This window comes from Aliiglaciecola sp. (assembly GCF_039982535.1).
In the GTDB taxonomy this organism is placed as follows: domain Bacteria; phylum Pseudomonadota; class Gammaproteobacteria; order Enterobacterales; family Alteromonadaceae; genus Aliiglaciecola.
Genome location: NZ_JBDWYG010000038.1, coordinates 230,686 through 288,356, shown reverse-complemented (window position 1 = coordinate 288,356; position 57,671 = coordinate 230,686). Strand labels below are relative to the sequence as shown.

General features: G+C 39.9%; 59 protein-coding genes (1 of these 59 running past the window's edge). 20 read left to right on the top strand and 39 right to left on the bottom strand.

The window, feature by feature from the left end; translation table 11 throughout:
• A protein-coding gene (locus ABJV04_RS10510; RefSeq protein ID WP_348491470.1) for an ammonium transporter crosses the window boundary here: on the bottom strand, window positions 1–228 show its beginning. It extends 1,017 nt beyond the left edge of the window; only the first 228 of its 1,245 coding nucleotides appear in the window; its start codon is at window positions 226–228; the stop codon falls past the left edge of the window.
• 21 nt (window positions 229–249) lie between these two features.
• Window positions 250–588: a P-II family nitrogen regulator gene (glnK, locus tag ABJV04_RS10505; RefSeq protein ID WP_216048856.1), complete on the bottom strand. Its 339-nt coding sequence runs from the start codon at window positions 586–588 to the stop codon at window positions 250–252.
• 283 nt (window positions 589–871) lie between these two features.
• Between glnK and ABJV04_RS10500 the strand changes: the two genes are divergently transcribed.
• A complete protein-coding gene (locus tag ABJV04_RS10500; RefSeq protein WP_348491469.1) occupies window positions 872–1,717 on the top strand; it encodes a hypothetical protein in 846 nt (281 codons plus the stop codon).
• A gap of 33 nt (window positions 1,718–1,750) precedes the next feature.
• Here ABJV04_RS10500 and mrcB read toward each other — a convergent pair whose 3' ends face one another.
• From mrcB to hrpB, 3 genes are all read right to left on the bottom strand, one after another.
• Window positions 1,751–4,051: a penicillin-binding protein 1B gene (gene mrcB, locus ABJV04_RS10495; RefSeq protein ID WP_348491468.1), complete on the bottom strand. Its 2,301-nt coding sequence runs from the start codon at window positions 4,049–4,051 to the stop codon at window positions 1,751–1,753.
• 167 nt (window positions 4,052–4,218) lie between these two features.
• Window positions 4,219–7,011 carry a M12 family metallo-peptidase gene (locus ABJV04_RS10490; RefSeq protein WP_348491467.1) on the bottom strand — a complete coding sequence of 931 codons (2,793 nt, stop codon included), beginning with the start codon at window positions 7,009–7,011 and terminating at the stop codon, window positions 4,219–4,221.
• Window positions 7,012–7,186: 175 nt separating this feature from the next.
• A complete protein-coding gene (hrpB, locus tag ABJV04_RS10485) occupies window positions 7,187–9,658 on the bottom strand; it encodes an ATP-dependent helicase HrpB (protein ID WP_348491466.1) in 2,472 nt (823 codons plus the stop codon).
• A 56-nt stretch (window positions 9,659–9,714) separates the two neighbouring features.
• Here hrpB and thpR point away from each other — a divergent pair, with 56 nt between their 5' ends.
• The 3 genes from thpR to ABJV04_RS10470 all read left to right on the top strand — a co-directional run bounded on the left by thpR (window position 9,715) and on the right by ABJV04_RS10470 (window position 11,817).
• Window positions 9,715–10,245, top strand: a complete 531-nt coding sequence (thpR, locus tag ABJV04_RS10480) for an RNA 2',3'-cyclic phosphodiesterase (protein WP_348491465.1) — start codon at window positions 9,715–9,717, stop codon at window positions 10,243–10,245.
• A gap of 99 nt (window positions 10,246–10,344) precedes the next feature.
• Window positions 10,345–11,199, top strand: a complete 855-nt coding sequence (gene purU, locus ABJV04_RS10475; RefSeq protein ID WP_348491464.1) for a formyltetrahydrofolate deformylase — start codon at window positions 10,345–10,347, stop codon at window positions 11,197–11,199.
• A gap of 15 nt (window positions 11,200–11,214) precedes the next feature.
• A complete protein-coding gene (locus tag ABJV04_RS10470) occupies window positions 11,215–11,817 on the top strand; it encodes a histidine phosphatase family protein (protein ID WP_348491463.1) in 603 nt (200 codons plus the stop codon).
• A gap of 14 nt (window positions 11,818–11,831) precedes the next feature.
• Here the strand turns inward: ABJV04_RS10470 and ABJV04_RS10465 are convergent, their stop codons facing one another.
• Window positions 11,832–12,401: a hypothetical protein gene (locus ABJV04_RS10465; protein WP_348491462.1), complete on the bottom strand. Its 570-nt coding sequence runs from the start codon at window positions 12,399–12,401 to the stop codon at window positions 11,832–11,834.
• Between the two features lie 371 nt (window positions 12,402–12,772).
• Here ABJV04_RS10465 and ABJV04_RS10460 point away from each other — a divergent pair, with 371 nt between their 5' ends.
• From ABJV04_RS10460 to ABJV04_RS10450, 3 genes are all read left to right on the top strand, one after another.
• On the top strand, window positions 12,773–14,938 hold the full coding sequence (locus ABJV04_RS10460) for a M3 family metallopeptidase (protein ID WP_348491461.1): 2,166 nt from the start codon (window positions 12,773–12,775) through the stop codon (window positions 14,936–14,938).
• A 576-nt stretch (window positions 14,939–15,514) separates the two neighbouring features.
• Entirely contained in the window at window positions 15,515–18,052 is a 2,538-nt protein-coding gene (locus ABJV04_RS10455; protein ID WP_348491460.1) for a hypothetical protein, read from the top strand.
• Between the two features lie 11 nt (window positions 18,053–18,063).
• A complete protein-coding gene (locus ABJV04_RS10450; protein WP_348491459.1) occupies window positions 18,064–18,558 on the top strand; it encodes a hypothetical protein in 495 nt (164 codons plus the stop codon).
• A gap of 441 nt (window positions 18,559–18,999) precedes the next feature.
• On the opposite strand, the gene ABJV04_RS10445 is transcribed toward ABJV04_RS10450, so the two are convergent.
• From ABJV04_RS10445 to ABJV04_RS10435, 3 genes are read right to left on the bottom strand one after another with little or no spacing between them, the layout of a single operon-like run.
• Complete coding sequence (locus ABJV04_RS10445; RefSeq protein WP_348491458.1) at window positions 19,000–19,182, bottom strand: hypothetical protein; 183 nt, start codon at window positions 19,180–19,182, stop codon at window positions 19,000–19,002.
• Between the two features lie 18 nt (window positions 19,183–19,200).
• Window positions 19,201–19,503 carry a hypothetical protein gene (locus tag ABJV04_RS10440; protein WP_348491457.1) on the bottom strand — a complete coding sequence of 101 codons (303 nt, stop codon included), beginning with the start codon at window positions 19,501–19,503 and terminating at the stop codon, window positions 19,201–19,203.
• A 7-nt stretch (window positions 19,504–19,510) separates the two neighbouring features.
• Window positions 19,511–19,756: a DUF6868 family protein gene (locus ABJV04_RS10435; protein ID WP_348491456.1), complete on the bottom strand. Its 246-nt coding sequence runs from the start codon at window positions 19,754–19,756 to the stop codon at window positions 19,511–19,513.
• Between the two features lie 193 nt (window positions 19,757–19,949).
• Here ABJV04_RS10435 and ABJV04_RS10430 point away from each other — a divergent pair, with 193 nt between their 5' ends.
• Both ABJV04_RS10430 and ABJV04_RS10425 read left to right on the top strand, forming a co-directional pair.
• Window positions 19,950–20,531: a paraquat-inducible protein A gene (locus ABJV04_RS10430; protein WP_348491455.1), complete on the top strand. Its 582-nt coding sequence runs from the start codon at window positions 19,950–19,952 to the stop codon at window positions 20,529–20,531.
• 171 nt (window positions 20,532–20,702) lie between these two features.
• On the top strand, window positions 20,703–21,176 hold the full coding sequence (locus tag ABJV04_RS10425) for a 3TM-type holin (protein ID WP_348491454.1): 474 nt from the start codon (window positions 20,703–20,705) through the stop codon (window positions 21,174–21,176).
• 23 nt (window positions 21,177–21,199) lie between these two features.
• On the opposite strand, the gene ABJV04_RS10420 is transcribed toward ABJV04_RS10425, so the two are convergent.
• Together ABJV04_RS10420 and ABJV04_RS10415 are read right to left on the bottom strand one after the other, a co-directional pair.
• Window positions 21,200–22,027, bottom strand: a complete 828-nt coding sequence (locus tag ABJV04_RS10420) for a LytTR family DNA-binding domain-containing protein (RefSeq protein ID WP_348491453.1) — start codon at window positions 22,025–22,027, stop codon at window positions 21,200–21,202.
• Between the two features lie 227 nt (window positions 22,028–22,254).
• Window positions 22,255–23,076: a spondin domain-containing protein gene (locus ABJV04_RS10415; RefSeq protein ID WP_348491452.1), complete on the bottom strand. Its 822-nt coding sequence runs from the start codon at window positions 23,074–23,076 to the stop codon at window positions 22,255–22,257.
• 266 nt (window positions 23,077–23,342) lie between these two features.
• Here ABJV04_RS10415 and ABJV04_RS10410 point away from each other — a divergent pair, with 266 nt between their 5' ends.
• From ABJV04_RS10410 to ABJV04_RS10400, 3 genes are all read left to right on the top strand, one after another.
• Complete coding sequence (locus tag ABJV04_RS10410) at window positions 23,343–23,879, top strand: sigma-70 family RNA polymerase sigma factor (RefSeq protein WP_348491451.1); 537 nt, start codon at window positions 23,343–23,345, stop codon at window positions 23,877–23,879.
• A gap of 1 nt (window position 23,880) precedes the next feature.
• Window positions 23,881–24,267, top strand: coding sequence for a DUF6768 family protein (locus tag ABJV04_RS10405; protein ID WP_348491450.1), 387 nt, complete (start codon window positions 23,881–23,883; stop codon window positions 24,265–24,267).
• A 135-nt stretch (window positions 24,268–24,402) separates the two neighbouring features.
• On the top strand, window positions 24,403–24,873 hold the full coding sequence (locus tag ABJV04_RS10400) for a Dps family protein (RefSeq protein WP_348491670.1): 471 nt from the start codon (window positions 24,403–24,405) through the stop codon (window positions 24,871–24,873).
• Window positions 24,874–25,090: 217 nt separating this feature from the next.
• Here the strand turns inward: ABJV04_RS10400 and ABJV04_RS10395 are convergent, their stop codons facing one another.
• The 15 genes from ABJV04_RS10395 to rpsJ form a co-directional block, all read right to left on the bottom strand.
• The gene (locus tag ABJV04_RS10395) at window positions 25,091–26,953 is read right to left on the bottom strand and encodes a GGDEF domain-containing protein (RefSeq protein ID WP_348491449.1); all 1,863 of its coding nucleotides are present in this window, start codon (window positions 26,951–26,953) and stop codon (window positions 25,091–25,093) included.
• A 259-nt stretch (window positions 26,954–27,212) separates the two neighbouring features.
• Window positions 27,213–27,749, bottom strand: a complete 537-nt coding sequence (locus ABJV04_RS10390; protein ID WP_348491448.1) for a prepilin-type N-terminal cleavage/methylation domain-containing protein — start codon at window positions 27,747–27,749, stop codon at window positions 27,213–27,215.
• A gap of 181 nt (window positions 27,750–27,930) precedes the next feature.
• Window positions 27,931–28,743 (bottom strand): transporter substrate-binding domain-containing protein, encoded by an 813-nt coding sequence (locus ABJV04_RS10385; protein WP_348491447.1) that lies wholly within the window; start codon window positions 28,741–28,743, stop codon window positions 27,931–27,933.
• A gap of 246 nt (window positions 28,744–28,989) precedes the next feature.
• Complete coding sequence (locus ABJV04_RS10380) at window positions 28,990–29,754, bottom strand: transporter substrate-binding domain-containing protein (protein WP_348491446.1); 765 nt, start codon at window positions 29,752–29,754, stop codon at window positions 28,990–28,992.
• A gap of 252 nt (window positions 29,755–30,006) precedes the next feature.
• The gene (gene rpsQ, locus ABJV04_RS10375; protein WP_348491445.1) at window positions 30,007–30,267 is read right to left on the bottom strand and encodes a 30S ribosomal protein S17; all 261 of its coding nucleotides are present in this window, start codon (window positions 30,265–30,267) and stop codon (window positions 30,007–30,009) included.
• Window positions 30,267–30,455 carry a 50S ribosomal protein L29 gene (gene rpmC / locus ABJV04_RS10370; RefSeq protein WP_348491444.1) on the bottom strand — a complete coding sequence of 63 codons (189 nt, stop codon included), beginning with the start codon at window positions 30,453–30,455 and terminating at the stop codon, window positions 30,267–30,269. Before rpmC ends, rpsQ begins: the two co-directional genes overlap by 1 nt.
• Window positions 30,455–30,868, bottom strand: a complete 414-nt coding sequence (gene rplP / locus ABJV04_RS10365; protein WP_348491443.1) for a 50S ribosomal protein L16 — start codon at window positions 30,866–30,868, stop codon at window positions 30,455–30,457. The genes rpmC and rplP overlap by 1 nt, the downstream gene beginning before the upstream one ends.
• Window positions 30,869–30,873: 5 nt before the next feature.
• Window positions 30,874–31,575 (bottom strand): 30S ribosomal protein S3, encoded by a 702-nt coding sequence (gene rpsC, locus ABJV04_RS10360; protein WP_216048884.1) that lies wholly within the window; start codon window positions 31,573–31,575, stop codon window positions 30,874–30,876.
• A 10-nt stretch (window positions 31,576–31,585) separates the two neighbouring features.
• Window positions 31,586–31,915 (bottom strand): 50S ribosomal protein L22, encoded by a 330-nt coding sequence (gene rplV, locus ABJV04_RS10355; protein ID WP_008845781.1) that lies wholly within the window; start codon window positions 31,913–31,915, stop codon window positions 31,586–31,588.
• 11 nt (window positions 31,916–31,926) lie between these two features.
• Complete coding sequence (gene rpsS / locus ABJV04_RS10350; RefSeq protein ID WP_014107406.1) at window positions 31,927–32,202, bottom strand: 30S ribosomal protein S19; 276 nt, start codon at window positions 32,200–32,202, stop codon at window positions 31,927–31,929.
• A 15-nt stretch (window positions 32,203–32,217) separates the two neighbouring features.
• On the bottom strand, window positions 32,218–33,042 hold the full coding sequence (rplB, locus tag ABJV04_RS10345) for a 50S ribosomal protein L2 (protein ID WP_348491442.1): 825 nt from the start codon (window positions 33,040–33,042) through the stop codon (window positions 32,218–32,220).
• A gap of 14 nt (window positions 33,043–33,056) precedes the next feature.
• Window positions 33,057–33,359 carry a 50S ribosomal protein L23 gene (rplW, locus tag ABJV04_RS10340; RefSeq protein WP_216048886.1) on the bottom strand — a complete coding sequence of 101 codons (303 nt, stop codon included), beginning with the start codon at window positions 33,357–33,359 and terminating at the stop codon, window positions 33,057–33,059.
• On the bottom strand, window positions 33,356–33,961 hold the full coding sequence (rplD, locus tag ABJV04_RS10335; protein ID WP_216048887.1) for a 50S ribosomal protein L4: 606 nt from the start codon (window positions 33,959–33,961) through the stop codon (window positions 33,356–33,358). Before rplD ends, rplW begins: the two co-directional genes overlap by 4 nt.
• A 17-nt stretch (window positions 33,962–33,978) precedes the next feature.
• Entirely contained in the window at window positions 33,979–34,617 is a 639-nt protein-coding gene (rplC, locus tag ABJV04_RS10330) for a 50S ribosomal protein L3 (RefSeq protein ID WP_348491441.1), read from the bottom strand.
• 18 nt (window positions 34,618–34,635) lie between these two features.
• Window positions 34,636–34,947, bottom strand: a complete 312-nt coding sequence (gene rpsJ, locus ABJV04_RS10325) for a 30S ribosomal protein S10 (protein ID WP_006002183.1) — start codon at window positions 34,945–34,947, stop codon at window positions 34,636–34,638.
• Window positions 34,948–35,402: 455 nt separating this feature from the next.
• Between rpsJ and ABJV04_RS10320 the strand changes: the two genes are divergently transcribed.
• From ABJV04_RS10320 to ABJV04_RS10310, 3 genes are all read left to right on the top strand, one after another.
• The gene (locus ABJV04_RS10320; RefSeq protein WP_348491440.1) at window positions 35,403–35,558 is read left to right on the top strand and encodes a class IIb bacteriocin, lactobin A/cerein 7B family; all 156 of its coding nucleotides are present in this window, start codon (window positions 35,403–35,405) and stop codon (window positions 35,556–35,558) included.
• A 17-nt stretch (window positions 35,559–35,575) separates the two neighbouring features.
• Window positions 35,576–35,734 carry a hypothetical protein gene (locus ABJV04_RS10315; RefSeq protein WP_348491439.1) on the top strand — a complete coding sequence of 53 codons (159 nt, stop codon included), beginning with the start codon at window positions 35,576–35,578 and terminating at the stop codon, window positions 35,732–35,734.
• Window positions 35,735–36,056: 322 nt separating this feature from the next.
• Window positions 36,057–38,279, top strand: coding sequence for a GspE/PulE family protein (locus ABJV04_RS10310; RefSeq protein WP_348491438.1), 2,223 nt, complete (start codon window positions 36,057–36,059; stop codon window positions 38,277–38,279).
• A gap of 94 nt (window positions 38,280–38,373) precedes the next feature.
• Here ABJV04_RS10310 and ABJV04_RS10305 read toward each other — a convergent pair whose 3' ends face one another.
• On the bottom strand, window positions 38,374–39,804 hold the full coding sequence (locus ABJV04_RS10305; RefSeq protein ID WP_348491437.1) for a DUF5610 domain-containing protein: 1,431 nt from the start codon (window positions 39,802–39,804) through the stop codon (window positions 38,374–38,376).
• Window positions 39,805–40,019: 215 nt separating this feature from the next.
• Between ABJV04_RS10305 and trmA the strand changes: the two genes are divergently transcribed.
• A complete protein-coding gene (trmA, locus tag ABJV04_RS10300; protein ID WP_348491436.1) occupies window positions 40,020–41,120 on the top strand; it encodes a tRNA (uridine(54)-C5)-methyltransferase TrmA in 1,101 nt (366 codons plus the stop codon).
• A gap of 6 nt (window positions 41,121–41,126) precedes the next feature.
• On the opposite strand, the gene fabR is transcribed toward trmA, so the two are convergent.
• On the bottom strand, window positions 41,127–41,744 hold the full coding sequence (gene fabR, locus ABJV04_RS10295) for an HTH-type transcriptional repressor FabR (RefSeq protein ID WP_348491435.1): 618 nt from the start codon (window positions 41,742–41,744) through the stop codon (window positions 41,127–41,129).
• 146 nt (window positions 41,745–41,890) lie between these two features.
• Between fabR and ABJV04_RS10290 the strand changes: the two genes are divergently transcribed.
• On the top strand, window positions 41,891–43,006 hold the full coding sequence (locus tag ABJV04_RS10290; RefSeq protein WP_348491434.1) for a fatty acid desaturase: 1,116 nt from the start codon (window positions 41,891–41,893) through the stop codon (window positions 43,004–43,006).
• A 90-nt stretch (window positions 43,007–43,096) separates the two neighbouring features.
• On the opposite strand, the gene ABJV04_RS10285 is transcribed toward ABJV04_RS10290, so the two are convergent.
• Window positions 43,097–43,408, bottom strand: coding sequence for a pyridine nucleotide transhydrogenase (locus ABJV04_RS10285; protein WP_348491433.1), 312 nt, complete (start codon window positions 43,406–43,408; stop codon window positions 43,097–43,099).
• 162 nt (window positions 43,409–43,570) lie between these two features.
• Between ABJV04_RS10285 and ABJV04_RS10280 the strand changes: the two genes are divergently transcribed.
• Entirely contained in the window at window positions 43,571–44,086 is a 516-nt protein-coding gene (locus ABJV04_RS10280; protein ID WP_348491669.1) for a uracil-DNA glycosylase family protein, read from the top strand.
• Window positions 44,087–44,128: 42 nt separating this feature from the next.
• Here ABJV04_RS10280 and ABJV04_RS10275 read toward each other — a convergent pair whose 3' ends face one another.
• On the bottom strand, window positions 44,129–46,351 hold the full coding sequence (locus ABJV04_RS10275) for an EAL domain-containing protein (RefSeq protein ID WP_348491432.1): 2,223 nt from the start codon (window positions 46,349–46,351) through the stop codon (window positions 44,129–44,131).
• Window positions 46,352–46,571: 220 nt separating this feature from the next.
• Here ABJV04_RS10275 and ABJV04_RS10270 point away from each other — a divergent pair, with 220 nt between their 5' ends.
• Window positions 46,572–47,471, top strand: coding sequence for a TIGR03899 family protein (locus ABJV04_RS10270; RefSeq protein ID WP_348491431.1), 900 nt, complete (start codon window positions 46,572–46,574; stop codon window positions 47,469–47,471).
• A gap of 87 nt (window positions 47,472–47,558) precedes the next feature.
• Window positions 47,559–48,419 carry a glutathione-dependent disulfide-bond oxidoreductase gene (gene yghU / locus ABJV04_RS10265; RefSeq protein WP_348491430.1) on the top strand — a complete coding sequence of 287 codons (861 nt, stop codon included), beginning with the start codon at window positions 47,559–47,561 and terminating at the stop codon, window positions 48,417–48,419.
• Window positions 48,420–48,934: 515 nt separating this feature from the next.
• Here yghU and ABJV04_RS10260 read toward each other — a convergent pair.
• The 9 genes from ABJV04_RS10260 to pspA all read right to left on the bottom strand — a co-directional run bounded on the left by ABJV04_RS10260 (window position 48,935) and on the right by pspA (window position 57,158).
• Entirely contained in the window at window positions 48,935–49,699 is a 765-nt protein-coding gene (locus ABJV04_RS10260) for a phosphoadenylyl-sulfate reductase (RefSeq protein WP_348491429.1), read from the bottom strand.
• Window positions 49,692–51,401, bottom strand: coding sequence for an assimilatory sulfite reductase (NADPH) hemoprotein subunit (gene cysI / locus ABJV04_RS10255; RefSeq protein ID WP_348491428.1), 1,710 nt, complete (start codon window positions 51,399–51,401; stop codon window positions 49,692–49,694). Before cysI ends, ABJV04_RS10260 begins: the two co-directional genes overlap by 8 nt.
• Entirely contained in the window at window positions 51,401–53,224 is a 1,824-nt protein-coding gene (locus tag ABJV04_RS10250; RefSeq protein ID WP_348491427.1) for an assimilatory sulfite reductase (NADPH) flavoprotein subunit, read from the bottom strand. Before ABJV04_RS10250 ends, cysI begins: the two co-directional genes overlap by 1 nt.
• Before the next feature lie 114 nt (window positions 53,225–53,338).
• Window positions 53,339–54,097, bottom strand: a complete 759-nt coding sequence (locus ABJV04_RS10245; protein WP_348491426.1) for a TIGR04219 family outer membrane beta-barrel protein — start codon at window positions 54,095–54,097, stop codon at window positions 53,339–53,341.
• 3 nt (window positions 54,098–54,100) lie between these two features.
• Window positions 54,101–55,093 (bottom strand): DUF2333 family protein, encoded by a 993-nt coding sequence (locus ABJV04_RS10240; RefSeq protein ID WP_348491425.1) that lies wholly within the window; start codon window positions 55,091–55,093, stop codon window positions 54,101–54,103.
• Window positions 55,094–55,149: 56 nt separating this feature from the next.
• The gene (locus tag ABJV04_RS10235; protein WP_348491424.1) at window positions 55,150–55,608 is read right to left on the bottom strand and encodes a copper chaperone PCu(A)C; all 459 of its coding nucleotides are present in this window, start codon (window positions 55,606–55,608) and stop codon (window positions 55,150–55,152) included.
• 225 nt (window positions 55,609–55,833) lie between these two features.
• Window positions 55,834–56,163 carry a hypothetical protein gene (locus ABJV04_RS10230; RefSeq protein WP_348491423.1) on the bottom strand — a complete coding sequence of 110 codons (330 nt, stop codon included), beginning with the start codon at window positions 56,161–56,163 and terminating at the stop codon, window positions 55,834–55,836.
• Window positions 56,164–56,216: 53 nt separating this feature from the next.
• Window positions 56,217–56,417 carry a PspC domain-containing protein gene (locus ABJV04_RS10225; protein ID WP_348491422.1) on the bottom strand — a complete coding sequence of 67 codons (201 nt, stop codon included), beginning with the start codon at window positions 56,415–56,417 and terminating at the stop codon, window positions 56,217–56,219.
• Window positions 56,418–56,498: 81 nt separating this feature from the next.
• On the bottom strand, window positions 56,499–57,158 hold the full coding sequence (pspA, locus tag ABJV04_RS10220; protein ID WP_348491421.1) for a phage shock protein PspA: 660 nt from the start codon (window positions 57,156–57,158) through the stop codon (window positions 56,499–56,501).
• Between the last annotated feature and the right edge of the window lie 513 nt (window positions 57,159–57,671).

Here is a 57,671-nt window from a genome sequence, read left to right as displayed (position 1 = left end):
AGTGAATTCACCGCCACCGTACATGATTGAATAACCGCAGACCATATACATGATACAAGCTACAGAGTATAAGGTAATATTCTTAGTTAATATTTCAGTGGTGTTTTTAGCACGCACTAAACCGGCTTCTAGCATGGTAAAACCAGCAGCCATCCACATGACTAATGCGCCACATATCAAAAAGTAAAAGGTATCTAGTGCATACCCAAGCTCAAATGTAATTTCCATGATTTTCTCCTGCCCTGCTGCTTAAATGGCTTCGCCGTCAGTTTCACCCGTGCGGATACGTACTGCATGCTCTAAGTCATATACAAATACTTTTCCGTCTCCAATCTTGCCCGTTTTCGCTGCGCTAACAATAGCTTCAACTAAACGTTCAACATGATCGTCTTGCACCGCAATTTCCAATTTAACTTTTGGTAAAAAGTCGACTTGGTATTCTGCACCACGGTACAATTCGGTATGACCTTTTTGACGTCCAAAGCCTTTAACTTCAGTGACAGTCAAACCATCAATGCCAATCTCTGAAATGGCTTCGCGAACATCATCAAGCTTGAAAGGCTTAACTATCGCAGTTACTAATTTCATTGTGTTACTCCCGATATTTTAATTTTGTTTTTATTGAAACGCTCTATTCCTAAAACAAGTCTTATGCCACTAATGTTTACGCATAAAAATCAATTACTTAGATTAGAAAAAATGGATTGAACCTACAATTAAAGCACCAATACCGAGCAAAAGGCAAATTTCGCACACAAATGGTGCATAAATTCACTGTAATCGAAAAGCGTTGCTAAAAGGGAACTAAAAGAGATACTGCAAGTCTATTGTCGAATCAATTTGACAATAATTATGCTGGATAGCACGCACCTTGGATTTTGAACGCCAACAATACATTCCTCCAGAGACGAAAAAACACTCTTTGCAAAAAGTACTGCTTATTTCTGTACTTGCTCACGTTTTAATCGGTTGGTGGATATTGTCTCAACAGCGTATAAACATTCCTGCAAAAGTTGAGCAGGAAACATCTGCTATCAATGCGAAATTAATCTTTTTTCCACCACCGAAAGTGCAGGAAAATACTATTGAAGCTGACACTACGGAACAATTACCTGAACCTCCACCAGAACAAATAGAACAAAAACAAGAAAGTAACCCCGTGGTTGAAGAGATCAATGTCGATGAAAACCCAAGTGTTGTCGATGAGGTAGTGGTGGAGGAAGCCCAAGAAACAATACCTGCGGAACAAGAGGTCCAAACAAAGGACATACCTGAAATCGTTGAACCTGTTACCCCCGAACTACCCACAATAGAAAATGACACTAGGCGTGAAGATTTACCTTCGATTGATTATCCAGATAAGTCTGACGATGAGGCACCGGTTGCGACGTCACGTAATTTGGCCCAAAAACACTTGTTAGATCACTCGGCACAAGCCAATCAACGGATGGCGGAACAAGAAGCACAGCGCTATCGTCAACAACGGGAATCACCGGATCTGAATTTACCTAAATTTGATCCCTATAAAACCGAAGATGAAAAGTTGATGGAAGAAAATACTATCCGGGTAGATTGCAGTTCCGCGGTAAATAAAACACTGCTAACGGTTTTACAATATACCACCGGAAGCACTATGGATTGCAGTAAATCTCAAGATTTTGAGCCTTACATCGATAAGCATGTTAAAAAGCCCATTAAGCCGAAAGATAGACGCTAATTAACCGACTTTTGACTCATTCAGCTTGTAAACCTAATTCCCAAACAGCCTTTCCCAAAAGCTTTTACGCTCTTGAATTTTTGGGTTTTTGGTATCACATTTATCCGCCCGTTTAGGCAGTACTTCTAATATGGCAGGTAAACTCATACTGGTCTGACAGCCCGCTTGGGTGGCTCTTCCCGTTTGTGGATTAAAATGGGCGATACCTAAACCTTTTGGAAAACGTCGAACCAGTGACTTTGGCGCTTGCAGGGCCTGAAAATCTAAAAATAAGCTCAATGCACCACTGGCCCCTGTTAATCCAGTACTCTTATTGTCATCTGTCCCAATCCAACTGGTAACTAAGATATTTTTGTCATAACCACTAAACCAACTATCACGGTAGTCATCGGTTGTACCTGTTTTGCCAGCCATATTAATAGTAGGAAAACGTCGGCGAACTTGTTTTGCTGTGCCTTCTAAGGTCACTTTATGCAGAGCATAATTCATTAAATAAGCGACTTTTTCATCAATAATTCTTTTTTCTGGGGCATCAAAGGAGTACATCAATTGATTATCAGAAGACATGATTGCATTCACCGTATGCAGGGGGATCTGCACGCCATTGTTGGCAATGGTTTGGTACATTTGATTAACCTGAATAGGCGATAAATCTAGGGCGCCTAAAGTCAATGCAGGATATTGGGTAATAGGCTCAGTTACGCCAAGGCGTTTAAGAGTTTGAGTGATATTATCTAACCCCAACTCCATACCTAAACTTACAGTGGGCACATTGAGGGATTGGGTTAAAGCAGTATACAAGGGAACTTGACCACGAAACTTTTTATCGGCATTTTGCGGTTCCCAAGTTTCCCCGCCTTCACTAGGTAATTGAATAGGATTGTCGAACAAAGGAGTGGCTAAGTTATATTCTTCTGGATGTTCTAAAGCGGTAATGTAGATTGCGGGTTTAACTAGAGAACCGATGGAACGTTTAGCGTCTAAGGCCCGATTAAAACCACTGAAGCCTGTTTTACGATCCCCAACCATTGCACGAATTTCACCGCTATCAATGTCAGTTACCACCATTGCGGCTTGCAAGTTTTCTAATTTACGCTGTTTTTCGATACTTGTTATGCCACCTGATAGTGCCGACTCTGCTTTACGTTGTGCGTTTGAATCAAGGGTGGTGAACAATTTCACCCCTGAGTCACGAATATTTGGATTATCTAAAATAGTATGTAATTCACGTCCCACTCTATCCATAAAGGCGGGATGTTTACCCTTGACCAACGTTGCGCCTGTAGCCACTTGAATTGGCTTATCCAACAATTTTTCAAAGGTCGTCTTATTAATTTTCCCGCCTTCAAACAGCAGCCTTAACACCAGATTTCGTCGCTCCAAAACACGTTCAGGGTGACGTCTTGGGTTGTAGTAAGAGGGGCCTTTAATCATACCAACTAAGGTAGTCATCTCCTCTAAGTTGAGCTCGTTCAGCGGGCGATCAAAATAAAAGTAGCTGGCTAAACCAAAGCCATGTACACCGGTATTCCCACTTTGTCCTAAAAACACCTCATTTAAATAAGCTTCCATTATCTGATCTTTGCTATATCGAGCATCGATTAGGATGGACATAAAGGCTTCTTTAATTTTTCTGGTTATGGACTTTTCATTGGTTAAGTACATATTCTTGACCAATTGCTGAGTTAGAGTACTACCACCTTGCACAGCGCGCCCGGCTGAAATATTTGCTATCAAGGCTCTTAAAATGGAAAGGGGAGCAATTCCATGATGCTCATAAAAATCTTTATCCTCAACCAAGACCAGCGCTTCAACCAACTCTTTAGGAACTTGTCCAAGAGATACCAACATTCGGTCTTCTTTGCCGTCACTAATCAACCGTGTCACTAGCCATGGTTCTAACCTAAAGCTACTGATTTGTTGACCGCTGTTAAGATTAACAATGCTTGCTACACGGCCTGATTTTACGGTTAACGACAGAGCTGTTTCACCTTGAAACCCATCGGGGAAATGAAACGCCCGACGATACACTTCAAAATGATTGTTACTGTATTGATACTCCCCTGTTCGGCTGGCGTTAGCTACCCGTCGATATCCCAACAGTGTTAACTCTTCAATAATTTCTTTACTGGTAATTTCTTCTTTTAAACTTAACACCAATGGACGCGCATAAATTTGCGCCGGCACTTGCCATTTATTGCCAGAAAACTGATGGGCAATCACTGCGTCTAAGTAAACCATGTATGCGGTCATAGCAACGATACACACCAGAAACATTTTCCAGAAATATTTGCGGAACCAAGGTAAGGGATTCAATTTTTGGGCTAGTGACATGGCTGATTAAGGGGATCTTTGTTGGGGTTGTTTTTAGATAAGCAGTCTATCAGTGCCGACGAGTTGGCTCAAACCAGTATTCAAAAAATATGACAATAATTAGATATTGTGGTCACTACTTGCCGATGCTCTATCAACAAATAGTGACTGACAAACACTCAGTTAACTTATCGAATCACAACATTCTTGAAAACCGAATTTGAATTTGGGTTTTCTACATCATTATCCATTCCAAAAACAATATAAGGATAAAAACCGGTATAATATTCTCCGATTGGAATTACAAATTTTTGATAATCCCCATCGGCAGTATATTGAAAATCATGATTCCCCCAAACTTGGGTTCCAAACAAACGAAAGGTTAAACTTTCATTTGTGAATTCATTGCTAGTGAACCCAATACCATGAATTTCCCCTTCAGCCGTTGATTTAAACTCAAATTCCAAAACAGTATCTGCATTAATAACTGTGTTAAGTTCAATTTTCTGCCACAAATTTCCTTGAAGTTGCAAAGTGTAACCAGAGTCGAGCACTGTGGTAGTACTATCACCTTCTGGGTTTTGACTGGGATCTAAATCAAAAATATCTAATTCATTGAAATTTAAACTGTCGTTTGGAATGGGTTCATCATCGGTATTTTCAAAAATAGAGATACGACTAAAATAACTAGTGGCAACAGAATCTGTTATATCGTTATCCATTGCAAAAACTAAGTACGGATAGGTACCCTCCTCATAATATTGTCCCACTGGAATTGTAAATGACTGATACTCGCCAGTTCCTGAATAATTGAATTCACTTATTCCCCATTCCTGAGTACCGTATAGTTGAAATGTTTCATTTCTATCGGCCAAATCCATTGTATAAAAACCAATTCCGTGAATTTCCCCTTGTGATGTAGATTTGAAGTCAAAGGTTATCATTGTATTTTCTGTAATAGACTGATTTATTTCTATTTTTCTCCACAAATTACCTTGCATCTGTAACGATTCCCCTTCATCGATAACATCACTAAAGCTTGAACCAGATGGGTTTTGAGCAGGATCAAATTCAGTGATGGAGAACTGGCTTAAATCAAGGGTTTCAGTGGGGGAAGCATCATCGTCAGTATTGTAGACTGTGACATTTGAATAGGTTCCGTTGGCAGTGGAGTCTTCTACATCGTTGTCCATAGCAAAATAGATAAATTCTATATTGCCAGTGTAAAACTGCCCAACAGGGATAGATATATGCTGAACTTCTCCAAATTCTGTATAACTTGTACTATTTAGTCCCCAAGTTTGCGAGCCCGCCAATGAAAATGTTCTAGCTTCTTCCATTTTATTGTCATTATCTAAACCAATTCCATGGATTTCACCTAAAGATGTACTTAAAAAGTCAAACTCAATTACTGTATCGGATTGAATAACGTGATTTAAACTCACTTTAATCCAGCGATTTCCTTCTAAAGTTATGCTTAAACCGTCCTCTGAAATTATCACGTTACCTTCAAAGTCTTGCCCTGTACTAAAGGGCGAGTAAGGTAAATCATTGAAGTTTAAAAATTCACCTGAAGGGTTTTCTGTCACTTCAACTTCAAAGTTTTGTGTATCAGTTCCATAATCATTGCTTGCACTAATTTGAATTAAATTAACTCCTAGTTGACTGGACGTCGGCGTCCATGCAACTAGTCCATCTTCAGAAAGAGTCATTCCCTCTGGACCATAATCCAAATCAAAAGTTAAGAGCTCTGTACCTTCTGCATCAACTCGATTATCGGCATCATATTGATAAGCTATTCCAGAGGTTGCAGTTGTATTAGGAGTAGAAATAATTACTGGAGGGAATATATCAGCAAGACAGACTCCAGAACTGACCAAAGCATCCATTTGCGACAAACTACAATCTGAAAACTGATCACTGCCATTAATACTTGGGTTCATTAAAAAAGTTCCATTTGTTGCAGCACAGGCTGAACCGGCCTGATTGTCATGGGGAGCTCCAAAGTTATGCCCTATTTCATGGGCAGTAATGAGTGCAGTATTAGAGCCGAAACGTTGAGTTACACCCACTGAGTAGCTATTACAAATAGCGCCAACATAGGCGATACCAATTGTCCCGCCATCTAAATCCTTTCCTGTAAATAAGTGACTTAGACCTGGATTATTATAACTCACGGCAACGTAGGTGCGATAAGCCACGATTAAATCTTCGGCATCCGTCATGGTTAATGTGCCGTTATCCTCTAGTACACGGATATCATCCACAGTCACCTGAACGCCTACTTGTTCTGAAAAAATACCATCAACTACATTCATTTCGATGAGCATTTCCGTCGCCGCGTCCTGGGGATCTCCAGCTTCGAACTCGGCATCCGCCACTAGTGAGACTAAAATTTCCTTAGAAGCCATTTCACTTGCCATTTCAGCTAGTTCGTCGATGTAACTGGAATAATTAAAAGCAGATTGAATTGCATGACTCTCAAGAGCACAAGTAGCGCTATGACTCACGTCTTTTGCGTTGTAAACCACCAAATCATCAGTGCGCTCACTAAGGGTGTCGACCAAATTTAATTCAGCATCGAGTTGTTTTTTATAATTCACGAAATATAAATCATGGCCATCATAAAATGCCCCACTAAGTCTCCCTTCAACTAAACTGAATCTGGCCCAAGAGTTTTCAGAACCGTCCAGCTTACCTTTATACAAAGCAACCGTAGAATGTAATTTAAGTCGCAAGCTTGCTGATAAAAGTTGCTTATTCTCGACTAAAATAAATGTTCGTTGCTCTGAGTTGGTATTCAAAGCCAACCTAGTTTGAGAATTCTCACTGTCTATTTTTAAAAAATTAAACTGCGCTTCGCTTACCTGGGAAATAGTTAGATCATGGTTAGACTTGGCATCTGCGTTCGAAAGGGCAAGGGTAATTAGAATATAAAAAATAGTTAAGATTGAGCGGTGGAAAAAGTGAAGGGTTTGCATATTTGCTACCTATTAGTGACCAACACAGTCCAGCAAGAGCAGGTACTGTTCAACATCATCCCATTGTATCGGTTAATTTATACACACCTCCAGCATTATATGTGACCAAAATGTTAAACAGATGAATTTACAGGTAAATTAATTTTCCGCAGGTCATCACCAGAGCGAGGTAAAACTACATATACTTCTTAACCCGGGTGGTTGCTTGTGCTGTTGCGGGATTGTCAGGCCAAAAATGCTTGGGATAGCGACCCTTCATTTCTTTTTGAACATGGGCATAACTACCTTGCCAGAACCCAGTAAGATCTTGGGTTTTCTGCAATGGCCTACCGGCTGGTGATAATAGAGTTAGGGTAATTGGCACTTTACCATTGGCGACACTGGGAGAGCTATCGTAGCCGTACATTTGCTGCATTTTCACTTGCATTTCAACTTGACCATCAGCTGAATATACTAGTTTACATTCTTGTCCAGTTGCATCTTTTATTTTAACCGGGTAATACTTTTGTAAATGTTGCTGCTGCTCCCAAGTTAATCGCGTTTTCAAAATTGTTAACCAATCCAGTTGTTGTAGCTTAGTGGCACTCACTATGCCATCGAGAAAGGGTTGCAACCATCGTTCAAGCTCCGCTAATAGAGTGGGTTCGGAAAAATCAGGCCAACAATCGCCTTCGACTTTACGGGCTAAACTTACTCGATGGATGAATGTCCAAATCCTATCTTGCCAATTTAAAAATGACAGTCCTTGCTGTCTGATTTGGTCGAGCACTATTTCTACGCATTTTGCTGGATCTACGGCTTCGATTTGTTTTTCTCGTAAGACTATTGCGCCGAAGCTTTGTTTTTCTCGCGCCACAACTTTATTTAGGCTTTGCGACCAAGTGTATTCACACTGCTGTTCAAAATGGTCTTTGAATAATTCAAAAACCAACGCCTCATCAATGGGTTCTGCTAATTGAATAAAGGCATCAGCTTGCTCACTTACGGTTAATTTGGTCACTATAATCCATTTACTCAACATAGCAGCTGCTTGCCCATTAGGGTTATAGTATTTTGCTCCAGTTCCATTAACCAGTTGGTAAGCACCATTATCCCGCAATCGAGCGATTTGATCCGGATAAGCTGAACTTAGTAATTGACTTAACTTACCCTTTTCTAGATTCAATGAACGACTATCACAAGAACATCCAATGCGTTTTGCCCAACGTTTCCCTTGGACCCAAATGGGATGCGAGGGGTTAGAAATAAGGAATACTAAATGTTGTCGTAATTCTGTTTCCCTTCGTAGCTCGTTGATGGGTCTAAATTCGAGTAAAGCTACCAATAAACAGGCGAGTGTTTTTTGGAAGCCATCTCCTTGCTGACTATGCACCAATAGTCCAGCTAATCTTGGGTGACAACCAAAACTATTCAGTGCTCTGCCATGAGCTGTTAGTTTGCTGGAAGAATCAATAGCACCTAACAACAATAACACTGACTTAGCATAATCAAGTTGTGATGAGGTTGGATGATCTAATAAAGGTAATTCGGATAACTCGCTGCCCCAAACTTTTGCATCCAAATACAAACCACTAATATCCGTTTCTAGTATTTCCGGCGCCCGCTGAGCAATCAAACGTTGCTGAGTCTCTTTCGACCACAACCGATAACAATCACCGGGCGATAATCGACCGGCTCGCCCAGCCCGTTGAGTGGCAGACGCTTTAGAAATTTGCTTCATGGACAGTTGTTGTATACGCCGCTGCCAATTGAAGTTGGCAACATTCTCTAAGCCCGAGTCGATTACCACTTTAATACCGTCAATGGTTAAACTGGTTTCGGCAATATTCGTGGCCAGCACAATTTTACGTCGCCCTTGTTTCGCGGGTTGAATTGCTAAACGTTGTTTGTGTTTATCCAGTTGACCAAATAAAGTATGAGTTTCAATCTCTGGTGCATGGTATTTAGCGAAATAGTCTGTACAAAGCTGCTGTGTAGCCACTATTTGTCTGGCCCCAGGCAAAAAGACTAATAGGTCGCCTTCATGGCTATCCACAGCCTCTCTAATTACTTGAAAAACATCTTGTTCCAAAGGGCTTTTCGTTCTTGGTCGATAATGGCTAGTAACCGGAAAGCTGCGGCCAAGGCTTTCTAACTGTTTGGCATCCGGTAATAACTTTGCCACCGCAGCCGCATCTAGAGTGGCAGACATAACTAACAATCGTAAGTCGTCACGGATTGCCTGTTTCACTTCTAAACATAGAGCTAAGGCAAAATCAGAATGTATATTGCGTTCATGAAACTCATCAAAAATAATCAATCCCACATTGGCTAATTCAGGATCGTTTTGCAACAGACGGGTAAGCAAACCTTCGGTCACAATCTCTAGCCTAGTGTTAGCACTTACTTTCGATTCGCCCCGCATGCGATAACCAATAGTTTGACCTACAGGTTCACCTAACTGCTCAGATAAATAGACCGCAATCGAGGTAACGGCGATTTGCCGAGGTTGTAGCATAATAATTTTTTGAGCTGCAAATTTAGGATGTTGAAGCAGTTTTAATGGCAAGTAGGTGGATTTACCCGCACCAGGAGGAGCGACTAATATCACATCTTGAGCTTCTATCTCTTTTTCTAATGCTGGCCAGCAAGTTTCTACAGGTAACACGCAGTCAAACCAAAAATCCTCTATAATCAGCTCATTCTATCGTTGCTGGAGTTTCAATGCGCTACTTTTTAGGATTTGATTTAGATGCCAAATCAAAAATTGCACTAGATGATTGGCGTAATAAAGCCTTGCCTAAGTTTGAACGTGCTGTTCCTGCTAAAAATTTTCACATCACCAGTGTATTTTTAGGACAAGTTAAAGAGCAGCAATTAGATCACCTTTGTAGTGCCATACAGGACAGCGAGTTTCATAACTTTAACCTGCAAATTAATACGTTAGGTTATTGGTCGAAACCCAAGATTTTATGGCTGGGCGGTACGCAAATACCCCAACAAATGTTGCAGATCAACAAACGCTTAACGGAATTCTCCCAACAAGCAGGGCTAAATATACCAATTAGAGAATATATTCCTCATGTTACTTTAGTCCGAAACGCTAAAAGTAATCCTCCGGCTCCACTGTTTGCTCCCGACTTTGAGTTGAAGATCGGACAATTACATTTATTTGAGTCGGTAAGTGGAAAAAATGGTGTGCAATATCCTATTCGGCAAAGTTGGTCGCTATCACCTTCCATTCGCCCCCGATAAACTTTTATGTAATTCCAATAAGTGCTTTACCTCGGGCCTATTCCGGCAGCACAATAAGGGGATTAGTAGTGAGTTCGATTTTAAGAGAGTAATTTATTCATGCAACAAACCTTTAGACTGGTAATTGATTGTCCAGATCAAGTGGGATTAGTCGCCGCTGTAAGTCAGTTTTTGGCTGATCAGCAAGCCACAATTGTCGAAGCCAGCCATCATACAGATGCTAAACTTGGTCGCTTTTTTATGCGCCACGAAATAAAAACTGACACCTTAAAACTGACGTTGGAAAGTTTCAAACAAGCGTTTGAACCCATTGCTCAACAATTTTCAATGAAATGGAAAGTTTCTGACTCTTTGCAAAAGCAAAAAGTCGCTTTGCTTGCTAGCCATGAATCCCACTGTCTCATCGATATCCTGCACCGCTGGCATAGTGGCGAATTGGATTGTGAAATACCCTGTATCATAGCTAACCACCCTCAGATGAAACAATTTGCAGATTGGTATCGAGTACCTTTCCATTGGGTGGATTTTAAAAACCAAGACAAAGCAGTCGCATTTGCTCAAGTTGAAGCTTTATTGGAAGAGTATCAGGCGGATCTCACTGTGCTTGCGCGTTTTATGCAAATTGTCCCCGATAACCTATGTCAAAAGTTAGCGGGCAAAGCCATTAATATTCATCATAGCTTTTTACCCTCATTTGCTGGCGCTAAACCCTATCAACAAGCCTATGATCGAGGCGTAAAATTGATTGGTGCAACCTGTCACTATGTAACCAAAGATTTAGATGAAGGACCCATCATTGAACAAGAGGTGATACGTATTAGTCACAGTGACTCTGCCGAAGATATGGTTCGCAAAGGAAAAAACTGTGAGAAAGCCGCGTTAGCCAATGGCGTCCGTTATCACTTGCAAGACAGAGTGATCATTCACAAAAACAAAACCGTTGTATTTGCATAAGCTAAGGGGCAACTAATGTCTATTTATCTAGTTCGCCACGGTGAAACAGACGGTAACCGGAATCGCATTGTACAAACACCGGAAACGCCATTATCTGCCCATGGTCATCTACAAGCACAAGAATTAGCTGATGCTTATCAAAATCATCAAATTTCAAGAATACTGTGCAGCGATCATACTCGTACCCAACAAACCGCGAAACCTGTGCAGCAGTTGTTGGGCTGCGAATTGGTTTTAACTGAACTGTTACAGGAGCGGAATTTAGGTGCGCTCAGGGGAACACCTTGGAAACAAATTGATTTTGACTTTTTAGCCGCCGATTATCATCCTGAAAATGGTGAAAGTCAGCCGCAGTTTGGCCAACGTGTGGAGCTAGCATGGCAACAAATTATTCAGCAGGCTAACGAAATAGAACAGAGTTTAATGGTAATCACCCATGGATTAGTTTTGCGTTATATTTTGCAACACATTTTGCAGATTGATGAGGCTAGTTTAGAACGTTCTGGAATTGAAAATACCTGTGTAACCCAAATCGACAAACAGGATTTCAGTAATATTAAGTTATTATGTGATATTGCACATTTACGTCAAGAAGTGGTCAAAGGAACAGCGATTTAATCCTAACCCTAACGTTAGAAAAACGCTGAATAATTAACGTTAACCTGATTGTCGATCATACCTCGGTCAAATAGCGTCCCAAACTCGCCCGTCGCATCCCAATGATGACTACTCAATGCTATATCTACTTGGTGGTCATCTCTTACCCCTTTAAAACGGCTGCTTATTTTGAAGATTTTACTTTTAGGTAAGGTTAATTCCAGCCCTTGGGAGGTTCTAAATTCAGGGGCAGACTGTAATATCACACCAGCACTGAGGCTCATTTTTCGGCTCAGGCTATATCGAGGCAATAGAGCATATCGTTTGAGACTAATTTTTTGATTATTGATACCCCATTCTAATTGACCATTTGCATAGCTCATGCCCCCTTCAAATGATAAACGCTGATTAACGGGGTGCACAAAGGTCAACTCATATTCTCGATGACGACAACCGTCAAATTTTATACGTAGCTTGTTAAACTCAATTTTGGTGGTATCAGGTATTATACTATTTAACCAACTCACGCCTTTAGACACGATGTGTTCTTCTGCTTGGCAGGTACTGCCAAATAACAACATAAACAAACATAGATACTTGAACATGATGTGAACTCTTAGGAGTGATTTAATATGTTTAAATATTACTCAAAAAAGACTACCTATAACGTACATCAACTGACATTAGGTATTTAATTAAATACCTGTTATCTATTTTTTCCTCAATGCTAAGTGAAACTTTTCAACCACTTAGATAAAAAGAGAGCGAATAACCATTCAAGCAAACTTATTAAAAAAGAATCAAGGACTATGTTCTGTAAGGGTTTGTAGACGATTAATAAAAGTTGATTTAGCGCTGATGCTTGTAGTTTTCTTGCTAGGGATTAGTATTATCAACAATACTCGCACACGAGTATAAAACGTATAACAATAAAAATAACAGCAGAACCATCTCTTAAATAATTGGTAAAAATTAAATGAAAAAATTTGCTCTGACACTAACAAGTGCAATGCTAATTGCCACGCTAAGTGGGTGCTCGCAAAGTACGAGCTCCTCTCAATCTGAAGACAATGTATCTATGGCTGATCAAGTCCTACAAACCAATCCTCTCCTTGCTGAATATTCAGGTCCTTATGGCGGTGTACCGGCCTTTGATAAAATGGACTTAGCCTTACTCATTCCCGCATTAGAAAAAGGAATGGAAATTAATTTAGCCGAAATAGAGGCGATTACGAATAACCCTGCAGCAGCAACATTCGAAAATACCATTGTTCCATTAGAAAAATCTGGTGCAGCACTAGGTCGCGTATTCACTTATTGGGGTATTTGGAGTTCAAATAAAAACAGTCCTGAATTTCGTGAAATTCAACAGGAAATGGTTCCTAAAATCTCAGCATTTAGCTCTAAAATAAATCAGAACCAAGATCTTTTTGCTCGGGTTAAAGCGGTATATGAAAGTGAAGAATATAAACAGCTTAATTCGGAACAACAACGTATAACCTGGCTAACTTACAATAGTTTTGCACGCAATGGCGCAACCTTGGTAGGTGAAGCTAAAAAACGTTACGCAGAGATCAATCAAGAAGTTGCAAGCTTACAAACTAAATTTGCCAACAATGTTTTGGCAGATGAAGAAAATTATGTGCTTTACATCGATGGCGACCAACTCTCTGGCCTACCTGAATCATTTGTTACAGCTGCAGCATCAGCAGCTGCTCAACGTGGCCATGAAGGTAAGTATGCGATTACTAACACACGTTCTTCAATGGACCCGTTCCTTACTTACTCTGAAGAGCGTGAGTTACGTAAGAAAGTATGGGAAACCTATTACAGCCGCGGTAATAATGGCGACGAGTTCGACAACAATGAGCTGATTAAACAAATCTTAACGTTGCGTCACGAACGCGTTCAACTGCTGGGCTATGACAACTACTCCCAGTGGAGACTCGAAGATCGCATGGCAAAAAACCCTGAAAATGCCATGGATTTAATGAAAAAAGTTTGGCCAGCAGCCATTGCTCGTGTTGATGAAGAAGTTAAAGACATGCAAGCCGTGGCAGATGCAGAAAATGCCAATATCACTATTGAGCCTTGGGATTACCGCTTTTACGCTGAAAAAGTGCGTAAACAAAAATACGACCTAGACTCTGACCAAGTGAAACAATACTTACAACTAGACAAACTTCGCGAAGCAATGTTTTACGTTGCCGGTCGTTTGTTCAACTTCAAGTTTACTCCTATTGAAGAAGGCAAAGTTCCTGTTTTTCACCCTGATGTTAAAGTTTGGGAAGTAACCGACCTCACTTCTGGAGAACATATTGGTTTATGGTATTTAGACCCGTTTTCTCGCAAGGGTAAACGCTCTGGCGCTTGGGCAACAACCTACCGCAGTTACACCACTTTTGATGGTAAGAAAACTGTACTTTCTTCGAATAACTCAAACTTCGTCAAAGGCCCTGAAGGCGAACCTACTCTAATTTCTTGGGATGATGCAGAAACCTACTTCCATGAGTTTGGCCATGCTTTGCATTTCTTGTCAGCTAAAGTAGCCTACCCCACTTCACATTCAGGGGTGCGTGATTACACTGAGTTCCAGTCACAATTATTAGAGCGTTGGTTGATTACAGATGAAGTTATCAACAACTATCTTGTTCATTACAAAACTGGTGAACCTATTCCTCAAGAGCTAGTTGCTAAAATCAAAAAAGCATCTACTTTCAATGAGGGCTTTAAAACAACTGAGTATATGGCGTCGGCAATTATGGACTTGTTGTACCACACAACAGATCCAGCCACTATTGACCCTCAGAAATTTGAACAAGAACAACTTGTGAAAATGGGTATGCCAGAAGAAATGGTAATGCGTCATCGCAGCACTCAATTTGGTCACATCTTTAGTAGTGAAGGTTATGCCTCTAGTTATTATGGATACATGTGGGCTGAAGTCTTAACCTCGGATGCAGCTGAAGCTTTTGCTGAAGCACCTGGAGGTTTCTACGACAAAGAACTAAGTGAAAAGCTAGTTAAACACTTATTCGCCATTCGCAACGCAATGGACCCTGCTGAAGCTTATCGTTTGTTTAGAGGTAGAGATGCAAATGTTGAAGCCTTGATGCGCGACCGTGGATTTCCAGTGAAATAAACGGTACCTAAGCCTAATTTAGACATCAAAAATAGCACTTTTTAAGTGCTATTTTTTTGTCTTGGTTTTGCAAGTATTCATCGACACCACCGATGAACCAGAACCAGAACCATGCCATGCCATGGTAACGGTTTCTTCTAATAATCATCAACTTGAGAGATTTTCTCTAGCATATTATTGTCGTAGCCATATGGTGTTAGCCCGTTCATTTTGTGAGTAACAGGACAACAACTCGTTTCTCAAAAGTCTGACATAGTTGAAAAATATGGTTGTCAACCAGCGAGCCCCCTCATTGACTAGACATACATAAACAGTGACAACACAATTTAAGAGCCTGGGCCATGTACTGGCACAAGCAAACGGTTCTTTACCACACTCAATGCAAACCTTTTATTCTCACCTCAGCAACTCACCTGTTTTGCCAATTTGGATTTGATTTATTTTTTAATTGAACTAAGGTAAATAAAACGGCGCTAACAGCATTTCTCGTCAAATCAATTACATTCTTATAAGTCTGACTCTTTAAATAGTGTGTATGTCCCTATCATAATGATTCTTACAACATGGAGTTGAAGAATGTATTCTGACACTGATCCTGATCTTATCTTGCAAATGCTGGACTATGCTATTGTCTGGTTACCGGCTTTTTTGGCGTATTTGTTACTGCGAACCGCGGCGGTGCGGGCTGTGTTATATTTTATGATGCAAAAAGCAAAGTCAGAGCTGTCGCAACCGTGCGAGTTTACAAGAGGTAACGCACATAGAACTTCGTTGAACAGTCGAGTTTATAATTCACGTTTCAGCATTTCCCCCACTGACACCTTGCAATATGATAGATGGCAAAAAGCACTTAAATCAGGAAGTAGCAGTTGGTGGCGATTCGCTAAAGCTTGGGCATTGTTTACGGTTATTCTGTCATTTTTAATATTTTATGGGGTCAAACATCCTCCAGATATAGCCCGATACCCCATTCAATCAATACTTGCCGGAATGTTACCCTTTGTTTTCGGTTTCCTGCTATTAATTGTCATAGTACTCAATGGCGCAAAACGGTATTTATTGGGTTATGTGCCTTTTGTCAGTAGTTTTTTGTGGCTATTAATGACCTCATTGTGTGCGCTTTTAGTTGCCCCAGTATATGAGTTAAATTGGTTTGTATGTGCCTTACCCGGCGTGCTTAGTTTGTTATATTATTTCACAGCATACAGAAGGCAACGGTTTAAAAACTGCGAAGATGAAAACAATCGATTATTGATTTTACGGGTGTTTGACGCAGATAAAAATACCGCCTTTACGTTTGGTGATATCAGTCATTTTTGGCGCTTTATTGGTTCCACGATCACCGTTGTCGACCCTTCTTATTTGCGCTTTCGGTATTCGCTTTCTTACCCTCGCAGTAAGTTACGATTCATGCGAATTGTGTTTGTCGTATCAGGGCTCTTAACTTTAATCAGTTTATCAATTGGTGGAATAAGCCTTTTAAATGGACAAGTTACTGGATTAGGGGGAATTTCACATCAGGCCAGAATCGAATTACTGGGTATGTTCGCATGGCTAATACTTATTCCATTAGCCTTGCTGCCATTAATTTTTATTTTGAAGCGCCGTTTTATAGCTAGTCAAGATGATCTGAACACCAATTTAACGATGATCAATAACGAAGCTGTATCAATCGACGGTGTGTATCAAGATATCTCTTTATATTGCCACAGCAATGCTTGGAAACCAGCTATTAGTAGCCTGCTTGATATAAGTACAGTAATCCTGATGGATTTAAGAGGACTCACGCCAGACAGAGCGGGCAGCTTATATGAGTTGGATTTAATTATTCACAGTGTGGCGCTGCATAACGTGGTTTTTTTGATCAATGACGAAGCAGAACAACATCAACTTACAGATTTAATTAGAGAACGAGTAACGTTAGCCGCAGCGAACTCTCCGAATCGCAATGTCAGCGAGATTAACCTAAATATATATCAGCCAAGTCGTTACGAGGTTCGCGACACGGAACGACTACTTGCAATGCTCGCAAGCGCTACCGCAAAGCCAGGCCCGGGACATTTCTCCTATATCATTGACACCTTAAGTGTATGGCAACGTTTCAAAATTATCATGGCAAAACCCATGCGAATGTGGCGCGTAATTAGCGAATATATTGACATGATTATTTCGCGACCTCCTTTAGCTTACGCGGTGATACCTGCTATATTTTTGATAGTGATAAGTCTATTTAGCGTCCGGATTATGGCTGTACTAAATTCCTTACCCACACAAACCAATCATCTGACTCAAAACCAGACAGACCTAGAACCCTTACCACAACCTATTATAAACAAGCCCATTAGTCCCCCCGTAGATTTTGAACGACCGACAGAATCCGTCGAAGTATTGGACCATTACGCATTTACCAATTGGAAAGGTTTGTCTGTTCGATTAGATATTAATACACCTTATGCAGATAGCGCTATGGAGATGGGCTTGGTAAAGGTGTTTGAGTCGATTGCTGACAATCAAGCAATAAACATAAGCGAAATCAATACAGGCTTGTTTAGCCCGAACTTGTTAACCGCAATAATTCCAGTTAAACGGGGATCAATTACAAAAGTATCATCGGATGGAACCACCACTTCCACAAAAACGCATCCCAAAGGCCAAATTCGAATTTGGCTAAAGTTCGAGGATAGTAAATCGGTTAATATCGTAAACAATATAGACGGCGAACTGCTGTTAAAACTTCCTAACCCAGCTCAGGTAGTACAAATTGAATTAAAAAACATTCAAGTTTCACAATCATTTACTATTAAAGGCTTTGAGTCGCTCGGATTATGTACTTATAAATATTATCCCGACGCCAAGTCCCTATTAGTTTCATTTGAAAATCCGCTCCCTCAAAATAGCAAAATATTTATTCTAGATTCCGATGGCACCCGCGTTAGTGCGACATCTAGTAGTAGTGTTTCATTGGGGTCCGGGGCGAATAAAAAGCGGTCCTTCAATAAAACGTTCTCCGTTGGTTCAGTCAAAAACATAAGCTTGGAAATCGTACAGCTAGCTAATATGCTTGAAGTTCGTGTACCATTCTATGCCAACAACATCCCCGTTGAGCGTAGATAGCGGATATTAAGATGCAGACGAATCGAATACACAAAACATTATACGCGGGCAGTAAAACTGGTGTGGATAATTACAATGAGCAGTTATTTGAACAGTATAAAATTTATTTAGCCTCAGCCGATACTATTAGTAGTCGTCGACAAAGCGCCAATAGTTTTTTTGTCACCCTCAATACTGTGCTGGTGTCACTCATCTCCTATCTCAACATAGGTCACACAGAGACCACAAACATATTCTGGTTAGTATCTACTGCTGGAATAGCAATATGCTACATGTGGTATCGCTTAGTACGCTCATACCGCGACCTCAACACGGCTAAATTTAAAGTGATTCATGAGATAGAAAAGAGTTTACCCCTATCTCCTTTCGATGCAGAATGGGAAGCTGTGGGCAGAGGCGAAGATAGCAAACTTTATTTACCCTTCACTCATGTGGAAATGTATGTCCCCATGGTATTTATTGTTTTGCACTTATTCGTTTTAGTATCGAGCTTTGTAAGTTTTTAAATCCCTTTGACATCCCTATTGATAATTTACTACAAAGTTTTATCTCACTCAGATAGTGTTGCATCCCTGTAACACAATATCAGAAATGTCAGTGTCAACTGTCTTATTTTTAAGCGAGACACTTGCTGGGCAAAACAGCCACATATATTTCGTAGCTTTGTCTTCACTCGTCACGTTTAGCGTGACTTCATCTGCCGCAATCATAGGTTGCTTGATTATAATCTCAATAAGCATGGCATATAGTGCCCTCATGCATATATAGGTCTAGCAAACTCGTTATCAACAATGCTAATAAGACCAACAATGGACTTCCTAAAACCCACATAACTTGTCTTCAAACAAGTTTAATACCTTTGAATTTAGATGGGATTGCAACGTTGGAATTAACTTGGAAGTAGGTGGTTTACTAGACGCTTGCTTTGCTTTAACGTTTGAGTTTGTTTATTTGAGATTTTTGGAGATGTGTTTTTTAGAAGACTGAAAAATGCCTACCCATAATGCTATTTCCAAAAGCAGGCCCAAGGCTATAAATGCAATGGCGCCGATAACATTTCCTACATAGTAGCAAACTACAGCCAAACAAAATAAAGCAGCTAATAATAAATATTTAGTTGTTTTCGTCATAATAATTTCTTCCGTTAATTAAGGACATTGCGGAGACACTTCATTCTCAGCACAAGGAAAGCAACTGCGAATTTGTTTGCCTTTATAGACATTGCAAACCTTACCGGTTTCAACATCTACCAGAAAAGACTCATTCTCAGCTTGATAATAGTAATGAACAAAAAGCTGCCCTTGATCTTCAAATTCATGTTGGGAATTGGGCTCACCTTTGGCAACCAATAAATCTTCCTGATTCGCCAATTGAAGCCCATCGTTTGCCATTCCACTTTTGAAGATGAAAATTGATCCACAGACTAAGAATATGAATACCGACTTCTTCATTTAGCGTTTAGCTCCCCATTATTTTTAAAGCAAGGTACGGAGAAACAATAAAAACCAACGTCATGGCTTTATAAATACTCAGAAAGTTAATATACAAAGGCGGCAACGTACTTTTTTCAACTTGAAATACCTTACTATGGATTGAAGATATGACTTCAGGTTTAAGTGTAACAATTAATGTAGCAAGCATTAAATAGACAATATTAATTATTGAAGCCCAACCAAATAGCTCGGTTATTTGTATAATACTCATATGGAATTACCTTAAGTTTTTGGTCTTTTAGTCAGTATGGCTCATTAATAGCTGAAAAGCCCAATGGTCGGGTAGTTTACACGCCATTCAGCCCCCTTAGTTTTGCAAAGTATCTAACATTATTTAAGATACTCCAGCTTCAAGAATGATTAAGGTATATTTGTTCCACATTAAAAAATCACAGGATAATGCTTTGAAACGTCACATTGGTTTTGCTCTAAATATTCTTGCTATAGGTTTGTTTTTTCCGGGTATATTGCTACCTATGTTTTCATTAGATATGGATTTAGCAGCATCCCTAGAGGGCTCTGTTTTGAGTTCTGATATTGTCGATAAAGAACTTTCCATAATGGCCACTATTGACGAATTATGGCACGACCAAAGAATTTTAGTGGCAAGTCTCATTTTACTTTTTTCAGTGGGGATCCCACTTCTGAAAACAACTATGGTTTGTATTGCTTATTTTCTTCCTGGACACAAACTAGAACGTATTTTTTTGAGCGTGGTTTCTAATATCGGAAAGTGGTCCATGGCCGATGTATTTGTAGTCGCCGTTTTTTTAGCAATCTTATCCACAAATCATGCAGAAACAACAGATTCCCATACTTTTGCAGTCTTCGGATTTAAAATGTCTTTAGAAATTAGTACCCAAACTCTGTCTAACGCAGGTCAAGGTTTTTACTATTTTGCAGGGTATTGTTTGTTGTCATTATTAGGCACTCATTTTTCTATTAAGGGCGTAAAGAGCAAAAGCCGCGACAGTTTAGTTAGCTGAATATGCACTTTTACCTTTCACAAAACACAAAATTGTATAAAAATGCAGCAATGCGAATTTGAAAGGGGTTCGCATAACAAGACAGGTTAAGACAATTTACCTTAGTAAAATAGGTAAATTGTCGCAGTAGATAACCCGTAAATTTCCCCATTACTATGGAAAGGAGTCATTATGGCTATTGGAATTATGGAATTTATTGGTGGTATATTTAAACCAGCAGCGGATTTAATTGATAATGTTCATACTTCAGACGAAGAGCGTTTAATATTAAAAAAACAATTAGATGAAATTAGTTCAGGTGTGCAACTTAAGATGATTGAGTTGGAACATAAGGTTCTTGAATACGAAACTAAACTGCTTCAAGCGCAACAAGCTGTGATAATCGCAGAAGCCCAAGGCAAGAGTTGGATACAGCGAAACTGGCGGCCAGTGTTAATGATGGTCATTATTTTCATCGTAGCGAACAACTATATTCTGTTTCCTTACCTTAACCTATTTACCGACAAAATTAAGATGTTGGAACTTCCAGAGGAACTGTTTACTCTGTTAACCGTAGGTGTAGGCGGATATGTTGTGGGCAGAAGTGGCGAAAAAATTGCGCAATCGATGCGGAAACAGCCGGGTGTAGAATCCGAGCATAAATAGTCACTAAGCAAGGCCACGTTAGTTTATAATGTGGTCTTGAGTTTCCCCCCCATTTTCAATTTGTACCTTCTACTTACCTTTAACTCAACCCCAGAGTCTAGTCTTGCGATATATTCACCATTTGAATTAGGAGTAAGGTGGGTAATTCTGTTCAGGTTTATGATAGTTGAACGATTAATCCTTGGAAAACACGCCTTATCCAATTCAACTTCAAATTGACGTAGCGTTTTACGCACAATGTGTGTTTCATCTTCGGTGTGGATGCACATGTAATCTCCAGCAGCTTGGATCCACAAAATACACGCTAGTTTTATTCGTAACCATTGAGTGCCACTCTTAATGGAAATAGTTTGTTGCAAATCCGCTAAGCTGGCCTGCTTTGAATGTTCTAAACATTGCATAAAACCATCCAATGACTTTCCGGTTTTAGTACACAGTAATTGATTGAGTTTACTCTGAGCTAACAATGCTTGGTTTTCTAACACCGCATTTCGAAGCCGCTCTAAACAAGTCATTAAACGGCCATCAGAAACAGGCTTGATTAGGTAGTCAATAGCATTGTGTTCAAATGCTTGCATAGCAAAATCACTAGAATCAGCCAAAAATACTATTTTAGGCATGGCTTCCATTGCCTTGTCTAACTCTTTAAGCAACCCTAATCCGTCGGCTCCTAACATTTGCATATCAACAAATAACACGTCAGGTTGATTATTTAGTACCGCAGTAACTCCGCAATTTGCCTCTTCACCTCTGATGACTATCTTTAGGTCGTCTAAATTTTTTAGTCTTGTCGTCAAGCAATTATCAGTATCTTGAGCGCCCTCAATGACCATTGCTGAAATACTTTCCATCCAAGTTACTCGTGTCAATTACCTATAATATTATTGTGGAGCTTTACTGATAACCTGCAACTTCTATATGTAACAAGGTGTTGAGACATATTTACTTGGATTGGCTAAGTGATAATTCTGTTAAGAACAAGGGTAAGTTCAACTTATGTGGAAAGCGAAGGGTAGTTCATTACTGTGAGTGTAACAGCCACCACTGAGAAACGTGGTGACTAATAAGACGAGTCCAATTAGTGCGTTGTTTTGCGTTTTAGGCGAGCGATCAACCCTAAAATACCAATAGCAAAAAAGCCTAAAGTAGCGGGTTCTGGAACTTGAGAAACCGTGATGCGAGCAACTTCAAACCCGTTTGCGGTGAAATCAGCGGCAGCTTGATCTATCGTATAGCCAGTTGCAGTCGTTCCACCAATAATTGCTAACCCACCAGGAAGTACTTCCAACCCGTTATGGAAAGTGACGACCCCATTTTCATTTTGACGAGCTTCAGCGTCAGCTCCTTGAAGAAAAGGCGAGCCGAATCCTCTGTTAAGTTCAGTACCAGAATCCCAAACCGAAGATCCCAAAACTAAAATATCTAAGCCAACAAAATCTCCACCAACATTAAATAACGAATACGCCATAGGGTCTTCGTTTCCAATAAAAGCGTCATTAGTGGGAATGAGCATTGATAAGAAACTAAAATAACCACTGCTCATGGCATCAATTTCTAGCAAACTTGATGTAGCTGTTTCTCCGGGTTCGAACACAGGGGCAGATCCAGAAGGTGCAGTTAAAACAGTTTGAACCCCCATAGGATTTTCCATTGAGAAATCGGATTCAATACCTGCAGTCATGCCGTTCTCTGCTAAGTTTTGTAATGATGATGAGGCTGCCGAGCCAGCATCGAATGAATCAAAAGTACCGTCGTGAAAGCCTAACCACACTGGTGTTATAGCCAAGCCCCCTTCGTCAAATAGACTACTGACCTGCACTTCAATCTTGGTAGCATTGGCCGAGAAGGTTAAGCACGTTCCTAAAGCAATAGTAATAATGCCTTTGTTAAATGTTTTCATAATTATGATCTTCCAATATTCTGAGTAAACGCGATATCAACATTAAGCTGAAAACGCTCCCGCGGCTTACATCCCTTGCGTTTGCATTATCAATATTAAAAGTAGAGGCAGTTACATGCATAAATTCATTACTACACATCAAGCAAAATGGGATAACTACTAGCTTGGGAAAGATTAAAGTTGCTTTATCACAGAAGTATCACAGACTAATCACGAAAGATTAAAAAAGAGTGAACCGCTTAAGCGTAAAAGCAGACCTATAAAGTATGAAAAGAAATAGCGAAACAATTTTAACAGAATGGTTAGTTGTCAACATTCAAATGGGCGATGAAAAAGCCCTGGATCAGTTGCTTCGTATTTGGTATCCGAAATTAGTTGGCTATGCCAGGAAACTATTAAAAGACGAACATTTAGCAAATGATGCCACTCAAAGCGCGTTATTGGATATGTGTAAAAAAATAAAAAGCGTTGAAGATCCTGCTGCCTTTCCTAAATGGATGTTTAGAGTTTTACAAAATAAGTGTGCAGATTCCATCAAACATATTCAAAAAGAGCGTTTAAAAATTAGTGCCCTAGAAGCTAATTTAGTAACCACAAGCAATAGTGTTGAAACAACGGAAAGTAAACCAGAACTAGATTTGTCTAATTTGGATACTAATTCATACCAGTTGCTTTATTTACACTATTTTGAAGAGTTTTCCCTAGCCGAAATTAGTCATATTGTCGGACTTCCAGTGGGTACCTTGAAATCTAGGCTCCATGGAATTCGGCAGAAACTTAAAATAAACAACAAAGGACAATAAAATGAGCGATATTAATCAAAAAATTTTAGCGGCCATGCAACAAGAAACTGAAAAAGTTTCAGAACAACAAGCAAATACATTTCAACTAATAGGTCGGAGTTTCAATGGAACTTTCAAGTTCACTGCTATAGCCATCATAGCCCTGCAATTAGTCTTTATTGGTTTAGCTATTTACTTTGGGATCAATTTATTTGATGAAGAACGCACTGATATTAAATTACATTGGCTGTTAGGCACCCTAATTTCCTTTATCATTTTTGCATCGATGCGTTTATGGTTGTTTATGGAATTAAATCGGTTATCTGTGCTCAGAGAAGTCAAACGTGTTGAACTCCAATTATCTTTGATAGCCAATCAACTCCATTCAAAAGATACTGTTAATGAATGAACTTTTTTCGGCTTCACACGTTTACATTCTCAAGGATTGATATAGCGAAGCGATATACTCAATCTATAAAACTAATTATACAAAAATTGCTAAACAATTATACTGATTAGTAGATTCTTTAGATAACAAGGAAATATTATGAAAATTGACATTGGTATTAATGAAACAGATCGTAATCAAATAGCGGATGGTTTGAAAAAGTTACTTGCAGATAGTTACACTTTGTATCTGCAAACTCACAATTTTCACTGGAATGTAACGGGTCCTCAATTCAGAGAATTACATTTGATGTTTGAAGAGCACTATACCGAGTTAGCAGTAGCGGTAGATGATATTGCTGAGCGTATTCGTACATTAGGGTTAGTTGCTCCAGGAACGTATAAAGAATTTGCAAAATTAAGTGCAATCAAAGAAGTTGATGGTGTTCCTGCTTCAGAGGAAATGGTTAAAATCTTACTTCAAGGGCACGAGCAGGTAGTGAAAACCTGTAGAGATGCTCTTAAATTAGCTCAAGACGCCGACGATGAATCTTCTGCAGCTTTAGTATCTGACAGAATGCGTGAGCATGAAAAAACAGCTTGGATGCTTAGAGCAACCCTAAGATAAGAGAGTGCATTCCCTAGAGTAGTCTCTAGCATGAGTTAAACTATCGAACATTGTAAAGGCCGCCTTGCCAACTTGAACTTAGGGTTTGAGCTGGCAAGGTGGCTTTTTTATAGGTCGTTATGCGAGGCGTTAAAAGTAAAATCCTCAATTATCAGCAATATCTCCAAGTTAAAGATATAATTTTCACAGAGATTGAAGTTAGATATCTAAAGTGGGTCTAACCTTGGTTATTAAACTGCATTTCAGCGCTATAGGTTTGCACTTGATTTTTGCCTTGCGCTTTTGCGGCATACAGTGCGGTATCTGCAAAACTAGCCAATTCGTTAAAATCGTTACATTGCTCTAGATTTGCTGCTAAACCAATACTAAAAGTGACACCTTCTACTTTTAAACCTGCTTTCGGGAAGTTTGACTGTATGCTCTGAAAAAGTCGTTTTGCTAATTGGTTACCTTCATTTTCGCCGCTGTTAGGTAGAATAAAAATAAACTCTTCTCCACCAATTCGTCCCACGTAATCTGACGCCCTTAGCGCTCCTTCACAGACTGATGCAACGAACTTGAGTACCTTGTCACCTTCACCATGACCATAATTGTCATTCACTAATTTGAAGTTATCCACGTCTAACATAAGAACGCACAAATTTTGTTTGTAACGTTGACTGATTGTAAATACTTGCTCACCCGCATCTAATATACTTCTGCGATTACGCAATCCGGTCAGGTTGTCTAAAATTGCTAGACGTTTATTCTTACGGTAGAGGTTAAATATAATACCGAGGAAGAGCATTATTAGAATCGTAAAAACAATAAGCCCAAACACTATCCATTGTTGCCTTTCTTGTAATTGTCGTTGTTGCTCTAATTGCGTTTGTAATAAATTGTTCTTTTCATCTAAGAACTGATTTTCCAATTGTTGCTGGGCTAAATTAAACTCACTGTTTAATCTTGCGGATTGACTTGTTATGTCTAAGCGTGCTTTGGCTAACAAAGCCCGTTCAGACTTAGACATATATTCAAATGCTTTCTTGAAATTGCCTTGCGCGTTGAGAATCTGTCCATATTGATTATATGCATCCCATTGGCCTGCTAGGTCGTCCGTTTGTGCAGCTAAGTTAGCCGCTTTTTCCCCATAAACAAGAGCTCGTTCAAGAAAGCCATTTACTTGTAAAATTGAGCTGTAATGAACATAGGAATTAGCGATAGCAACAGGATTGTTCAACTCTTCTCGTAAGGTTACAGACTCTGCAATCCAGCTAAGTGCTTCTTTATCATTACCATCTTTACTATGAAAGTAGGATTTAAGTAAGTAGGCATAGGCTAAGGAAGAAATGTCCTCCATTTTGGCAAACACCCGAATGGCATTGTCCAATAAAAAGAAAGCATGTTTTCGGTCACCCACGATATTGATCATTTGCGCTTCACTCATAAGCGATGTCGCTCGAAATATAGTCGTTTTCTCTGTAAACATTTGCTTCGATAGTTCGTAAAAAACTTGAGCTTGTTCGTAATTTTTCAATTCATAATTAACATCGCCACTGAAGTACAGTGATAACCCTGAAAGCACGAGCCATTTGTTTTCGTTGGCAACCTTGTTTACCTCAGAAAGTGCCTCTGTAGCTTTAGTATAATGTTGCAAGTAAGCATCATTAATACCGTTATACATGCTTAATACCGTTGATAAATACAATACTTGGGGCTGAAGGGCGTGCTCTGTTCTACTATTTAGTACATCCAGAATTGCTTGTGCTTTGAGAAAGGTTGCTTTTGCATCTACGTATTGGCTCAAAGAATAAAAGCTATACCCTTTGAGCAACTGCCACTTTAGTGCATTAATATCGTCAGGCTGGTTTACCCCTATTGTTGCCATCTCATCTAATAACTCTGTTAATAACTCTACCCGATCAAATTGCAAATACAAAGACGCCAAAGACATACTAGCTTCAACTCTTTGTTCTAACGAATTAGAGTTCGCAATATGGGTTTCAAGTGATGCTTGCATGGGTGAAAAAGGAGTTTGTGCATTAGCATGTTCAAAGAAAAAGTCCGTTTCAGCGTTAAGGCTAAAACTACAAACAAACATTAAGACTGCAAATATGGATGGGTAGTTTATTACGGGCAACGTCATAAGGCGCGTATAGCCTTCTATATGCTTAAAAACCGGTAGGTAAATATTTGTTTATTCGAGCAAATTAATCAACAGATATATTCAGGATTGAGAAGAAAAAGTAGAAAATACTACGATGCAGCAGATAATTAGTTTAAAAATGGTATTGAATTAACGCCAAGCTCTATATTTAAATTCTTACACTGTTTTATTTATGTGAATTTTATACTGCTGTTTACATATTTACTTTTTGAATTTCACCAGCGGAGCCTGCATAAGTCTGACCTAAAAACGCAAACCCTGGTACGTCATTAATAAAGTAAGCAAAATGTGGTAGATCGCCAGAGGCAAAAGTCGCATCGGTAAACTTTTTCCCATAAATACAAATATTAGAACTGCCAAATGCACTCCAACCTGAGACTTGCGGGCTAGAGTTACTAATCGCATTCATAGGTGCTGCTTCTTCTAACAAACTATTCCACAGATCGATACAAAGGGTAGTACCACCTCCGATGGCAGTTGGCCATCCAGAATCGCTATCAATTTCAACTTCAGAACCATGAACAACAATAGGACTTGTTTTTCTAATTAAATAAGTACTTCGCACCAAATCAACAGATGACTTAAATGCAGCAACTTCTCCCTTCATTACGGCTAGATTCGCATCATCAGATAAATTAACATAACGTGGTAACGCAGTGACCGCTATTATACCTAATATTACGATGACTATGATAAGTTCAATTAAGGTAAAACCACGGTGGTTATGCAAAGCACTATCCTTCCTGCTTAAATTATTTTGCTGTCTGAGTCTTTTTAACAGTGCTTTAAGATAAAATAAATAGATATATAAAACAAGTGATTAGAATATTTAATCCCCTGAACCAAATCAGGGACAAAGCCATTAACGAAGCATAATAAAATCAATGTAGCTCGCGGCCATACTTATAGAATTAATTACAGTTTTCATTAGCAGCACCATCATAAATTCCACCATTCAAACGAATGGAGTTATTTAACTGACCTGATTCCTTAAATGAACGCCATTGTCGATTTAAGATCGGAATAATATGAGTTAATTCCTTATTAATAACAAAAACCAAAGGTGTGTCGTGAACAGAGTTAGGCGATTTATAAAATGTGGTACCACAAAACGGTTTTTGGTTTATCACCGAATTAGCATTGTATTCATTCATAACAGCATAATCACAACGTCCTTTTTGTAGCATATTGGCAATAGTGAGTTGTTCGCTTGAATCTACTCTTATTAACTTTTTGTCTTTGAATGATTGCATTAAAGAAGGGTAAACATAACCTCTCCTAACACAAATCAGTTTTTTTGATACGGAAGACAATGAAAAGTGTTGAGAAAATGGCGTCAGGGAGTAAAAATAACTTTTATGTAGTAATAGCTCGTTGCTGTACAAAACCTTGTCTGGTTCACTTAGCCAAGCAGGGCTAGATAGAAAAACGTCTGCTTTACCTGCTATTACTAGGTGCTCATTCCTAGATCTATTAGAATCTAAAAACACCACATCAAACCTATTATCGTCAGCAAAGCTTTCGAAAAAGTCGGGGATTATCCCTTGGTAGGCCTTACTTTTTTCATCAAAATATAAATAAGGTGGTGCGCCTGGATCATTTATGGCAAATACAAGTTTTCCATGTGATTTAATTTGTTCTGGGTTTTGAGCTTGAGAGGCAAAACTTTTACTACAAATTATCAAACAACTAAAAAACACTACTTTTTTAAGCAATTCCAGCACTACAAAATCCCTGTCGACTGAGTCTATTTCAAACTAACGATAATTTTATCTATTAATATTAAAATTGGAAGACGATATATCTTATTAAAGCGCCAAACTAACTATAATGCGGATAATTGAATATAAGCTTGATATTAAGAACAACTAAAATATAGTCATATATCAGCTTATATTTAATTATATTTTCCTGATAAGACCTGAAAACTAATTCACCTAAATCCCATAATGATTTACCAGCTATTATTATCATTGAATATGCTCTATTTCAGAAAAGTCCTGATATGGTATTGATACACCATACTTCTGGTAATACTGATTAATTTTGCCGGTTTTTCGATATTTCAACATCACACGAGCTATATCATTGTATAAAACAATAGCTTTTGATTTTCTGGGAATACTGATGTAATGATTATTCAAAAAGGTATCTTTAAAAGTCGCCTTTTCGAATTTACCTTCAAATAGCTGTCCATTATGAGACGAAGAACTCACCACAACATCAATTCGCTCCATTTCTAGCATCCCGACTAGTTGTTCAGTTCTACCGACCAACGTAAGACTATCAGTGTTGATTTTAGAAAAATTTGGAGAGTAAAATATTCCACGTATTGCGCCTACACTTACGTCTTTCAGGTCATCATAAGAGGTAATATCTGAGGTAAATGACTTTGATTTATAGAAAAACAGGGTTCTTTTTTCTACCGCATATTTAATTGGTTTTAAAAATATATTTCGCTCTTCGGTCATGGAATGTCGGATTAACAGATCAACATTTCCGCGCTTAGCTTCTTTAGTAGAGCGGATCCACGGCGCGTATACCCATTCAATATCATGTCCTAGTTCAGCGAGAATGTCCTCAACTAGTTCGGGCAGAATACCGATACACTTTTTGCCATTAAAATATATCTCAGGTGGATAATCGCGACAATGAGAGACGAGTGTATTTGCTAAAACATGTGATGGCAAAAAGGTAAAAAGTAGAGTTACCCATATTCGAACAGCTGTTTTCATAGAAGCTTTTATCAATTGAACACACAATCAGTATAGCTATATTTATATCTTTGATTAAAGATATTTAATTTCAATATATCTAAGGTGCTGAGTAAACTGTTTAATTGACAAAACTACTGAGAACTTCCTCTTTCTCATTGATTAGCTATTCAATCAGCTTAAGACGGAAATTTACGAACAAAAAGTAGTTATATAACAGGCACAAAAAAGCCGCTCATAAGAGCGGCTTTTTTAATTTTCACTTAAAGCAAATTAAATAGCAGTTGCTTTAGTTACTACGTCAACCAAGGTCCAGTTTTTGGACTTTGACAAAGGACGACATTCAGTAATAGTTACTACGTCACCTTCATTACATTGGTTTGTTTCGTCATGGGCGTGAAGTTTAGTAGAACGCTTTTGGAACTTCCCATAAATAGGATGTTTTACGAAACGTTCAACAACAACTGTAATGGTTTTATCCATTTTGTTGCTTACCACACGACCTTGAACTGTACGAATTTGTTGTTCAGTCATTAGCTTTCAGCCTTTTCAGTCAGAATGGTTTTAACACGCGCAATGTTACGACGCACTTTACGTAGCTGGTCAGTTTTTTCCAACTGTCCAGTGCTGTGCTGCATACGTAGATTAAACTGTTCGCGAAGAAGGTTTAACAACTCTGCGTTCAATTCTTCAACGTTTTTGGCTTTCAGTTCAGCTTTCATTACATCACCGTCCGAGTTACAAAGGTTGTTTTAAATGGCAATTTAGACGCCGCCAGTTCAAACGCTTCGCGAGCTAATGATTCAGGAACACCTTCCATCTCATATAACACACGTCCTGGTTGAATTTGGCATACCCAGTACTCAACGTTACCTTTACCTTTACCTTGACGCACTTCTAGAGGCTTCTCAGTAATTGGCTTGTCAGGGAAAACTCGAATCCAAATTTTACCTTGACGTTTAACGTGACGAGTCATAGCACGACGGGCTGCTTCAATTTGACGTGCAGTCATACGACCACGGCCAATTGATTTCAATCCGTAAGTACCAAAGCTAACTTTGCCGCCCGCAACTGCCATGCCGCGGTTGCGACCTTTATGCATTTTGCGGAATTTCATACGTTTAGGTTGTAACATAATTATTAGCCCTCACGCTTAGCAGAACGGCCTTTCTTCTTAGGTGCTTGAGCAGGTTGCTCTTGCGTAAGAGGCAATCCGCCTAGTACTTCACCTTTGAAGATCCAAACTTTTACGCCAATGATGCCGTAAGTAGTCAAAGCTTCTGAAGTTGCATAATCGATGTCAGCACGGAAAGTGTGTAGTGGTACACGACCTTCACGATACCATTCTGAACGTGCAATCTCTGCTCCGCCCAAACGACCGCTTACTTCAACCTTGATACCTTTAGCGCCAAGACGCATTGCATTCTGTACAGCACGCTTCATAGCACGACGGAACATTACACGACGTTCTAATTGGCTAGAGATACTGTCAGCAACAAGCTGGCCATCTAGTTCAGGTTTACGCACTTCAGCAATATTGATCTGAGCTGGCACACCGGCTAACTTAGATACAAATTTGCGAAGCTTCTCTACATCTTCACCTTTTTTACCGATTACAACACCAGGGCGAGCAGTGTGAATAGTCACACGAATACTTTTTGCTGGGCGTTCGATAACGATTTTCGATAGAGACGCGTTTTTCAATTCTTTAGTCAGGTATTTACGTACCTGGTGATCATTAAACAGGTTGTCTGCATATTCCGCTGTGTTAGCGTACCAAGTAGACGTCCATGGTTTGCTGATACCCAGGCGTATACCTGTAGGATGTACCTTCTGTCCCATTTCTAATCTCCTAGTCCGCTACTACAACAGTGATATGACTGCTGCGTTTAAAGATACGATCAGCTCGGCCTTTGGCTCGTGGCTTGATACGCTTCATAGTTGGGCCTTCATCAACGAAGATTTTTGCGACAGTCAACTCATCGATGTCTGCGCCTTCATTGTGTTCAGCGTTCGCAATCGCAGACTCTAGTACTTTTTTGACTAGAGCAGCACTTTTCTTCGGACTATAAGTCAGAACTTCAAGCGCCTTTTCAACGTGTAAACCGCGAATTTGATCTGCAACCAAGCGTGCTTTCTGAGCCGAAGAACGGGCAAAACGATGTTTAGCTAAAGCTTCCATAATTTTTCCTCTTATCTCTTCGCTTTCTTATCCGCGACATGGCCGCGGTAAGTACGCGTTGGAGCAAATTCGCCCAACTTATGGCCAACCATTTCGTCAGAGACGAAAACAGGTACGTGCTGGCGACCGTTATGGACCGCAATGGTCAACCCAATCATATCTGGGATGATCATGGAGCGACGAGACCAAGTCTTAATTGGTTTCTTTTCGCCCTTTTCCACTGCAGCCTCTACCTTCTTCAGCAAGTGCAGGTCAATAAATGGACCTTTCTTGAGAGAACGTGGCATGGTGAATCCTCGCTGTTACTTGTTACGACGACGTACGATAAGTTTATCGGTACGCTTGTTACTACGGGTTTTCTTACCCTTAGTTGGTACACCCCAAGGTGAAACTGGATGACGGCCACCAGAGGTACGACCTTCACCACCACCATGTGGGTGATCTACTGGGTTCATGGCTACACCACGAACTGTTGGACGCACACCGCGCCAACGTGTTGCACCAGCTTTACCTAGTGAACGTAGCATATGTTCAGCGTTACCAACTTCACCAATGGTGGCGCGGCAATCAGCTAAAACTCTGCGTACTTCACCAGAACGTAGACGAAGTGTTACATAACCTTCGGCACGCGCTAATATTTGTGCATATTGTCCTGCAGAACGGGCAATTTGAGCACCTTTACCAGGCTTCATCTCAATAGCGTGTACAGTTGTACCTACTGGGATGTTGCGCATTGGCATGGCGTTACCCGCTTTGATTGGTGCATCAGAACCAGACTGTAGAGCTTGTCCAGCTTTAGCACCTTTCGGAGCAAGAATATAACGACGCTCACCATCAGCATAAAGCACAAGTGCAATATTAGCTGAACGGTTAGGATCGTATTCCAAACGTTCAATTTTGGCTGGAATGCCATCTTTGTTACGTTTGAAGTCAATTAAACGATAATGCTGTTTATGACCACCACCAATGTGACGCACGGTAATGCGACCATTGTTGTTACGACCACCAGACTTGCTGTTTTTCTCAAGTAGTGGTGCGTAAGGTGCGCCTTTATGTAGATCAGGATTTGTAACCTGAACTACGTGACGACGACCTGCAGAAGTCGGCTTAGCTTTTAATAATGGCATATCAAATCCCCTTCTTAAGCTTCGCCACCGACGAAGTCGATGTCTTGACCTTCTTTAAGCACTACATATGCTTTTTTCCAGTCGTTACGCTTACCAAAAGACTGACCGTGACGCTTGGTTTTACCCTTCACGTTTAAGGTACGAACGCTGCTAACTTCAACTTCAAACAGTTTTTCAACTGCAGCTTTGATTTCAGCTTTGTTTGCGTCTTTTACGACTTTGAAAACAACAGCGTTGTTGCCTTCAGCAGCCATGGTTGATTTTTCAGAAACATGCGGTGCTAATAGCACCTTAAGTAAACGCTCTTCAGAGATCATGCTAACGACTCCTCTAGCTGTTTAACCGCATCGGCAGTGATTAACACTTTTTCGAATGCGATTAAGCTTACTGGGTCAATGCCTTGAACATCACGAACGTCTACTTTATACAAGTTACGAGCAGCTAAGAACAAGTTCTCTTCTACTTCTGACGTTACGATTAACACGTCGTTAAGCTCAAGTTCGTCAAGCTTAGCAATCAATGCTTTTGTTTTAGGTGCATCGACACCAAATTTTTCTACAACAATCAAGCGATCTTGACGTACCAATTCAGAAAGGATGCTACGGATAGCTCCACGGTACATCTTTTTGTTCACTTTTTGACTGTGATCTTGAGGTTTGGCTGCAAACGCACGGCCACCACCAACCCAAATTGGGCTGCGGATTGTACCAGCACGGGCACGACCTGTACCTTTTTGACGCCAAGGCTTCTTGCCACCGCCTCTAACTTCAGAGCGTGTTTTTTGTGCTTTAGAACCCTGACGGGCACCTGCACCGTAAGCCACTACTACTTGGTGTACTAGCGCTTCGTTAAAATCACGTCCAAAGGTTGCTTCGGAGACTTCAAGAGCGCTATTCGCGTCTTTCAATACTAATTCCATCACTTAACTCCCAGACGTTACGCTTTAACTGCAGGCTTGACGATAACGTCACTGCCTGGAGCACCAGGTACTGCACCTTTGATTAGAAGAAGGTTGTTCTCTGCGTCAACACGTACTAGTTCCAAAGATTGAGTAGTCACAGCTTTATTGCCTAATTGGCCAGCCATTTTCTTCCCTTTGAAAACTTTACCTGGAGATTGGTTTTGACCAATCGAACCAGGAGCACGGTGAGACAAAGAGTTACCATGTGTCATACGTTGGTGACTAAAGTTCCAACGTTTGATAGCACCGGCAAAACCTTTACCTTTAGAAGTTCCAGCAACATCAACTTTTGTAGCTTCAGTAAAGATTTCAACAGTAAGTTCACTGCCTACTTCAATACCTTCGCCTTCGTTGTTGTCTAAACGAAACTCCCATAAACCACGGCCAGCTTCCACGCCAGCTTTAGCAAAATGACCTGCTGAAGCTTTATTTACGCGGTTTGCTTTTTTATCACCAGCGGTTACTTGTAGCGCGCGATACCCATCTGTTTCATCAGTACGTAACTGAGTCACACGGTTTGGGGTCGCTTCTATAACAGTCACAGGAATTGAAATACCATCTTCAGTGAAGATGCGAGTCATTCCTACTTTACGACCGATAAGACCAATCGCCATTGTTAAAACCCTCTCTTGTTAGCCCAGGCTGATTTGAACATCAACACCGGCAGCCAAGTCCAATCTCATCAATGCATCAACTGTTTTATCAGTTGGTTCAATGATATCTACCAAACGCTTATGTGTACGGATTTCATACTGATCACGTGCGTCTTTATTCACGTGAGGTGAAACCAATATTGTATAGCGTTCCTTGCGAGTAGGTAGTGGAATAGGACCGCTAACCTGAGCACCTGTACGTTTCGCAGTTTCAACGATTTCAGCCGTAGACTGATCGATCAACTTGTGATCAAACGCTTTCAAACGAATACGAATTCTTTGATTTGGCATCGATTAAGCTCCAATCGAAAGAACAAAAAAAACCATCCACACCAACCTTTCATTAGGTGGGAGGATGCATGTAAACCGATGACCCACAATTGGGGTCTTGTTCATAGTATTTCGACCGTCTCTCTAGTTCGCTCAATTTCAAGCTTACTTTTGATAGAGTCGAAATCACTGCCCATCAGGGCAAGTGGGCGCGAATTATACATGTGTGTGAAATTAATGCAACGCCTATTACTAATTAAATGCAAGTTTATAAGGTTAAATTATAAACACAATAAATAACTGTTGTTTAAAGACTAAAAAACTGTACCTAGGAACAGGTGTATTTTAGTTACCATTTCACTAACCTTTTGATATTGCTTGAGCGCATAGTTTGTTTAAAGGCTCTTAGCAATAATACGTTCTTTAACTGCTGTTAAGTAAAGGACATTATTTTATTAATCAAAAGGAATTCGCAAATGCGAGAATTGAATGTAATGCAATTAGAAGAAGTTAATGGTGGTATAGGACCTTTAGGCATAGTTTTTGGAGTTATAGGCTACGCTGAGGCTCTATCTAGCGCCAGTAATTTCGGTCTTGGTTTTGGTTACGGTATTTATGATGCTCTACATTAACCTAAGAAGGTGAATTTATGTACGTTATAAAAGAAGATAATTTAAACCATGTTTCTGGTGGATTTGATGTTGCTGATATTGGTTATGCGGTCGGTTACGGTATTGGCTCAGCTATATCCAGTATTAATAGTGCCAGTTTCGCCCTTGGCGTAAACATATATGAGTGGACACATTAAATAGTTACAAGGGGCATATTAGCCCCTTGCTTTCAAAGGAAAAACATATGAACCCGAAGTTAATCAAATTTATAAATTGGACGGTATACATCCCAATTACATTCGCTTTGATTCAAGTTATAGGGAGTTGGATAGAGGATGGTACTGATATACTTGGTAATCCTGTTATGCATAGTGCAATGTTACTAATCATAATGGGTTTTTTATTCAACCAAAGCGTAAAACCCAAGCAGCCTGAAGAAAAGCAATCTAAATCTTAGGTTTTGTTAATGATTACACTCAGTTATAGTTAGGGAATAAGTAATGACACTGACCGTAGTAGATGGCAACAGAACTTGTTATTGAAGAGACTCTTCAGAAAATAGATAGATTGTTGGAAGCCCATCCATCATTGATGGATGCTTATCAGCAACTAGAACCGATAATTCTTAATTTGTTTGAAGCTCAGCGTATGAGTATTTTTCAGCGCCGGCGTCAACATCAAGACTTGGTTGCCCGTTTCAAAACTGGTAAAGAAACACTACAAATTAAGGTTCCGATTAGTCCGCAATCTATTGCTGGTTATGTTGCACTAAGTCAAAAACCACTGCTAATTAGTGATCCTTATAACGTGCAAGAGTTAGCAGACATTCATCCGCGTCTAAAGTTTGCTGATAAATTCGATAAGAATAGTTCTTTTAAGACTGAAAATATTATTTGTGTACCTATTTTAAATGCTGGCGTGCTTATGGGTGTCATGCAGATAATTAATAAAAAAGTCGGTTCGTTTGGTGATGCTGACTTACGCTTGGCCAACTCTTTATCAGAAATTCTTGGTAACAAATTTCGCTATGAATTAGGTGGTACTAGTAATCCTTTTGATTATTTAGTTCATCGTAAATTGATGTCGGAAAAAGATCTCAAGCAATTTACAGAATCAAGTAAAGATATTCGTCAATTGATCCAACGCATGGTATCAGAAGCGCGTATTCCAGAAGATGAATTGGGGAATGCGTTATCGGTTCACTATCAAGTCCCCTACATCAGCTACCTTCCCGAAAAATATCATGTGTTACAAAGTGGCAATAAACTAAACCTGTCTTATTTAAAACGAAACTATGTTGTAGTTTTGGCAGATGCCTCTGAAAATCCAATTGTTTTGATGGCCGAACCTAATAATGCTGCCCTATTGATGGAAATTGAAAGTGCATTAGGAATAGACAGCTATGAAATCTCTGTAGGTCTACCCAACCAAGTGCTGCAATACTTAGGCGCTAGCGGGGGCGGAGGCGCGCCTGGAGAGATGGATGAAATACTGGACGAAATTGGTACCAGTAGTGAAGAGTTAGACGAAACTAGTGAAGAGATGTCTGATGATGCGCCTGCAGTAGTTCGTTTAGTGAGTCGCGTTTTACATGACGCAAAGCGATTAAATGCATCAGATATCCATGTGGATCCTGAAAAGAACGGTCCGACACGGGTTCGAATGCGCATCGATGGTGTTTGTCGAGATATTACTCAGGTACCGGCTTCTCATCACAGTGCAGTTATTGCACGTATAAAAATCATGTCAAACTTGAATATCGCTGAGAAGCGTGTTCCACAAGACGGTAAATTGGCATTTAAAATGTCAGGTCAGTTGGTTGAAGTTCGGGTCGCGACCATACCGACAGTGGCTGGCGAAGGTGTGGTCATGCGGATTTTGGCCTCAGGTGGCGCTTTACCCATTGAAAAAATGAACATTTCGCCCAAGAACATGAATATGCTTCGGGTGATGATTAAAAAACCCCATGGAATATTATTAGTTGTAGGTCCTACAGGTTCGGGTAAAACCACCACATTGCATGCCATACTTGGATATTTAAACACCCCAGATAAAAAAATCTGGACGGCAGAGGATCCGGTGGAAATCACTCAACCGGGGTTACAACAAGTTCAAGTGAGTCCCAAAATCGGATTTACTTTTGCTAATGCTTTAAGAGCTTTCTTACGTGCAGACCCTGACATCATATTGATAGGTGAAATGCGTGATAAAGAAACGGCGCATGCTGGTATCGAAGCTTCGCTAACTGGTCACTTGGTGTTGTCTACCTTGCACACTAACTCGGCACCAGAAACCATAACCCGTCTATTAGATTTAGGGTTAGACCCGGTTAACTTTTCTGATGCTTGTGTTGGCATCATGGCGCAACGTTTGATTCGAACTATATGTCCAAACTGCAAAGAACAATACCCCGCGACTGAAACAGACATGGCGTTTATTCGTCGTCAATACGGCGAAGAATATCTGGAAGAGCTTGGTCTGGAGGAGCCGCTAATGTTGTATCGTGGCAAAGGTTGCGATGATTGCGGTGATACTGGTTATAAAGGAAGAACAGGGGTACATGAATTATTAGCCATGACATCTGATCTTCGCTCTCTAGTTTATAAAGAAGCATCGGTAACTGAAATGAAAGCCCAAGCGATGAAAGACGGAATGAGAACCCTCACGCAAGACGGGATCTTAAAAGTACTAAAAGGTGATACTGATATAGCTCAAATTCAGATTATCAGCGGAACTGAGTAACTGAAAAGGCACTCAGTGGATAAATTGAGTGCCTATTTTAAGGTCGCATCGGGTTCAAAAATAAATAATTTAATCCCCCCTAATGTTGCCTACCTTACTCAGAATCAATGGTTCCATTAGCGTTAGGTAAGTTATTTAATAACTGCTTATTAAACGTATGGAAATCGTTGATTGCCGTTACTAAATCATTGGTTCCCAAGTCTTGAACTTCATTAATAATACTATTAATTAACTTATCGTACTGATCGCCATCCGCTAGCTTTTGCTGTGACTGCTCAAAAACATTGAGCATTTTTTGCAAGTAATCACTTACTCTTTCTATCGGTTTTGATGACTGCTCTTGACTGCTGTCGTCATCGTTATATTGAGAAACCGACTCGTAAGCTTTAACTACTTCAACTTGATCTTGTCGTGTCAGTTGCAACGCAAAACCTGCTAGTTCTTGTTCGTCAAAACCAATTTCCAAGGCCTGTTCAAAAGCTTGCTCAATATCACCTTCAAAAAAAGTGTTGGCCAAATCATTTGCATCAGAAACTAACTGACCTATAGACTCCAGTTCACTTTCATCCAACTCACCAGTTACTGAAAAGCTGTAGTTACTCTGAGAAACAAATACCGATTGCTGATTCGTTGCTGGCTGAAGAGTTGTTTCAGACGCTTCGGGTTGAGCCTCTATCTCGGCAGAACTTTCATCTGACTCAGCACTTTGTAATTCAACCTCATCAGCCTGAACATTTGCATTGTTTGGAGTTTCAACATTATCTGTAGAAGCCCGCGGTAAAACATCGTTCTTTTCGATATCTGAACTTTGTGTAATTTGTTTCTCTTGCTCCAATAACACCTGTCGATTTAACTCAAACTGTTTTAAATCTTCAAAACGAATAATGACTTCATCACCATCCCGAGTGCGAATTTGCAACTCGCCACTTTGTTGGCTAGAAGCAGAAATACTCTCTGTTACAGTTGACATAGGAGACTGCAAAGCAGCGTCTTCTGCATCGTTTTCATTACCAAAAAGTTGATCTTGTAATCGTTGAATACCTTGCTCAATTAAATTAGCGCTACGATCAATCCCCTCAGAAATCTCTTCATTCATAAAACCTGACAGATCTTTTTCCGCCAGATTGATCCCCTTAGCAACCCCCGAACGAGCTTGCTCAAATAAGCTAGTTAAGGTTTCTTCATCTGCGCCATTACGTGCAGCTCCAGAAATCACGCCGCTCACAAAATGAAGTACATTTTTTGCGACTTCTTCAAAGTCGAATAAACTTTCATTTGTTTGTTCAGGACTTTTCAGGTTCGCACGTTTACTATCAAGTTCTAATGTTTGGTTTAACGAGTTACTGTAAATTCTTAACCCGACTGTCGTTTGTGAACTGAGCTTGCTAACAGTAGATTCAGCAGACATACTTAGTCCTGCTTCGGCTTGTTTCAAACCCGCTTCACGCAATTGATTTTTTACCGCGTCATTGGGGTTAACCTGGGCTTTGTCGCCCATAAACGCTTTAATTTCGCCAAAATTCATGTGGAATACCTCACTATCCTCATATAATAGTATCGACTATACATTCAGTTTATTGAGAAATTTAATAAAATAAACTCAGTATTACACGAAATTATTAACAAAATTAGCAAGTTAGATGCAGGTTAAAAAACAAACACCAAATTGCGTTTGCAAGCGCGCTGGAAATCTTTAAAATTCGCGATTCTTCTTATAATGCCTAACTAATCGAGTTCTTGATGCGCCCAACAGAAATAAATCCCCAATTTTACCAAGCTCAACTCGACGACAAAGTATCCGCTTTGAATCAGCAATTTGCTGAATTTAGCATGCCAGAATTAGAAGTATTTAACTCTGAAAAGTTGAATTATAGAATGCGTGCAGAGTTTCGTGTTTGGCATGATGGTGACGAACTGTTTCATATTATGTTCGACCAAGAAAGCAAAGAGAAATATCGCGTCGAAACATTTCCTCCTGCTAGTAAATTGATTAATAACGTCATGGCAGACTTGGTCGCTTTGTTAAAAGAAAACGACATAGCCAGACGAAAGCTTTTTCAAATCGACTACTTAAGTACATTAAGTGGCGAAATTATTGTTTCACTGCTTTATCACAAAGCTCTAGATGACCAATGGCTTGAGCAAATCAACCAAATTTTGAAACAGTTAAGACAGCATTACCGAATAGATATAGTCGGTCGGGCCCGTAAGCAGAAAATGTTGGTTGATAAAGATTTTGTAATTGAGCATTTACCCGTTGGCCAGAAAACCTACGAATTTAAACAAATTGAAAATAGTTTTACCCAACCCAATGCCTTAGTGAATCAAAAAATGGTTGAGTGGGCACTTGATGTCACCACAAATAGCGAAGGTGATTTACTCGAATTATATTGTGGTTTGGGTAATTTCAGTATTCCCATGGCACAAAATTTCAAACGAGTTTTAGCCACTGAAATATCTAAAACCTCGGTAGCTGCAGCACAATATAATATTGAGGCTAACCAAGCCCACAATGTCACCATTTTACGCATGTCCAGCGAAGAGTTTGTGCAAGCTCAAGCTGGGATGAGGAAATTTAATCGCCTCGAAGGGATAGATTTAACCCAATACGACTGTCGTACTGTATTGGTTGATCCCCCTCGAGCGGGTTTAGATGATGAGACCGTTGCTATGGTTAGTAATTACGACAATATTGTTTATATTTCATGTAACCCAGAAACTTTGCTAGATAACTTGGCTGTTCTAAGTCAAACACACGAAGTACGCCGATTTGCTTTGTTCGATCAGTTCCCTTATACCCATCATGTGGAGGCAGGGGTCTATTTAGTGCGGAAAAACTAAGCTGAATTATAAAGATTCATTGCTTTTGGCGAACTCTAAAGAGCCATTGGTAATGAATCTTAACTGAATTTTCAAACGCACAGCCAACTGCTCACGTTGAATAGGATCTAAATCTAACGCTTCAGCACCTGTACTAAAAACTAGCTTAACCATAGCTTCTGCTTGCAAGTTAGCGAGCTTTTTACTTAATCCCGTTGTAGCCACAGTATAATCAGTCAGCTCTTCCGTGAAGTGCTGAATCTCCCTAAATACAGCCGCTCGAAACGCGTTCGAAGTACCTGTGTGTTCACGTAATAACAATCTAAAAATATTACTGTTGGCAGAAATGAATTCCATAAAAGTATCAATGGAGGTGCTGATTACTCCGCCTCCTGACGCAATTCTGACTCGAGCTTGACGCATCAACTGGCGCAATGTTAGCCCAGCCTCATCCACTAGAGTAAGACCAAGCTCATCAATATCTTTAAAGTGTCGGTAAAAAGAAGTTGGTGCGATACCCGCCGCCCTTGCCACTTCTCTGAGACTCATACTAGAAAAGCTATGTTGTTCATCTAAAAGACCAAAAGCAGCATCTATAATTGCGCGACGTGTTTTTAACTTCTGTTGTTGCCGAGTTTGAATCACTTAGTACCCTCAGATATTTCCAGTCGTGAGATAATTATCAGGTTGAATTACACCTTAGGTTAACAGTCTTTTCAATTTATTTACTTGATAAAATATGCTGCTCAGGATAAATTAGCGTACAGTTGTAAGCTCAAAAGCATTTTTAAATGAACAAACCTCGTCTTTTATTGACCAATATTTTGGTCTTTCTCATCACCGGAGTCATTGCTGTAGTTGGCGTTCCATTGGAAGCATATTTCAATGGGTTCGACGCATTTGAAGTAACGGCCTGTATATTCTTAATATATTTTTCTGGCATGTCCATAACCGCTGGCTACCACAGATTATGGTCTCATAAAGCATACGAAACCAATTCCGTTGTTCGCTTTATACTTGCTGTAGGTGGTGCAATGGCACTACAAAATAGTATTTTACATTGGAGCTCTGATCATCGAGTTCATCACAAATTTGTTGATCAAAATGGTAAAGACCCCTATTCAGCCAAACGAGGATTTCTGTTCTCTCATATAGGCTGGATGCTTAGAGATTATGAGTCACATCGTTTTGATGACTACAAGAATTGCAGAGATTTACAAAAAGATGCCATTGTTATGTGGCAGCATAAATATTATATACCCATTGTTCTGGCTACCAATTTTGGAATCCCTATGGCACTAGGATTTCTTAACGGCGATGTATTAGGAATGCTTCTATTGGCTGGTGTATTCAGATTAGTGGTTGTTCACCACGTTACCTTTTTCATCAACTCACTTGCCCACATTTGGGGTAAACAACCCTATACCGATAAAAACACAGCTCGTGACAATGGTATTTTAGCCTTTTTCACCTTTGGTGAGGGTTATCATAACTATCACCATATTTTTGAGTATGACTATAGAAATGGTATTCACTGGTGGCAGTTCGACCCTACTAAATGGTTAATTCGCGGACTCTCTGCTCTAAAATTAGCTCGGAACTTACGCCGTTGTCCAGAAGAAAGAATTGAAAAAGCGCGCATTGAAATGATGATGAAGCGAACCAAAAAAAGAATTTCCAATTTGCCTGATGCTGAAGAGATCTTGATTAAATTGCAGCACGAGTATGATGTGTTAGTGGCAAAAATGAGTGATTATTATGCGACTAAAAAGAAACTACTAGAGTTTAACCAAGCACGTATCAAAAAGAGTTACGACAACTTAGAGCTAGCAAATAAATACCAAGAACTGAAATTAAGTATGGTTCAGCAGAAGCAGAAGTTCTATGAATTTTATCAAATGGCGTAAATTCTATTTTTCTTTCAGGGGTTAAAAGCCCGTGCCACAGTGCAAAAAAAAACCTGACGAAAGTCAGGTTTTTTTATAAGATTAATAAACTTAACGTTGTACTGCTGCTGTTAACGATTGGTCTGTTAAAGCATCACGGTGAGCGACAACTTCGATTAACGCATCTTTTGGATAATATTTAATGGTGGCCATAATGCCATCACTTTGAATATTTGCTTTTTCAGCAATATCCATTTGAACGTTTCGATAAGTCATGTTTTGGCTAATCTTATTTGCCATGCATTGACTATTCACTTCAAACGATTGTTTGTCTACACAATCAAACGTTTTTAACTGATCGGCTTGAGCATGCGCAACCGTTCCTAAAGATAAGACGGCAAGAAAAGAAAATAATTTACGCATTGTGTTACTCCTATTAATTCATCGGTAGTCCGATGTAAAGAATATAACACAGACTATCCTAGGTTCGAAGCATAGTTTTATGACAGTAATATGACAAGGTGTAATTTTTTGAATGAAAATGACTTTGATTTAGCCAGAAAATGCCGAGAGTGCACGGATTTACTGCCCTTAGAACCTCGACCGATAATACAAGGAAGCTCAAAAAGCAAAATTTGTATCATTGGACAAGCCCCAGGTTTGGCAGCACATAATACTAATCTACCATGGAATGACGCCTCAGGAGACAGATTGCGAAGCTGGATTGGAATGTCAAAAGCAACTTTCTACGATGAAAATACAGTTGCGATATTACCAATGGGATTTTGCTACCCAGGAAAGACATCATCCGGCGACTTACCACCTATCAAACGTTGTGCAGAACTATGGCATCAACGACTACTCGCTTTATTCTCACCTAAAATCACTCTTTTAATTGGCCAGTATGCACAAAGGTATTACTTAAATGATAAGTTAAACCTGACCGAGAGAGTAAAAAACTGGCAAGATTACCTGCCCAAATACATAGTACTCCCTCACCCTTCTCCTCGGAATAACATTTGGTTAAAGAAAAATGAATGGTTTGAACGTTCAGTTTTACCGGAAGTCAAAACGTTAATCCAGAAGGCATCTGAAGGATAGTAAAGTCGTTAAAATCTTAAACGAAACAGTCAGTATGTTTTACTAGTACTTATCAAGAAATTTAATGAGCTCACTAAATGGCATAGGTTTAGCGTATAAATACCCTTGAGCTTCATCACAGCCTAGTTTTAACATGTAACTGGCTTGTTCTCGTTTTTCAATGCCCTCAGCAATGGTATTTAAACCCAGGCGGCTACCTAAAGTAACAATGGTTTCGGCAATAAAGGCCGATTTATTGGGTTTAATTTCATTAATGAATGACCTGTCAATCTTCAGTCTATCAAGGGGTAACTGCTGCAAGTAACTCATTGAAGAAAACCCAGTACCAAAGTCATCAATGGCTATTTTTACTCCAAACTCTTTAAGTTCTTTAAGTGATTCAACAACTATCTGAGGCTCATCCATGACTACGCTTTCTGTTATTTCCAACTCTAACTGTGCAGGTACAATAGAATACTTATTAACGGAGGCCTTAACCATCTGAACGAAATCGGGATCTCTAAATTGCGGCATGGAAATATTTACCGCCATGCGCAAGTCATTGTAGCCTTGCTCTGTTAAGGTCTTGAGATGCTGACAAGACTCTTCCAACACCCAAGCACCGATTTCTATTATCAGACCAGAGTACTCCGCCAATGGAACGAATACTGCTGGTGAAATAAAGCCATCATCTTCTGTTGGCCAACGCAGTAATGCTTCCATCCCCACAACCTGCTCAGTTACCAAGTCAACTTGGGGTTGGTACCAAACTTCAAGCTTGCGAGCAGAAAAGTCAGTCCTAAGTTGCCTAATTAAACTCAATCGCCAAGTTGTTTTTTCTTCCATTTCCGGTTCGTAATAACCGTAATTGGTGTTCAAATCCTTTTTAGCGCGATTTAATGCAATATTAGTTTGTTTTAATAAATTGATTCCCGAGCAATCGTCGTCGATTAATTTGCAAAAACCCATGGTTATATTGATAGGTAGCGTATGGTCACCGGCTTTGAATGGAAATGCGAATAATGAATTAACTCTTTCAGGGTTAACGACTTCTTCAGAGCCAATTAAGCCAAACACATCAGCACCAATGCGGCCCATTCTAACTTTAGACCCTAAACTATCTTGTACACGCTTGGATACAGCTTTTAAAAGATTATTACCTGCATCTTGCCCTAACCCGTCGTTAACGTCAGAAAAGTGCTTAATATCAAGTAGTGCAACAACGTTATAACCAGTACTTGTCATTACAGCAGTATCATCAAGCATATTGATGAACTCGTTACGATTAGGGAGTTTAGTTAGCCAATCTTTAAAGGCTGCTGTACGTAATTGATGGAATAAGTTTACATTTTCATAGCCGATTGAAATACTGTGTAAAAATACTTCCAGCAATTTTCTGTCTAATGAGTTTATTGGTTCTTTGGCATTAAGAAAAACCGCGGCGTCATAACCTGAACTATTCAAATATAAAACTGAACAATTTTTTTCGTATACGTGCTCTTTTTGAGATAGACATTGACTAACTGACTCTACAATTTTTTTATTGTGTAGGTTGTCTAAGCTTTCATTAATGTATTTAGCAAATTCTCCTGCGGCTCCTAAAACATAAACGTTGTTATCCTCTTTGTCTAAAATAGCGCCAGCTCGCGCACAAACAACACCACCAGCATCAAGACCAATTAGAGAACTTATTTGTGTGACAATGCCTTCGCAATATCCTTTAACTGAGTGTTCTTCGAGTAAATTAGCTGAAGAATGGATAATCTTTTCTAAGCCTTGTCGACTTTGGTTTATAGTAAGAATTTGCTGGTAAGAGCGTAGAGAGGCGATAATTGTGGTAACTAGTTTACTGCGGGTAAGTTCGGTTTTAGTTTTGTAATCATTAATGTCGTATTCTTTTATGACATTCTCTTCTGGTGCGTAACCTGGCTGACCTGTTCGCAGGATTATTCGGGGTTCCATAAGCTTCAGCTCTTCGCGCATCTTACGCGCGACCACTAATCCAGCGTCATCAGTTTCCATTACAACGTCTAACAGAATAATAGCTAACTTGCTGCCCAACTTTTCAATGATAGTGAGTGCTTGCTTGCCTGAATAAGCATGGTGAAAGTACAGCTTCTTATCATTAAGCTGCAAGTCCGATAACGCTAATCTCGTTACAGAATGAATCTCTTCATCGTCGTCAACTACTAACACATTCCAGCGACCTAAATTAGTCTCTTGTTCCTGTGATTCGTCTTCATCCAAGAAAATCAATTCATCATTTTCATAATCCGTTGGAGACATTCATCCTTCCACTATACAAACACCACAACTGGTGAATACTGTAAAACCGTTGACACACTTTAAACATATCTCAATATGCCGCAAAGAGGAATTATAATTGTAGCAAAAAACAGCAGAATCGCCTTTTTTTGTCCTAATTGCATCAAATAAGACAAATTCGTCAACTTAGTAGGTTTTCGGTTATAATCATTTTTTCGTTATATAGGTCAATTCTTCCTTTATGAAAATAGATTCTAATACGCCACCTCCCCACCTATTACAGAAAAAGGACTCCGCAACTAAAAGTACGGCGCAAGCTGAGGTGTCTTCTACTCAAAAAAGCAGTGCTGAACATACCAAGCAGACGAAACTCAAGATGCTGCAATGGTTCAGTAGAGCAGGTATCGCAATTGGCCATAAAAGCTCTATCGAACAAGATTTACAGAAAAAAGTTAGTCGTCACCAGTTTGTTAAAGCCCAACGAAAATTAAAAAATTTAGAACGAATTCTTTCCCTAGCTACTGATTTCAGTCAAGAGCAAGCCATACAAGATGAGCTTGATCCAGACTGGTTTTTCAGTTTTAGTGAAATGGCTGAAAATATCAATTCGCCAGCAATGCAAGAATTATGGGCAAAGATTTTCACCGTTGAAATTAGCGTTCCCGGCTCGTTTTCCCTTAAAACGCTACAAACTTTAAAAAACTTAACCCATAGAGATGCAAAAATTCTGAAATTAGCTGTGGGTATGGCAAGTAGAAGAAAAGGCGAGCACGGCCTTAAAATTATTTATGGTTACCATCGAAAACCCAATATTTTATCTGTTTTTAGACTTACCAAAAATGAACAGATTAATTTAGCCGTACACGGTCTAACCTACCCTGATCTACTCTCTTTAATGGATCTTGGTTTGATCTATAATAGTGAGATAGAGACAAGTGAACTTGAAATACAAAGCCGGTTGCAATACCGCTGTGCTGGGGAAACTTTTCACCTAGCCCCTAAAAAAAGAGGTTTAAGTTTACAATATTATAAATTCACTTCTATTGGCTCTGAATTAGCACGTTTGATAAATAGCACAGTGAATAAACATTATTTAGACGACTTATTGGTATTACTTGCAAATGAATTTGAATTAAATTGAAGTTTCCCCGTTTAAGTTTTTCAGATAATCCCAATTTACTTACCCTATACAACTCAACATCCTTAACAAAATTCAACAGGAGCTAAAATGAGTGATTCTTATACCCCACCTAATGTATGGACCTGGAATAAAGAAAGTGGTGGAAAGTTTGCAAATATTAATAGACCTATTTCTGGAGCGACTCATGAGAAAGATTTGCCCGTAGGCAAACATCCTCTGCAACTCTATTCTTTGGCAACACCAAACGGCGTTAAAGTGACTGTAATGCTCGAGGAGTTGCTAGAAAAAGGCCATCAAGGGGCAGAATACGACGCTTATTTAGTCGACATATTAGAAGGGGATCAATTTAGTAGCGGTTTTGTCGCTGCCAATCCAAACTCTAAGATACCAGCGCTTGTTGACCATAGTACGTCAAAACCCACACGCGTGTTTGAATCTGGTTCAATTCTATTGTACTTAGCGGAAAAGTTTAATGAGTTCATTCCGCAGGACCCAACTCAGCGTACTGAGTGTTTGTCTTGGTTATTCTGGCAAATGGCCAGCGCACCGCTATTAGGTGGTGGTTTTGGTCACTTTTATGCGTATGCACCTGAAAAACTGGAATACCCCATAGACCGTTACACGATGGAAATAAAACGCCAACTTGATGTGTTGGATAAACTGCTAGCTAACAATGAATATATGTGTGGTGATGAATATACCATTGCCGATATCGCTACATGGCCATGGTACGGTGCCTTAGTAAAAGGGTTAGCTTATGATGCGGCAGAGTTCATTGAAGCGCATACCTATAAAAATGTTATTCGTTGGGCCGATCAAATTGCCGAACGCCCAGCAGTTCAGCGTGGCCGCATGGTAAATAAAACTTGGGGTGAACCAGAATCGCAATTGCGTGAGCGCCATGATGCCAGCGATTTCGAAACAAAAACCCAAGATAAAATAGGCTAGAAACCATTCAAGCTTTGTTCAAAAAAACTTTGTAGATAGGGGCTTCAGCCCCTATACCATCCTGAGCAGTGTTACTGGGCTAAAGCCCAGCCTACAAAACCTGAATCCGAATACGTAGCGTAGAGAACCAATGTAAATAGAGCTTCAGCCCCTATGCCATGCTGAGCAGTGTTACTGGGCTAGAGCCCAGCCTACAAAACCTGAATCCGAATACCTAGCGTAGAGAATCAATGTAGATAGGGGCTTTAGCCCCTATGCTATGCTGAGGAGTGTTACTGGACTAAAGCCCAGCCTACAAAACCTGAACCTGAATCCCTAGCGAAGAGAACCAATGTAGGTAGGGGCTTCAGCCCCTATGCCATGCTGATGAGTGTTACTGGACTAAAGCCCAACCTACAAAACCTGACCCCGAATACCTAGCGAAGAGAACCAATGTAGATATGGCTTCAGTCCCTATGCCATGCTGATGAGTGCTACTGGGCTAAAGCCCAGCCTAGAAAATGACGATAAGCTGGTTAGATTCCGTCACCAAACTCATGGAGACCACACTCACGTTTTAATCCGAAGAAACGGGTATCTTGTTCACTCATACCGGCTTCTAAAGCTTTTGACGTATGCCAATCACCAATAGACACAAAACCTTTTTCCCATAGAGGATGGTAAGGAAGATCATGTGCTTTTAAATATTCATGGAGCGCTTTGTTTGACTGATCAATGATTGGATAAACTTTGGTTTGTCCATTTAATCTTTGCAGTACATTCAAGTTTTCACGAGAATCAGACTGAGAGCGTCTCAAGCCAGCAAACCAAGTTCCCACTTTTAAGTCTTTTAAAGCTTGCTGCATGGGTAAAACTTTATTCATTTTGTTGTACTTTTCGATACCTTCAATACCTTGTTCCCACAACAAACCATGACGCGCTTCTTGCCAAGCAGGAGACTGCGGAGCTCGATAGACTTTTAAGTTAAGCTTAAGTCGCTCAGTTAATTCATCAATAAAATTGTAGGTTTCTGGAAAAAGATAACCAGTATCAGTCAGTACAACAGGAATATCGGAATACTCTTGGGACAACAGATGTAACATTACTGCCGATTGAGCACCAAAACTAGACGAAACTATGTGCTCACCAGGCAGATGTTCAAGGGCCCAAACCACTCGTTGTTGAGGGGTTTGTTTTTCAAGTTCTGCATTAAGTTCAGCGAACTGCTCAGCATCCAGACTGTTAATCCAATCTGCTGCATGAGCTTTTTCGGCCGAGTTTTGGAATACTGCGTTAGGCATAAAAATCCTTGGCTGAATTAACAACCGGAGCGATGACTTTAGCGCGAATTAAGAAGTCACCGAAACCTTCGTCTTGGTTACCTTCTTTAGCCCAACGACCAATAAGTTCGTCGAGGTGAGCCAAAATCTCTTGCTCGCTAATATTTTCTTTGTACATTTTAGGAATACGTGTGCCCTGGCGATCTCCACCTAGATGGAAGTTGTATTTACCAGGCCCTTTTCCAACCAAACCAACTTCTGCAAGCATTGCGCGACCACAGCCATTAGGACAGCCTGTAACACGGAATATAATACTGCGGTCAGCCACGTTATGCTTAGCAAGTAAACCTTCAATTTCCGTTACCGCATCAGGCAGATAACGCTCAGCTTCTGCCATTGCCAAAGGACAAGTAGGCAGAGAAACACAGGCCATTGAATCTAGACGTTGATTACTTACACCATCAGAGATCAAGCCATGGGCTTTAGCTAAAGATTCAATTTGTTCTTTTTGTTCCGCTGGCACACCTGCAATCACAAGGTTTTGATTTGCGGTTAAGCGAAAATCACCAGTGTGAACTTTTGCAATTTCAGCACAACCGGTTTTTAAGGTTTTACCCGGATAGTCAAGAATACGACCATTTTCAATAAAAACGGTTAAATGATACTTACCATCAACGCCTTCAACCCAACCAAAACGATCACCACGAGAAGTAAACTCATAAGGACGGCTTTGGGCAAACTCGATACCCGCTCTCGATTCTACTTCGGCTTTAAAATTCTCTACACCAACACGTTCAAGGGTATATTTGGTTTTCGCATTTTTACGATTAACACGGTTTCCCCAATCTCGCTGGGTACCCACTACAGCAGCAGCTACATCCAACGTTTTATCCAATGGAATAAAACCAAAGTCATCCGCTTTACGAGGGTAAGTGGAATGATCACCATGGGTCATGGCCAAACCACCACCCACAAGAACATTAAAACCAATTAGCTTACCGTTTTCAGCAATAGCAACGAAGTTAAGGTCGTTAGCATGCACATCAATATCGTTATGTGGTGGGATAACAACGGTTGTTTTGAACTTACGAGGTAAATAGTTGTTACCTAGAATTGGTTCATTTTCAGTGGTTTCTACCTTTTCACCATCTAACCAAATTTCCGCGTAAGCACGGGTTTTCGGCAACAAGTGCTCACTAATTTTTTTAGCCCACTCGTAGGCTTCTTGATGTACCGCAGACTCTACCGGGTTTGAAGTACACAACACGTTACGGTTGACGTCACCAGCGGTGGCAATAGAATCAATTCCCACTTTATTAAGGGTTTGATGCATCAATTTAATTTGCGGCTTCAACACGCCATGAAACTGAAAAGTTTGACGAGTAGTTAAACGAATACTGCCATAAAGACTATGATCTGCAGCAAACTTGTCGATGGCTAACCATTGGTCAGGAGATATAATTCCGCCAGGTAAACGTGCTCGCAACATTACATTCTGTAATGGTTCTAATTTCTGCTTAGCGCGCTCAGCACGAATATCACGATCATCTTGCTGATACATACCGTGGAATCGAATTAACTGAAAATTGTCAGCGGTAAAACCACCGGTCAAATCATCTTTAAGATCTTGGGCAATTGTTCCACGTAAAAAATTGCTTTCGCCTTTAATACGCTCATTTTCTGCCAATTTACCTTCAACTATAAATTTATTATCGGAACCCATTAGTACACATCCTTCTGGTAACGCTTACCACGGCGCATTTCGGTTAAATACGCTTCAGCATCTTCTTCACTCTTACCACCGTGCTCTTGGACAACGGTCAAAAGTGCATCATGAACATCTTTAGCCATGTGGGTTGCGTCACCACAGACATAAAAATGTGCGCCTTGCTCTAGCCAATCAAATAACTCAGCACCATTTTCTAAGATACGATGCTGTACATAAATTTTTTGCTCTTGGTCACGGGAAAATGCCAAGCTAACTTTGTCTACCACTCCATCTTTCACAAAACGCTGCCATTCAGTTTGGTATAAGAAGTCTTGGGTAAAACTAGGGTTACCAAAAAATAGCCAGTTTTTGCCATCAGCTTCATCTTCTGCGCGCTGTTGCATGAAAGATCTAAATGGTGCGATACCAGTACCTGGGCCGACCATGATAACTGGCGTCTCTGGATTTTCTGGTAAGCGGAAATTATTGTTATGCTCCACAAATACTTTCAGCTCTTGTCCTTCTTCTAGGCGTTTACCTAAAAAGTTAGATGCAGAACCATTGCGCACATTACCGTTAACATCATACTCAACCATAGCAACGGTAAGATGCACTTCGTCATCTACCTCAGCTTGACTTGAAGCAATTGAATAAAGTCTTGGCGTAATCGGTCTTAGGGCTCTAGCTAATTGCTCTGCCGTAATTTTTGCAGGGAAATCAGCCACAATATCAACTATTTGCTTATCTGCTAAATACTCTCTCAGCTTAGCTTTATCATCGAACAATGCTTGCAGCTTTTCATTTGGTGCAGACTCCAAATAACTCTTAACAAAAGTTGGGTAACTTAGGGTTAGCTCAAACTTTTCAATTAACGCTTGCTTAATACTGAGCGTGTCGCCACCAACTTCTATACTTTCATTTTCGTCAACACCAACTAGTTGCAATAGTTCACTTACTAGAGCATCGTCATTAGTAAACCAAATACCTAAGGCATCACCTGGTTGATATTGGATGCCAGAGTCTTCAAGGGATATTTCGATATGACGAATATCTTTAACTGAATCTCGACCTGTAATTTTCTGACTTTCTAATAAAGTTGCAGTAAACGGGTTTTTCTTTGAATACTCAGATTTAGCGGCATCTAAAGAAGTGCTATTTACACTACCAGCGATAGGCTCAACTGTCGCTTGGCTGGCAGCAAACTCTTCTTTCAACTGAATCGCTATTTGATCAAAAAATGCGTTAGTTACGGTTTCGTAATCGACATCACAATCCACTCTTGGAGTAATACGTTTGCCACCCAATGCTTCAAGGCGTGCGTCGAAGTCTTTTGCCGTCTGACAAAAGAACTCATAACTACTGTCACCAAGTCCAACTACCGCAAAGTTTAACTCAGGTAGTTTTGGTGCTTTTTTACTGCCTACAAACTCATGTAGCTCAACTGCATCATCAGGAGCATCACCTTCACCATGAGTACTAACAACAATAAGAAGATGGGTTTCGTTTTTAAGTTGTTTAGCTTTGTAATCAGCCATGCTGTGCAGGTTAACTTTTAACCCAGCATGTTGAGCTTTTTCTTTAAACTCTTGGGCAACACCTTTTGCATTACCGGTTTGCGAGCCAAAAAGAATGGTAAGTTGTTTTTCAACAACAGGAGCTGCTGAAGCAGGAACCGCAACATGTCCAGCCGACTGTTGGTGAGCCAAACCCGCCAAATACCCACTCATCCAAGTGAGTTGATTATTGTTAAGCGGCGCTATGGCGCTATTTATTTGCTGCCATTGGGATTCATTAATAACCGCTGATGGCACTAGTGCTTGATTGTTCTTTGAAGACATAAAAACGCTAACCTTTTAATTGATGGGGGCAGATTAGCGTTTTTTATTATTGACAGGAAAGACCTAAATAGGATTTTTTATTACTTAATGGACTTAAAACCAAACTTTATTGACTTAGAAGTGTATTTCGATCCCAGCAAATGCACCACTAAACTCTAAATCTGAATAGATATCGTCTAAGTCTTCTAACTCTAGAGACGTCGCTCTGTAGCCCAGCTGTAGCGACATATCAATGGCTAGGTTGTCTACAAATTGATAAACTAATGCAATTTCGTAGTCACTTAATGAATGATCGTCAATGGCTAAATAACTACCTTCCGCATAAGCTCCCAGGCCAGTAAAAGGTAGGCCGATGTAAAGTTTTGAGTACACCATTGGCACAACCCCAGAAAACTCTTCTCTGGCAAAGTTAGATGCATCAGCGGTTTCTCTAACAAAAATTTCTCCGTCTACGTACTTACCATTGATACCGAAATCAAAGCTAACCAAATCGTTATCAAATAATTCATAATACAAGATAAAGTCTGTATTACTCATGTCCACTTCAGTACTTAAGGGGGTGTCGACACTGAAGATCTCGCCATTAAAGGTAAAAGTACTATTTAGGGTAACGTCTCCGCTAGTGTCTAAAGTAGTTTGTCGCACCTTGATGTTAGGAATTAACGGGATTGGATGCTCTAGAGCTACATATAAGCTCGATTTGGTTTCAGTATCAAAATCGAACCTTGTTATATCCGCATCGTTTGAAAATCCACCTTCAGTATCCATATTCCAGCCTTGAGCACCAACGTACAAACCTAGCAATGTATCTGCCTGGGCGGGCACAGCAACAACGGATGCAGCTAAAATTAACGATTTAATTTTGTGTTTCACTTTTTATCCTTGATTTAATAGTTCATTTAATTCGATTAAAGCAGCATTTGCTCGGGAAATATAGTTCGCCATAACTAACGAGTGATTAGCTAACATACCTAATCCACTACCATTCAAAATCATTGGGCTCCAAATAGTTTGCTGGGTTGACTCAAGCTCACGGATAATCTGGCGCAGGCTGACGGTGGCATTTTTCTTTTCAAGCACGTCAGCAAAATCGACTTCCACCGCTTTTAAATAATGTATTAGCGCCCAAGCAGCCCCTCTAGCTTCATAGAAATTGTCATCAGTTTTCCACCAGCTGGTTTTTTCAAATCGCTGTTTTGCCTCTGGGGTAGATTGTCTAGCCGTCGCATCACCTGCCAAATCAGTGTTTAGCACTTCTTGGCCGACACTAGCACTTAACTTTTGCGACAAATTACCTAAACGTTTTTCGACCTGCTTCAACCAGTCTCTTAGGTTATCTGCACGAGAAAAAAACTGCGCTGTCCCTTGGCCTCTATCAGCCAAATCCGTTCGATAGGCGTAAAGATCTTTAAGTGCGTCTTGGTACATAGACTCTGCAGAAGGCAGCATCCAACTGAGGTGATTCATGTTTAATGCCGGTTGTGCTTTAGTTAGCTCAGGGTTTTCCATTGACTGTGATTGAGAACGGCTAAAGTCTTTGCGCATTGCTAGGGCTAAATCCCGAGACATTTCTAAAGCACCAAATTCCCAACGAGGCATGTTGTCCATGAATATGCCTGGCGGCATAACGTCATTCGATATGTAACCGCCGGGCTTGTCCATCAAGGATTCCACCACACGAATGAGAGTGTGGGTAGTCGTATAACCAACCACCACATTTTCTGAGTTAGTTTGAGCATAAGTTTGTGCTTCAGTGCGCACGTCGAAGGCTTCAGGTTCAAAGCTCCAATAAACAGAGATTAACCAACCAATAAACACTATTAATAGGAAAGTGGTGGTGAGCCATTTCGCATTTAAAAAACGTTGCATAATATGCTTCCTGTATTTTGAATTAATGACACTTTACACTCATAACACTATCTATTCTAATGATGGTTATGTGACTTTTCTTTGCCTGGCATTACGGCTTTTGCAGTAACCTGAATCGTTTTTTGATCTTCACTCACAAGGGTAATAGAGACCATTTGATTTTCTGCTAATGGTTTTTTAAGGCCGAATATCATGACGTGTAAACCGCCAGGTTTAAAACTAACTGTTTGTCCAGCTGGAATTCGAATTTGATCTTGTTCTTGCATACTCATCATACCATTTTCCATTACATGGGCATGCAATTCAGCTTTTTCAGCAATGTCGGTGCTGGCAGAAACCAGAACCAGATCCTTATCTGATGAATTGTGGATAGTAAAGTAGGCGGCGGTGTTGGGCACAGTGGGTGGTAACAAGCGTACTGTTGCATCTGATATCTTGATATTTGCTGCGCTTGCAAAACTACAAACCAATAAACCGATGAAAACCCACCATGATTGTTGCTTGATAAATTTCATAAACTGCCTTTCCTGAATAATAAATTTCCCGCAATTATCAATTAATTCACGGGCATTTACCAGAATAGTCAATGCTTTTTCAGTACTGAAGTGACTCCCTTGGAGTTAAAACCACCCAAAAGAATTATCCGTTGTTAATGGGGTTAGTGTAATAAACTGCGAAGAAAGCAAGGGTCATGGGAGCTGCAACCTGCAGTTATTAAGCTCTCACCAATACCGTTGACGCTAATATTGAGTTTGACGCTTATCTTTTACTAACCAAAAAATGAAGGCAATCACTAACAACATTGGCCAAAACATGGTTACACCTGCCAATAACATGGCAACAAATGCTACAAACAAAGCCAAAGCCAAGGCTCCAAATACGCTGATAGCGACGATAACTCCGACAATTGCCATGACCGCCCCGACTGCAGTAACGCCCACTACCGATTCCATTGGACCAAATATATGTTCATCGAAATGAATTGAGAAATTAAACCACTCATTAGCAACGATCCCACAACTATAGGTAATCAGTATCGCAATCAGAACAGCTAAAATAAAATTCTTCATGATGTACATCCTTTATAATAGATTCTTGTCAGTTCACTCTTTGCAACAAAGAATTACCTAGTTGGAATTAATAATACGGCTAACAAATAAGCCACACCAACCACCATTGGCATAAAAATAAAGGCGGCAATAGCGGCTATTCTTACCATCCAAGCTTCAACATTGAAGTGTCTTGCTATACCAGCACATACGCCACTAATTTTGCCTCGCACAGTGTCACGGTATAATTGATTTGTATTTAAATAGTCTTTCATTTGGATACTCCTACTAAAACTTATTTTAGTTGTAGACTTGAAGTTTCAAGTCTACATCTAGGGCTTGTTCTGGCTTCTTTTCTAAGCAACTTTTTTGCGCAGAGCTGCTAACTCTTTCTCGATATTTTCATCTTGTTCAAGTTGCTCAATTTGCGCACTTAATGAATTGCTTTGTGACACTAAATCATAAGCTTCAACTTGAGACTCTAGGTCGTCGATACGATTTTCATAGTGTTCAAATCGAGCTATCGCATCATCAATTTTTTCAACATTTTGCGACGTTTTCGCTTTCAAACGCACTGACACTGATTGTTGTCTTATGTCCAAAGCTTTTTGACGACTTCTAGCTTCTTTTAATTTTTCCTGCAAACGAGATGTATCTTCTTGCAACTTAGCAATGGCCTCATCTACAACTTCCATTTCCTTAGTTAAGGATTTTAACGATTCTTGCGCTTTGTTTTTTTCTACCAACGCTGCTCTTGCAAGATCTTCACGTTCTTTTTTCATGGCTACAGTAGCTTTATTCTGCCAATCTTTAACTTGCGCTTGGAGCTTTTCTTGTTTGCGCCCTAAGTGCTTTTTGTCAGCCAAACTTCTTGCTGCCACTGAGCGAATTTCAACTAAAGTTTCTTCCATCTCTTGGACGATTAAACGTATTACCTTTTGCGGGTCTTCCGCCTTGTCTAAGATGGCATTAAGATTTGCTTGTACTATGTCTGACATTCTTGTGAACATACCCATTTTTTGATCCTCCGAGATTTATATGAGTGTTGTAATATGAACTAGATTTTAAGGTTCTAAATTCAATTATCTTTACCAGTACTCCTGTTATTACAATCTACGTGCCAAACTTTCAAATTAATGTAACCCCATGTATTTAATGAATATTTAAAGAAAACAATATTGATAGCGAATAACCCAAAATCATTTCAATTTAGAAATTTAGTCAAATTAACCAAATAGTTGGTCAAATTATTAAAATGGGAAAAGTACAGAATTGAGTGCTTGATAATGCAATTTCTAAGATTGGAGACCAAGTCGACCTAAAGCTCATTAGTTACTTTTACTTTCCATACTAAATTGCTGTAGTGACTTAACCATCAAAGCTAAGCGTGTATCAACGAAGTGGGCATCAAAGAAATGAGAAGTAAAGAATTGGGTTGTAAAGAGATAGGCAGAAAAGAAAACCCACAGCTAGTGGGGGGAAATTAACCAATGGTTAAAAACAGGATTTCCCACTAGGGTATTGAGCCA

Excerpts from the sequence above, each read along its gene's own strand:
- rplV (WP_008845781.1), bottom strand. The coding sequence starts at position 31,915 with ATGGAAGCTTTAGCTAAACATCGTTTTGCCCGTTCTTCGGCTCAGAAA.
- rpsC (WP_216048884.1), bottom strand. The coding sequence starts at position 31,575 with ATGGGACAGAAGGTACATCCTACAGGTATACGCCTGGGTATCAGCAAA.
- ABJV04_RS10305 (WP_348491437.1), bottom strand. The coding sequence starts at position 39,804 with ATGAATTTTGGCGAAATTAAAGCGTTTATGGGCGACAAAGCCCAGGTT.
- ABJV04_RS10465 (WP_348491462.1), bottom strand. The coding sequence starts at position 12,401 with ATGTTCAAGTATCTATGTTTGTTTATGTTGTTATTTGGCAGTACCTGC.
- rplW (WP_216048886.1), bottom strand. The coding sequence starts at position 33,359 with ATGATCTCTGAAGAGCGTTTACTTAAGGTGCTATTAGCACCGCATGTT.
- ABJV04_RS10290 (WP_348491434.1), top strand. The coding sequence starts at position 41,891 with ATGAACAAACCTCGTCTTTTATTGACCAATATTTTGGTCTTTCTCATC.
- rplC (WP_348491441.1), bottom strand. The coding sequence starts at position 34,617 with ATGGCGATTGGTCTTATCGGTCGTAAAGTAGGAATGACTCGCATCTTC.
- ABJV04_RS10440 (WP_348491457.1), bottom strand. The coding sequence starts at position 19,503 with ATGAAGAAGTCGGTATTCATATTCTTAGTCTGTGGATCAATTTTCATC.
- rpmC (WP_348491444.1), bottom strand. The coding sequence starts at position 30,455 with ATGAAAGCTGAACTGAAAGCCAAAAACGTTGAAGAATTGAACGCAGAG.
- ABJV04_RS10425 (WP_348491454.1), top strand. The coding sequence starts at position 20,703 with ATGGCTATTGGAATTATGGAATTTATTGGTGGTATATTTAAACCAGCA.
- ABJV04_RS10490 (WP_348491467.1), bottom strand. The coding sequence starts at position 7,011 with ATGCAAACCCTTCACTTTTTCCACCGCTCAATCTTAACTATTTTTTAT.
- ABJV04_RS10285 (WP_348491433.1), bottom strand. The coding sequence starts at position 43,408 with ATGCGTAAATTATTTTCTTTTCTTGCCGTCTTATCTTTAGGAACGGTT.
- rplB (WP_348491442.1), bottom strand. The coding sequence starts at position 33,042 with ATGCCATTATTAAAAGCTAAGCCGACTTCTGCAGGTCGTCGTCACGTA.
- ABJV04_RS10420 (WP_348491453.1), bottom strand. The coding sequence starts at position 22,027 with ATGGAAAGTATTTCAGCAATGGTCATTGAGGGCGCTCAAGATACTGAT.
- ABJV04_RS10310 (WP_348491438.1), top strand. The coding sequence starts at position 36,057 with ATGGCAACAGAACTTGTTATTGAAGAGACTCTTCAGAAAATAGATAGA.
- ABJV04_RS10235 (WP_348491424.1), bottom strand. The coding sequence starts at position 55,608 with ATGAAATTTATCAAGCAACAATCATGGTGGGTTTTCATCGGTTTATTG.
- ABJV04_RS10315 (WP_348491439.1), top strand. The coding sequence starts at position 35,576 with ATGTACGTTATAAAAGAAGATAATTTAAACCATGTTTCTGGTGGATTT.
- purU (WP_348491464.1), top strand. The coding sequence starts at position 10,345 with ATGCAACAAACCTTTAGACTGGTAATTGATTGTCCAGATCAAGTGGGA.
- ABJV04_RS10460 (WP_348491461.1), top strand. The coding sequence starts at position 12,773 with ATGAAAAAATTTGCTCTGACACTAACAAGTGCAATGCTAATTGCCACG.
- mrcB (WP_348491468.1), bottom strand. The coding sequence starts at position 4,051 with ATGTCACTAGCCCAAAAATTGAATCCCTTACCTTGGTTCCGCAAATAT.
- trmA (WP_348491436.1), top strand. The coding sequence starts at position 40,020 with ATGCGCCCAACAGAAATAAATCCCCAATTTTACCAAGCTCAACTCGAC.
- ABJV04_RS10240 (WP_348491425.1), bottom strand. The coding sequence starts at position 55,093 with ATGCAACGTTTTTTAAATGCGAAATGGCTCACCACCACTTTCCTATTA.
- rplP (WP_348491443.1), bottom strand. The coding sequence starts at position 30,868 with ATGTTACAACCTAAACGTATGAAATTCCGCAAAATGCATAAAGGTCGC.
- rpsS (WP_014107406.1), bottom strand. The coding sequence starts at position 32,202 with ATGCCACGTTCTCTCAAGAAAGGTCCATTTATTGACCTGCACTTGCTG.
- ABJV04_RS10470 (WP_348491463.1), top strand. The coding sequence starts at position 11,215 with ATGTCTATTTATCTAGTTCGCCACGGTGAAACAGACGGTAACCGGAAT.
- ABJV04_RS10260 (WP_348491429.1), bottom strand. The coding sequence starts at position 49,699 with ATGCCTAACGCAGTATTCCAAAACTCGGCCGAAAAAGCTCATGCAGCA.
- ABJV04_RS10405 (WP_348491450.1), top strand. The coding sequence starts at position 23,881 with ATGAGCGATATTAATCAAAAAATTTTAGCGGCCATGCAACAAGAAACT.
- ABJV04_RS10450 (WP_348491459.1), top strand. The coding sequence starts at position 18,064 with ATGCAGACGAATCGAATACACAAAACATTATACGCGGGCAGTAAAACT.
- ABJV04_RS10275 (WP_348491432.1), bottom strand. The coding sequence starts at position 46,351 with ATGTCTCCAACGGATTATGAAAATGATGAATTGATTTTCTTGGATGAA.
- ABJV04_RS10415 (WP_348491452.1), bottom strand. The coding sequence starts at position 23,076 with ATGAAAACATTTAACAAAGGCATTATTACTATTGCTTTAGGAACGTGC.
- thpR (WP_348491465.1), top strand. The coding sequence starts at position 9,715 with ATGCGCTACTTTTTAGGATTTGATTTAGATGCCAAATCAAAAATTGCA.
- pspA (WP_348491421.1), bottom strand. The coding sequence starts at position 57,158 with ATGGGTATGTTCACAAGAATGTCAGACATAGTACAAGCAAATCTTAAT.
- rplD (WP_216048887.1), bottom strand. The coding sequence starts at position 33,961 with ATGGAATTAGTATTGAAAGACGCGAATAGCGCTCTTGAAGTCTCCGAA.
- ABJV04_RS10410 (WP_348491451.1), top strand. The coding sequence starts at position 23,343 with ATGAAAAGAAATAGCGAAACAATTTTAACAGAATGGTTAGTTGTCAAC.
- ABJV04_RS10270 (WP_348491431.1), top strand. The coding sequence starts at position 46,572 with ATGAAAATAGATTCTAATACGCCACCTCCCCACCTATTACAGAAAAAG.
- ABJV04_RS10445 (WP_348491458.1), bottom strand. The coding sequence starts at position 19,182 with ATGACGAAAACAACTAAATATTTATTATTAGCTGCTTTATTTTGTTTG.
- rpsQ (WP_348491445.1), bottom strand. The coding sequence starts at position 30,267 with ATGACTGAACAACAAATTCGTACAGTTCAAGGTCGTGTGGTAAGCAAC.
- ABJV04_RS10250 (WP_348491427.1), bottom strand. The coding sequence starts at position 53,224 with ATGTCTTCAAAGAACAATCAAGCACTAGTGCCATCAGCGGTTATTAAT.
- ABJV04_RS10225 (WP_348491422.1), bottom strand. The coding sequence starts at position 56,417 with ATGAAAGACTATTTAAATACAAATCAATTATACCGTGACACTGTGCGA.
- cysI (WP_348491428.1), bottom strand. The coding sequence starts at position 51,401 with ATGGGTTCCGATAATAAATTTATAGTTGAAGGTAAATTGGCAGAAAAT.
- yghU (WP_348491430.1), top strand. The coding sequence starts at position 47,559 with ATGAGTGATTCTTATACCCCACCTAATGTATGGACCTGGAATAAAGAA.
- ABJV04_RS10435 (WP_348491456.1), bottom strand. The coding sequence starts at position 19,756 with ATGAGTATTATACAAATAACCGAGCTATTTGGTTGGGCTTCAATAATT.
- ABJV04_RS10455 (WP_348491460.1), top strand. The coding sequence starts at position 15,515 with ATGTATTCTGACACTGATCCTGATCTTATCTTGCAAATGCTGGACTAT.
- ABJV04_RS10230 (WP_348491423.1), bottom strand. The coding sequence starts at position 56,163 with ATGAAGAATTTTATTTTAGCTGTTCTGATTGCGATACTGATTACCTAT.
- ABJV04_RS10320 (WP_348491440.1), top strand. The coding sequence starts at position 35,403 with ATGCGAGAATTGAATGTAATGCAATTAGAAGAAGTTAATGGTGGTATA.
- rpsJ (WP_006002183.1), bottom strand. The coding sequence starts at position 34,947 with ATGCCAAATCAAAGAATTCGTATTCGTTTGAAAGCGTTTGATCACAAG.
- ABJV04_RS10395 (WP_348491449.1), bottom strand. The coding sequence starts at position 26,953 with ATGTTTGTTTGTAGTTTTAGCCTTAACGCTGAAACGGACTTTTTCTTT.
- glnK (WP_216048856.1), bottom strand. The coding sequence starts at position 588 with ATGAAATTAGTAACTGCGATAGTTAAGCCTTTCAAGCTTGATGATGTT.
- ABJV04_RS10380 (WP_348491446.1), bottom strand. The coding sequence starts at position 29,754 with ATGAAAACAGCTGTTCGAATATGGGTAACTCTACTTTTTACCTTTTTG.